The sequence below is a fragment of the Pseudomonas sp. GL_103 genome (assembly GCF_057835175.1).
In genome coordinates this window covers 3,306,862-3,362,434 of sequence record NZ_CM174420.1, presented here as the reverse complement: position 1 = coordinate 3,362,434, position 55,573 = coordinate 3,306,862, and the positions used below count along the sequence as shown (strand labels likewise).

The window sequence follows — 55,573 nt, the reverse complement described above, 5'->3', positions numbered from 1 at the left end:
GCCGGTTTCCTGTTCTTCGTCATCAACTACGGCATCGAGTTACTCGGCCGGCACATTGAAAAGCGGGTGGCTTTGCCATGACTCAGACTCCAACCAATGCACAAAACGGCCAACCGCTGCTGGACATTCGCGGCCTGCACAAGCGTTACGACCAGCTCGAAGTGCTCAAGGGCGTCGACCTGAGCATGCAGCGCGGCAACGTGGTGACGTTGATCGGCTCCAGTGGCTCGGGCAAGACCACGCTGCTGCGCTGCGTGAACATGCTTGAAGAGTTCCAGGGCGGGCAGATCCTGCTCGACGGCGAATCCATCGGTTATGACGAGGTCAACGGCAAACGCATTCGCCACGCGGAAAGAGTCATTGCCCGCCATCGTGCCATGACCGGCATGGCGTTCCAGCAGTTCAACCTGTTCCCGCACCTGACTGCATTGCAGAACGTCACCCTGGGCCTGCTCAAGGTCAAGAAGCTGCACAAGGACGAGGCCGTGGCCCTGGCCGAGAAATGGCTGGAGCGCGTTGGCCTGCTGGAACGTCGCGATCACTTTCCCGGTCAGTTGTCTGGCGGTCAGCAGCAGCGCGTGGCAATCGCCCGCGCCATCGCAATGAACCCGAGCCTGATGCTGTTCGATGAAGTGACCTCGGCCCTCGATCCGGAACTGGTGGGCGAAGTGTTGAGCGTGATCAAGGGCCTGGCCGAAGACGGCATGACCATGCTGCTGGTGACCCACGAAATGCGCTTTGCGTTCGAGGTCTCGGACAAGATCGTTTTCATGAATCAGGGGCGTATCGAAGAGCAGGGGCCACCCAAGGACCTGTTCGAACGCCCGCAGTCGCCACGACTGGCGGAATTTCTCAAAAGCACCCGTTTTTGATCCTTCAATTTTCAATCAGGAGAAACACTCATGAGCATTACTCGTTACGGCACCGGCAGCACCGCCGCTGGCGGTCAGCCTCGCCCTTTCGCCCGCGCCGTTGAAGCCGATGGCTGGCTGCACGTTTCCGGGCAGGTGCCGGCGGTGGACGGCGAGATCATTACTGGCGGCATTGTCGAACAGACCCACCAGACCATGAAGAACCTGATCGCGATTCTCGAAGAGGCAGGTTATGGCCTGGAAGACGTGGTGCGTGCTGGCGTGTGGTTGGAGGATCCGCGGGATTTCACGAGTTTCAACAAGGTCTTCTCCGAGTACTTCAAGCCTGAACATGCACCGGCGCGGGCCTGTGTGCAGGCGAACATGATGGTCGACTGCAAGGTTGAGATCGACTGCGTTGCGTACAAGAAAAAGGCCTGAACCGCGGTCGCTCTTGTAGGAGCTGCCGAAGGCTGCGATCTTTTGGCGTTTTTTATGGGGGCTGCCAAGGCAAGATCAAAAGATCGCAGCCTGCGGCAGCTCCTACGGGCGACTTTGAATGGGAACCACTGAAATGACCGAAGACACCATCAAGCGCCGGGCACGCGGTCTGGACCGGGCGTTCGATATCCTCGATTTCCTCAAGGAGATCGGCCAGCCCCTGCGTCCGAACGACATCGCCAACGGCATCGGCAGCCCCAAATCCACGGTCTACGAACTGGTGGCCTCGCTGCTGGAGCGACGGATCCTGGAGCCGGTGGGCAAGGACGGTCATGTCTACCTCGGTCGTCAGTTGTATTTTCTCGGACAGGCACACCTGCGGCATTTCGACCTGACTCGCGAGGCCGATCACGCCTTGCAGGAAATCGTCAGCCAGACCCGTGAAACCGCGCAGATGTGCCTGCTCAACGGGCGCAAGTACACCGTTGCGCTGATGAAGGAGGGGGAACGGCATTTCCGTATTTCCTCCGACATCGGCGAAAATGCGCCCATCCCCTGGACCGCATCCGGGCGGCTGTTGCTGGCGCACCTGAGCGACCAGGCAATCGTCGACCTGATCGACCACGACGACTTCATCCTGCCCGATGGCGAACGCTTGGAATTTGCGCAGTTTCTCAAGGAAATCCGTCAGGCCGGTATCGACGGCTTTTTCTCCTTCGATAGCGTCGCCGACACCTTTACCCATTGCTTCGCCGCACCGGTCAAAGACCCCAACGGCGTGGCCATTGCGACCCTGTGCATCGTCGCCCCGCGGGCCGATGCCAAGAAAAATTACAACGACTACCGCCGGGTGCTGATCGAAAGCGCCAACAGCCTGGCCCGTCGCATCAACGAATAACAGCGGCTGCCTGCGGCCGCGTGAACGAGGAGTTCGACCATGTATTCTGCCCCCAATACTGCCGCCGTGGAAAAAGGCACCGCGCCCATTGGCGCCAGCCTGGTGCGTGACGTCAGCCTGCCTGCGCTGGTACTGCACCGCGAGGCGCTGGAACACAACATTCGCTGGATGCAGGCGTTCGTCAGCGACAGCGGAGCCGAACTGGCGCCCCATGGCAAAACCAGCATGACCCCGGCGTTGTTCCGTCGCCAACTGGACGCCGGTGCCTGGGGCATCACCCTGGCCAGCGCCACGCAAACCCGTGCGGCCTACGCCCATGGTGTACGCCGGGTGCTGATGGCCAACCAGTTGGTCGGCGCGCCGAACATGGCGCTGATCGCCGACCTGCTGGCCGACCCGACGTTCGACTTCTATTGCATGGTCGATCACCCGGACAACGTCGCCGACCTCGGCGCCTATTTCGCCTCCCGCGGCGTGCGCCTGAACGTGATGATCGAATACGGCGTGGTCGGTGGTCGCTGCGGTTGCCGCAGCGAACAGGAAGTGCTCGATCTGGCCAACGCCATCGGCGCGCAACCGGCGCTGGCCCTGACCGGGATCGAAGGTTACGAAGGCGTGATCCATGGCGATCACGCGGTGACCGGTATTCGCGATTTCGCCGCATCACTGGTGCACCTGGCGGTGCAGTTGCAGGACAGCGGAGCCTTCGCCATAGCCAAACCGATCATCACCGCGTCGGGCTCGGCCTGGTATGACCTGATTGCCGAGTCCTTCGAAGCACAGAACGCCGCCGGACGTTTCCTCAGCGTGCTGCGTCCCGGCAGTTACGTGGCCCATGACCATGGCATCTACAAGGAAGCGCAGTGCTGCGTGCTCGACCGTCGCAGTGACCTGCACGAAGGCCTGCTTCCGGCACTGGAAGTGTGGGCGCACGTGCAGTCGTTGCCGGAACCGGGTTTTGCGGTGATTGCCCTGGGCAAGCGCGACGTGGCTTACGACGCCGGTTTGCCGGTGCCATTGCTGCGTTACAAGGCGGGCGTCGTGCCGGCCAAAGGCGATGATGTGAGCGCCTGCAAGGTGACTGCTGTGATGGACCAGCATGCGTTCATGACCGTGGCGCCGGGGGTTGATCTGCGGGTGGGGGACATCATTTCGTTTGGTACCTCGCACCCGTGCCTGACGTTCGACAAGTGGCGTATCGGCTGTCTGGTAGACGATCAACTGAACGTCATCGAGACCATGGAAACCTGTTTCTAAGACTGAAACCGCGGCGCGGCTTTCGCGAGCAAGCCCGCTCCCACAGGGTTTTGTGTACACCGAAGATCCAATGTGGGAGCGGGCTTGCTCGCGAAGAGGCCCTACCAGACAAAAAGAGAAACCCGCGTATGAACACTATCAACACCCTCGGCCCCGACACTCCACGCATCGCCCTGATCGGCGAGTGCATGATCGAGTTGCAGCATCGCGCCGACGGCAGCCTGCAACAAAGCTTCGGCGGCGATACCTTGAATACGGCGGTGTACCTGTCCCGGGAACTGGGAGAGGACGGCGCTGTGGATTACGTCACCGCCCTGGGCGATGACAGTTTCAGCGACGCGATGTGCCAGAGTTGGGCAGCGGAAAATATCGGGCTCGGCATGGTCCAGCGCCTGCCCGGACGCCTGCCGGGTTTGTATTGCATCCAGACTGACGCCGCCGGTGAGCGACGCTTTCTGTACTGGCGCAACGAAGCGGCCGTCCGCGATTGCTTCACTACCCCGGCTGCTGCGCCGATCCTCGCTGCGCTGCCGGATTACGATGTGCTGTATTTCAGCGGCATCACCCTGGCGGTACTCGGCGCGCAAGGTCGGGAAAAACTGCTGGAAACCCTGATCGAAGCCCGCCAGCGCGATGCACGGATCGTGTTCGACAACAACTACCGGCCACGGCTGTGGGCATCGGTCGAGGATGCCCGGGCGGCGTATCGCCATGTGCTACCGCAGGTTGATCTGGCGTTGCTGACGGTGGATGACGAGCAGGCGCTGTTTGGCTATGCCGATTGTGACGCGGTGTTTGCCGCGTATGAGCAGATCGGTACGCCGGAAGTGGTGCTCAAGCGCGGCGCCCAAGCGTGCCTGATTCGTTGTGATGGCGAGTCATTCGAGGTGCCGGCGCAGAAGGTCGAGCGGGTGGTGGACACCACGGCGGCGGGGGATTCGTTCAGCGCGGCGTATCTGGCTTCGCGGCTCAAGGGTGGCAGCCCTGCGGATGCCGCCGAGGCTGGGCATCGGTTGGCGAGCCGGGTGATTCAGGTGCCTGGGGCGCTGATTCCAAGGTAAGCGGTGAATGGCCGTTGGCTGTGCCATCGGATCGCGAGCAAGCTCGCTCCCACAGGGATTTGTGAGTTGCAATAGATTGCAGCCACACCGACTACCTCTGTGGGAGCGAGCTTGCTCGCGATGGGGGCCGAAAGCCAACCACTTAATCCCGGTAAAACACCTGCACCAAGTGATACCCGAACTTGCTCTTGATCGGCCCATGCACCACCCGCAGCGGTTTCTTGAAGATCACCGCATCGATCACGCCGACCATCTGCCCCGGCCGCACTTCACCAAGATCGCCGCCGCGCTTGCCCGATGGGCAGGTCGAATACTTCTTGGCCAGCACGTCGAACGCTTCACCCTTGGCGATGCGTTGTTTGAGCTGCTCGGCTTCTTCCGAGGTTTTCACCAGAATATGGCGGGCTTGAGCTTTCATGGGCGGTACCTTGCAACGGTGGTGGCTATGTGGGTGGCTATGTGGGGGCAGCGGGCGCGCGCGATTATGCCTCAACTCAGTCCGGTTGACTGATCATCGTGCGAATCTTGTTGGCCAGCAGGTCGATGGAAAACGGCTTGGCCACCATGTCCATGCCTTCTTCGAGGAAACCCTGGCGCTCGGCGGCGATCTCGGCGTAACCGGTCATGAATAGAACTTTCAGTTCGGGACGATGCTGGCGGGCGATTTCCGCCAGTTGGCGGCCGTTCATGCCCGGCAACCCGACGTCGGTCACCAGCAGGTCCACCCGCAGGTCCGATTCCAGCAGCGGCAGGGCGCCCTTGGCATCTTCGGCTTCATGGGCGCGGTAACCGAGCTCCTTGAGCAGGTCCAGCACCAACATGCGCACCGCCGCATCGTCCTCGACCAGCATCACGGTTTCGCCGGCAATCGCCGCCGGTGCCTCGCCGACGATGGGTGCCAGGACTTTTTCCGGTTCGGTCGAATGCAGGCGCGGCAAGTACAAGCGCACGCTGGTGCCCCGTCCGGGCAGGCTGAACAGACTGACGTGCCCCCCCGTTTGCTGGGCGAATCCGTAAATCATCGACAAGCCCAAACCGGTGCCCTGGCCGATGGGCTTGGTGGTGAAGAACGGGTCGAATGCCTTGGCCAGCACCGAGGGCGTCATGCCGGTGCCGTTATCGCTGACGGCAATCATCACGTAGTCGCCGGCCTTGACCGGCTCCAGGGTCGTGATGTCGCTGCCGTCGAGGTACACATTGGCGGTTTCGATCTGCAATTCGCCGCCATCGGGCATGGCATCCCGGGCGTTGATCACCAGGTTGAGCAAGGCGTTTTCCAGCTGGCTGAGATCAGTGCTGACCCGCCAGATGTTCTCGGCCAGTTGCAGGTTGAGTTCGATGTGGTCGCCCTTGGTACGCCTGAACAAGTCTACGAGCGAGTGAATCAGCTCGTTGGGGTTCAGCGGCTTGCGGTTGAGCGACTGACGCCGGGAGAACGCCAGCAAGCGATGGGTGAGGGCGGCGGCGCGGTTGGCCGAGGACACCGCCGCTTCCGTGAACCTGCCTATCTCGCTCGCGCGGCCGTCGGCAATGTAGCGTTGCATCAGGTCGAGGCTGCCGATGATGCCGGTGAGCATGTTGTTGAAGTCATGGGCGATGCCGCCGGTAAGCTGGCCGACCGCTTCCATTTTCTGCGCATGGCGCAAGGCGTCTTCGGCACGCTCGCGCTCGCACATCTCGTTTTGCAGACGCTCGTTGGCCTCGGCCAGTTGGCGGGTGCGGGCAGCAACCCGTTCCTCAAGGGTTTCATTGAGGTTGAGCAGGGCTTCTTCGGTCTTTTTGCGTTCGGTTTCGTCGATCACGAAGATATAGAAACCGTTCACCGCGCCATCCGGGCCGTGGCGTGGCAGGTAATTAATCAAGGCCTGGCGGATGCTGCTGTCGCGGTGTGGCGTGCTGATGCTGAAGCAGCAAGGCCGGCCGGACAGCGCCTCAGTGATGTGCGGGGCGCGCAGCGCATAGGCTTCTTCGCCGAGCACTTCAAGAATGGTTCGTCCGTAAAGCTCTTGCGGCGTCAGCCCGTACCAGTCGAGGTACGCCGCATTGTTCAGGCGAAAGCGTTCTTCGCGGTCGACGTAGCTGATCAGGATCGGCATGGCGTTGATGATCAGTTGCAGCTCGGTCTGGCTCTGGCGCAGGGCCTGTTCGGTGTGTTTGCGCTCGGTCAGGTCCAGGGCGGCGCCGAGGAAACGCATCGGCCGACCGTGGTGATCCTTGTAGCAGCGACCGCGGGCAAACACCCAGCGCATCTGGCCGTCGGTTTGCAGCAGGCGATACTCCTCGGCGTATTCGCTGCCGTGGGTGATGCAATGCTTGATGCTGCGGGCGATCAGGGCGCGGTCTTCGGGGTGTACGCCGTGCAGGTATTCACTGATCGGCAATTGACTGGCCATGGCCGGGTCGATGCCGTGCAGTTGGGCAAAATGCGCATCGGCGATGAAACGGTCCTCGCTGATGTCCCAGTCCCAGGTGCCGACCGCATCGGTGGCGGCGAGGGCCAGTTGCAGGCGTTCTTCGGTTTCACGCTGGGCCTTGAGGCTGGCCGCCGAGCGCTGTTCGAGTTCGAGGGCAATGCGCCGGCGTTCGTTGGTTTCGATGGCGGTGACCAGGATCCCGGACACCTCGGCACCTTCGTCGCGGATCGGGCTGTAGGTCAGGTCGAGCCAGAAGTCGGATTCCCGGCCTCCGCGTTGCAAGGTAAAGCGCTGCTCGCTGTAGGTTCGCACCTGACCTTGCAGGACGGCGCTGTAGATCGGGTCGGTGAAGTCTTGCAACTCTGGCCAGATCAGGTGCGTCGGTTGACCAAAGGCGTGTGGATGCTTGCTCCCGGCGAGCAGGGCGAAGCCGTCGTTGTAGATCTGCGTCAGCTGCGGGCCCCATAGCAGCAGCATCGGCATCGGTGAGTGAATGACGATGTCCACGGCGGTTCGCAGGCTTTGTGGCCAAGTGCTGGCAGCGCCCAGCGGGCTGCTGGCCCAGTCGATTCGGGCGATCAAGGCCTGGGCATCGCTGGCGGTTGGTGTTGCGTTCATCAAGGAGTCCTGCGCCAATTCGCTATAGCTGGCGTCTATTCTTGCACAGGTGACAGGCGCAGGTTGATTCGAAGGCTTGAGCGGTTACTGTGGGAGCGGGCTTGCTCGCGAAGAGGGCGTGTCAGTCAACATCTTTGTTGGCTGACCTGCCGCCTTCGCGAGCAAGCCCGCTCCCACAGTTTTTTGGAGTGTTTCAAGACTGGAGTTCGGGCCTGTTTCGGTACTGTTCCAGCGCTTCGGGATTGGCCAGCGCATCAGTGTTCTTCACCTTCTGCCCATGCACCACATTGCGCACCGCCAACTCAACGACTTTGCCACTGATGGTTCGGGGAATGTCCGTCACTGCAACAATTTTCGCCGGCACATGACGCGGCGTGGTGTTGGCGCGAATCGTCTCGCGGATCTGCTGTTGCAGCGCCTCGTCCAGCTCAAGCCCGTCGCGCAAGCGTACGAACAACACCACCCGCACGTCGTCCTGCCACTGCTGACCGATGGCCACGCTGTCGAGCACCTGCGGGATTTTTTCCACCTGACGATAGATTTCCGCCGTGCCGATGCGCACGCCACCGGGGTTGAGCACGGCATCGGAGCGACCGTGGATCATCATCCTCCCATGGGGCAGTTGTTCGGCGTAATCACCTTGGGCCCAGACGCCGGGGAACAGGCTGAAATAGGATTGGCGCAGTTTCTCGCCATCGGGATCGTTCCACAGGCCAATGGGCATCGCCGGGAAATGCCGGGTGCAGACCAGTTCGCCTTTTTCACCGATCACCGGGTGGCCTTCGTCGTTCCACACTTCGACGGCCATGCCCAGGCTCTTGCCCATGATTTCGCCGCGCCGCACGGGCGACATCGGGTTGCCGTTGACGAAGCACGAGACGATGTCGGTGCCGCCGGACATCGAGGCCAGGCACACGTCAGCCTTGAAGTCGCGATAGACGAAGTCGTAACTGTGCGGAGACAGTGCCGAGCCGGTGCAAAGCAACGTCTTGAGGCTGCCCAGGTCATGACTTTCTCGCGGCTTGATACCGCTGCTTTCCAGGGTTGCGAGGTATTTGGGGCTGGTGCCGAAGACGCTGATGCGTTCGTCGTCGATCAGGTCGATCAAACGTTGCGGCTCGGGCTGGAACGGCGAGCCGTCGTACAGCACCACGGAGCTGCCTGTCGCCAGCGCCGACACCAGCCAGTTCCACATCATCCAGCCGCAGGTGGTGTAGTAGAACAGCCGTTCACCGGGACCAAGATCGCCATGCAGGCCGTGTTCCTTGACGTGTTGCAGCAACACGCCGCCGGTGCTGTGGATGATGCATTTGGGCACGCCGGTGGTGCCGCTGGAGTAGAGGATGTACAGCGGATGGGCGAAGGGCACCGGGACGAAATCCGGTTCGCCGCCGGGTTCGTAGAAATCGTCCCACAGCGTCACGTTGGCCTGGGTACGGAATTCTTCTATGTGCGCCTGTGGCCGGGCGTAAGGCACGACGATCAATTGCTGCAGCGACGGCAGGCGCTCAAGGATTTCGTTGACCTTGGCGGTCTGGTCGATCTCCTTGCCGGCGTAGCGGTAGCCGGCGCAGCTCACCAGCACTTTCGGTTCGATCTGGCCGAAACGGTCAACCACCCCTTGGGTGCCGAAGTCCGGTGAAGAACAGGACCAGATAGCGCCAAGACTGGTGGTGGCGAGCATGGCCACCAGGGTTTGCCAGGTGTTGGGCATGCACGCGGCGACCCGGTCACCCACACCGACGCCGGCGGCGACCAAGCCATTCTGAAAACCGGCGACCTGTTCGGCCAGTTCGGCCCAGGTCAAGTGTTCACGCTGACCGTTTTCGCCAACGGCTATCACGGCGATCGCATCATCGCGACGCTGTAGCAGGTGTTCGGCAAAGTTCAGCGTTGCGCCGGGGAACCACTGGGCGCTGGGCATCCGGGGGCCTTCGAGCAGCACGGCGTCGGGTTGCTCGTGGAAGCGGATGTCGAAGAAATCGACAATGGCCTGCCAGAAGTCCGCGCGTTGATCGATGGACCACTGGTGCAGGGCAGGGTAGTCGTCGATCTTGAGGTGGTGCCGCTGATTGACGAAGCGCCGGAAGGCCTCCATGCGGGTCTTGCCAATGCGTTTGACGTCGGGTTGCCAGAGGATGTCGGACATGGTTTGCCTCTTCTTTTTTATGCCTTCACACAGGCTGATGTGGAGCAAGCTCCCTCGCCACAAAAGCAAACGACAGTCACTGCGCCAACCACCCACCATCAACATTCCACGCCGCACCGCGCACCTGGCTGCCGGCTTCGCTGCACAAGAACAACACCAGTTCACCCAGTTGCGGCGGTGTCACGAATTCCAGCGATGGTTGCTTTTCAGCGAGCAGATCGTGTTGCGCCTGCTGCGGGTCAACCCCGTTGGCGGCACGATCATCAATCTGCTTCTGCACCAGCGGCGTCAATACCCAGCCTGGGCAGATCGCGTTGCAGGTGACCTGGGTGGTCGCGGTTTCCAGTGCGACCACTTTGGTCAAGCCGATCACCCCGTGCTTGGCGGCGACATAGGCAGCCTTGCCCACCGAACCGACCAGGCCATGCACCGAGGCAATGTTGATCACCCGGCCCCAGCCCTTGGCGCGCATGCCCGGCAGGCTCAAGCGGGTGCTGTGGAACACCGACGACAGGTTGATGGCGATGATCGAATCCCAGCGCTCCACCGGGAACTCATCCACCGCGGCCACGTGTTGAATGCCAGCGTTGTTGACCAGAATGTCGACGCCGCCGAACTCGCGGTCGGCGTAGGCGATCATGTCGGCAATTTGTGCCGGATCGCTGACATCGGCCGGGTGATGGCCGACCTTGCCGCCGAACTGTTGCACCTGGGCGATCACTTGGGAGGCATCGCCGAAGCCGTTGAGGATCAGGTCGGCCCCGGCCTTGGCCAGGCTGAGGGCGATCCCCAGGCCGATGCCGCTGGTGGAGCCGGTGACCAGTGCGGTCTTGCCCGAAAGAGTCGTCATGAATACCTCACACAATGCCAGTGGCGTAGAAAGTGCCGATCACCACGAAAACCGCCAGGGTCTTGATCAGCGTAATACAGAAAATGTCTTTGTAAGCCTCGCGGTGGGTCAGCCCGGTGACCGCCAGCAGGGTAATCACCGCGCCATTGTGCGGCAGGGTGTCCATGCCGCCGCTGGCCATCGCGGCGACCCGGTGCAGTACTTCCAGCGGGATGTTCGCCGCATGGGCGGCGCTGATGAACTGCTCGGACATCGCCGCCAGCGCGATGCTCATGCCGCCCGAGGCGGAGCCGGTGATGCCGGCCAGCAGGGTCACGGTAATCGCTTCGTTGACCAGTGGATTGGGAATGCTCTTGAGCCAGTCGGCCAGCACCAGAAAGCCGGGCAAGGACGCGATCACGGCACCGAAACCATATTCCGAGGCGGTGTTCATCGCCGCCAGCAGCGCACCGCTGACCGCGCTTTTACTGCCTTCGGCCAGCTTGCGGCTGATCGCCTTGTAGCCAAACACCAGCACCATGAGGATGCCGACCAACAGCGCGGCCTGGACCGCCCAGATCGCCGTGAGCTTGGCGATTTCCGTGGTCACCGGCGCGGCCATGCCTGGCAGCGCGAGGCTGTGGGTCTTGCCGTACACCTGCGGAATCCAGTGGGTGAACAACAGGTTCATGATGCCCACCGCCAGCAGTGGCGACAGCGCCAGCCACGGGTTGGGCAGCTTGAGGTCGGCGGCGGTTTCCGGCTCGTTTCGCAAGTCCGAACCATAGCCTTCACCGGAGCGCTGGGCCTTGTTGCGCTGGCGCTGGAGAAACAGCATGCCGGCGCAGAACACGAAGATCGTGCCGATCACACCCAGCCACGGCGCGGCCCAAGCGGTGGTGTTGAAGAAGGTGCTGGGGATGATGTTCTGGATTTGTGGCGTGCCGGGCAGGGCGTCCATGGTGAACGAGAATGCACCCAGGGCAATGGTCGCCGGGATCAGCCGCTTGGGGATGTTGCTCTGGCGGAACATCTCGGCGGCAAACGGATAGACCGCGAACACCACCACAAACAACGATACGCCGCCGTAGGTCAGCAGGGCGCAGACCAGCACGATCACCAGCATCGCCTGGCGGGTGCCGAGCAGGCGAATCGCCGCCGCGACGATGGAACGCGAGAAACCGGACAGTTCGATCAGCTTGCCGAACACCGCGCCGAGCAGGAACACCGGGAAATACAGTTTGATGAAGCCGACCATTTTTTCCATGAACACCCCGGTGAAAGCGGGGGCGACGGCAGACGGGTCAGTCAGCAGGACAGCGCCGAGGGCGGCAATCGGGGCAAAGAGGATAACGCTGTAGCCACGGTAGGCAGCCAGCATCAGCAGCGCGAGCGCTGCCAAGGCAATGATCACACTCATGGTGTGTCTCCTGGGTTGTTATTTTTGTTGGGTGAAACCTGGTAGGAGAGGCGTATAGCGAGTTTTGTGCCAGATGATTAAGTTGTTGAAATATAAGGATATATTTTCAAAGTGATGAGCTTGTCAGGTGGTTTTGTCTCTGGTTTGAGACTTGCTTTGGCAGTGCTGGCCTCTTCGCGGGCAAGCCCGCTCCCACAGTTGACCGAGTTGATCAGTAGAACGCCGTCTCCTGTGGGAGCGGGCTTGCTCGCGATGGGCTTTCTATCAATGGAGATACATGTCTCTTTATGGAGACTCGGCAACTCCCAACGCCACCATCTTCTTGTACAACGTCGACCGGCCAAGCCCCAGCCGCGCCGCTGCATCAATCACCTTACCCCCGCATTGCGCGAGGGTGGACTCAATCAGTTGCCGGTCAAATCGCTCTCGCGCCGCACTGAACGTTTCATGGGCAAGCGGTTCGATGGTCAAGGGCGCCACGCGTTCCACCGGTGTGAAGGTACCAATCGCGGCGCGGATATCCGCTGTCGTCAGGCGCAAGTCATCACTGAGCAGCGCGGCCCGCTCCAGCACGTTGCGCAACTCCCGGATGTTCCCCGGCCAGGCGTGTTGACCCAACAGTTCCAGGGCTTCGTGGTGCAGTTCATGCTGGCTGCGCAGTTCTTCGAGAATGGCTTCACTGAGCGCCGGCACGTCATCCAGGCGGTCGCGCAGGGGCGGAACCTGGATCGGCAGCACGTTGAGCCGGTAGTACAAGTCGGCGCGGAATTCGCCGCGTTTGATTGCGGCCTCGAGGTCCGTTGAGGTCGCGGCGATCACACGCACATCGCTCTGGATCACTTCGTTGGAGCCCACCGGCTCGAATTCCTTTTCCTGCAACACCCGCAGCAGTTTGCTTTGCAGGGGCAGCGGCATGTCGCCGATTTCGTCGAGGAACAGCGTGCCGCCCTGGGCGATCTGCAATTTGCCGGCGCGACCCTTGCGGTCGGCACCGGTAAACGCGCCGGGGGCGGTGCCGAAGAACTCGGCTTCCAGCAACGATTCAGGGATCGCAGCGCTGTTGATGCTGACAAACGCCTTGTGCGCGCGGGGTGAAGCATTGTGGATCGCCTGGGCCAGCAACTCCTTGCCGGTGCCGGTTTCGCCGAGCAGCAGCACCGGCGATTCGGTGCTCGCACTGCGCCGGGCGCGGCGCTTGACTTCCAGGCTGGCGGCGCTGGTGCCGATGAAGTGGGCGAAGTTGTATTTTGTCTGCCGCGCCCGCAGCAGCGAGCGGGTGGAGGCCAGTTCTTCCTGCATGCTCATGTAGCGCTTGAGCATCGGCGACAGGCTGCGCAACTCGTCGAACAGGGCGAACCCGATGGCGCCGATCACCACGCCGGCATCGTCGTGAATCGGCAGGCGCATGACCACCAGTGGCTCTTTGGAGGTGTCTTGCATATCCAGCAAAATCGGCCGGCCGGTGCGCACCACCTCACGCAGCAGGCTGCCGGGGATCACGCTTTCGCAGGGCTTGCCGATCGCGACTTCGGCCGATTGCAGGCCGAAGCGCCGGGCATAGCGCTCATTCATCCAGACGATGTTGGCATCGCGGTCGACAATCACCGTGCCTTCACTCGATTGCTCGATGATTTCGAACAACGAACGGATCGCCAGCAAACGAACGCGCTGGTAGTCCTTGAGGCTTTCGGTGGTGTTCATGGGGGCTGATCCTGATTATGTATTGCCTGTGACGGCCTCTTCGCGAGCAAGCCCGCTCCCACAGTTGATCTGTGTCGTTCACAAATCCCCTGTGGGAGCGGGCTTGCCCGCGATGGCTGCGACACGGTTCAACTGCCAGGCGCGATTATGCCTGCCCCAACATCGCCGCCGCCAACAGCTCCTTGGTGTACGGATGCTGCGGTGAATCAAACACTTCATGGCTGGCGCCGCGCTCTACCACTTTGCCATCCTTGATCACGATCATGTCGTGGGCCAGGGCGCGCACCACTGCCAGGTCATGGCTGATGAACAGATAGGTCAGCCCGTATTTTTCCTGAAGCTGGCGGAGCAGGGCGACCACTTGTTTCTGCACCGTGCGGTCCAGTGCCGAGGTCGGTTCGTCCAGCAGGATCAGCGCCGGCTTCAGCACCAGCGCCCGGGCGATGGCGATGCGTTGACGCTGGCCGCCGGAGAACTCGTGGGGATAGCGATGGCGACTTTGCGGGTCAAGGCCGACTTCGCTCAGTGCCCGGATCACTTCGGCATTGCACTCTTCAGTGCTCAACTGGCTGTGCACTTCCAGGCCTTCGCTGATGATCTGCGCGACCGACATTCGCGGGCTGAGGCTACCAAAGGGGTCCTGGAACACCACCTGCATCTTCTTGCGCCACGGTCGTAGCTGTTTTTGCGTCAGGCCATCCAGCGCCTGGCCTTGAAAGCGGATACCGCCTTCGGAGTCGAGCAAACGCAGGATCGCCTGACCCAGGGTGGACTTGCCCGAACCGGACTCACCGACGATGCCCAGGGTCTTGCCGCGCTGGATATTCAGGCTGATGCCATCGACGGCCCGCAGCCAGGTCTTGCGCTGAAACAGGCCGCCACCGACGGGAAACCGCACCTGCAGGTTGTCCACTTCCAGAACGTTTTCGCGATCGTCCCGGGGCAAGGCTTCGCCCTCGGGTTCGGCGTGCAGCAATACGCAGCTGTAAGGGTGCTTCGGCTCAGTGAAAAGAACTTCGCAAGGCGCCTGTTCGACAATTTCCCCGGCCTTCATCACGCACACGCGCTGGGCGATGCTGCGCACCAGATTGAGGTCATGGCTGATCAGCAGCAGCGACATGCCCAGCCGTTGTTGCAGGGACTTGAGCAGCAACAGGATCTTGCGCTGCACCGTCACATCCAGCGCGGTGGTCGGTTCGTCTGCAATCAACAGTTCCGGTTCGCACGCCAGGGCCATGGCGATCATCACCCGCTGGCGCTGTCCGCCGGACAATTGATGGGGATAGGCCTTGAGGCGTTCCTCGGGTTTCTGGATGCCCACCAGGTGCAGCAATTCGAGGATCCGCGCTTGCGCCGCCTTGCCCGCCAGGCCTTTGTGCACCAGCAGCGTTTCGCCGATCTGCTTTTCGATGCTGTGCAGCGGGTTGAGGGAGGTCATCGGCTCCTGGAAGATCATCGCGATGCGATTGCCGCGCAGTTGTCGCAACTTGCCGGCATCGGCACCCACCAGTTCCTGGCCGCGATAGCGGATGCTGCCTGTCGTCTCGGTATCGGTTTGCGGCAGCAGTTGCAGGATCGAGTGGGCCGTCACCGACTTGCCCGAGCCCGATTCACCCACCAACGCCAGGCATTCGCCGGGGCGGATGTCCAGGCACAGATTGCGCACTACGGTCTGGCCGCTGAAGGCCACGCTGAGGTCACGGATTTCGATCAGGTTGGTCATATCAACATCCGCATCAAGATCGTGGATCAAAAGCGTCGCGCAGCGCTTCGCCAATGAATACCAGTAAAGAAAGAATCAACGCCAGGGTGAAGAATGCCGTCAGCCCCAACCACGGTGCTTGCAGGTTCTGCTTGCCCTGGCCGATCAGTTCGCCCAGGGAAGCACTGCCCGCAGGCATGCCGAAGCCGAGGAAGTCCAGTGCCGTCAGGGTGGAAATCGCCCCGGTCAGAATGAACGGCAAGTAGCTCAAGGTCGCGTTCATGGCGTTGGGCAGAATGTGCCGCACGATGACCTTGCGGTCGGTCAGGCCCAGCGCGCGCGCGGCCTTGACGTATTCCAGGTTGCGCCCGCGCAGGAACTCGGCGCGCACCACGTCCACCAGGGCCAGCCATGAAAACAGCGCCATGATCCCCAGCAGCCACCAGAAGTTCGGCTCGACGAAGCCCGACAGGATGATCAGCAGGTACAGCACCGGCAACCCGGACCACACCTCCAGCAGACGCTGGCCGAGCAAGTCCACCCAGCCGCCGTAATAGCCTTGCAGGGCCCCGGCCGCGATGCCGATCAGGGCACTGACAAAGGTCAGCATCAAGGCAAACAGGATCGACACCCGGGCACCGAAGATCACCCGGGCCAGAACGTCCCGCGCCTGGTCGTCGGTGCCCAGCCAATTGACGCTGGAGGGCGGACTGGGGGCAGGTGTGTTCAGGTCGTAGTTGGGTGTGTCGTCACTGAACGGAATAGGTGGAAACAGCAACCAACCGCCATCCTTCTCGATCAGTTTCTGCACGTAGTCGCTGCGGTAGTCGGCCTGGAACGGCAGTTGCCCGCCGAACGCCTGTTCGGTGTGGCGCTTGAAGACCGGGAAGTACCACTGGCCCTGATAGCTGACCACCAGCGGTTTGTCGTTGGCGATCAGTTCGCCGCCCAGGGTCATCAGGAACAGGCCGACAAACAGCCAGAGCGACCACCAGCCCCGACGGTTTTTCTTGAACCGCTCGAAGCGGCGACGCGCCAGCGGAGAAAGCTTGAGCATCAGGCGTTCCTCGCGGCGAAGTCGATTCGCGGGTCGACCAGGGTGTAGCAGAGGTCGCCGACCAGTTTTATCAGAAGGCCGAACAGGGTGAAGATGAACAGAGAGCCGAACACCACCGGATAGTCCCGGGATACCGCCGCTTCGTAGCTCATGCGGCCCAGGCCGTCGAGGGAGAAGATCACCTCGATCAGCAGGGAACCGGCAAAAAACACACTGATGAACGCCTGTGGAATGCCCGACACCACCAGCAGCATGGCGTTGCGGAACACGTGCCCGTAGAGCACCCGTCGTTCACTCAAGCCCTTGGCCCGGGCAGTGACCACGTACTGGCGGGTGATTTCATTGAGGAACGAGTTCTTGGTCAGGATGGTCAGTGTGGCGAAGCCGCCGATCACCAGCGAGGTCACCGGCAACACCAGATGCCAGAAGTAGTCGGCCACCTTGCCAAGGGTGGACAGCGATTCGAAGTTGTCCGAGACCAACCCGCGAACCGGAAACCAGTTCAGCGAAGTGCCGCCGGCAAAGATCACGATCAGGAACATCGCAAACAGGAACGCCGGCATGGCATAGCCGATGATGATCGCGGTACTGCTCCAGATGTCGAATTGGCTGCCATGGTGCACGGCCTTGCGGATGCCCAGGGGAATCGACACCAGATAGGTGATCAATGTCGCCCAGAGCCCGAGGGAAATGGTCACGGGCATTTTTTCGAGGATCAGGTCAGTGACGGTGGCGCCGCGGAAGAAACTCTTGCCGAAATCCAGGCGCGCGTAGCTGGTGAGCATCAGCCAGAGGCGTTCGTGTGCCGGTTTGTCGAAGCCGTACTGTTTTTCAATGTCCTTGATCAGCTGCGGATCGAGCCCGCGGCTGGACCGGGACTTGCCGCTCATGGAGTCGCCGGAACCGCCGCCTACCGCGGCGCCGCCAATGCCTTGCAGGTGCGCGATGGCCTGTTCGACCGGCCCGCCTGGCGCCGCCTGGACGATGACAAAGTTGACCAGGAGAATGATCACCAGGGTCGGAATGATCAGCAGCAGGCGCCGCAATATGTAAGCCCACATCAGTGAGGCCCTCCGGGTTTGCCACGGCTGATACGCTCGGCCGTCATCTGTTGGTTGGTCAATGGCGTGGTGCTCATCTCCCACCAGCTTTCGATGGCTTCGTCATTGCTCGCCTGTACGTTCGGGATGCCGAAGCGGTTCCACCACACCGTCGAGGTGCCCGGTGGGTAATAGTTGGGAATCCAGTAGTAATTCCATTGCAGCACCCGGTCCAGGGCATGGGCGTAATGCAGCATGTCAGCCTGGGTATTGGCGTGGATCAGCCCGGTGATCAGGGTGTCCACCGCCGGGTTCATCAACACCATGTAGTTGTTGGAACCAGGGTCGGTGGCTGCCGCCGAGCCGAAATAATTGACCAGTTCGCCCCCCGGAGAGGTAGTGACCGGGTAGCCGGTGACGATCATGTCGTAGTCGCGGCTCATCAGGCGATTGACGTACTGGGAGGAGTCGATGCGGCGGATGTTCAGGTCGATGCCGATCTGTTTCAACGTGCGTTTATAGGGCAGCAGCAGGCGGTCCATGCCGTTCTGACTGACCAGGAAGGTGAAGCTCAGCGGCTCGCCGTCGGCATTGACCAGTTGGTCGCCATCGGGTTTCCAGCCGGCCTGTTCGAGCAGGTCCAGGGCTTGCAGCTGCTTGTCGCGAATCACGCCGCTGCCGTCGGTCTTCGGTGCCTCGAATACTTTGGTGAAGACTTCGTCGGGAACCTGCCCGCGCAGCGGTTCGAGAATTGCCAGCTCACCGGCATCCGGCAGTTGCCGGGCCGCGAGATCGGTATTGGAGAAAAAGCTCTGCTGGCGGATGTACATGTCGCGCATCATCTGCCGGTTGCTCCACTCGAAGTCCCACAGCATCACCAGCGCCTGGCGCACGCGACGGTCCTGGAACATGGGTTTTTGCAGATTGAACACAAAGCCCTGGGCTGGCTGCGGCGCCTCGGTGGCGAGGTGGGCCTTTTGCAGGCGACCGTCGCTCAGGGCCGGGCTGTCGTAGCCGATGGAATAGCCGGTGGCGGAAAATTCGCGATTGTAGTCAAAGGCGCCGCCGCGCAGGACTTGGCGTGCCACGTCGGTATCGCCGAAGTACTCGATGCTGAAATGATCGAAGTTGTACAGGCCACGGCTGACCGGCAGGTCCTTGCCCCACCAGTCGGGATTGCGCTCGAAGGTGATGCTGCGCCCCGAATCGATCTTGCCGACTTTATAGGGGCCGCTGCCCAACGGCGCTTCATAGCCGCCGCCACCGGCGAAATCGCGGCTCTTCCACCAGTGTTCGGGAAACACCGGCAAGGTCGCGATATCCAGGGGCAGGGTGCGGTTTTCGTTGTTCTTGAAATCAAAGCGCACGGTCAGTGGCGATTCCACTTCGACGCTTTTGACGTCGGCGAACTGGGTACGGTAACGCAGGCTGCCTTGGGTCATCAGCAGGTCGAAGGTATAGCGTACGTCCTGGGCGGTAATCGGTTTGCCATCGGCAAAGCGCGCCTTGGGGTTGAGGTAAAAGCGCAGGGTCAAGCCGTCCTCGGAGCGCTCCATCTTCTCGGCCACCAGGCCGTACACGGTGTAAGGCTCGTCTAGGGAGCGCTGGGCCAGCGGTGAATAGAGCAAACCGTCGATCTGTGTAACGCCGATGCCTTTGTCGATGTAAGGCAAAACATGGTCGAACTGACCGATTTCGATCGCCGAGCGCCGCATCGTGCCGCCCTTGGGGGCCTGCGGGTTGGTGTAGGCGAAATGACTGAAGCCGGCAGGGTATTTCGCCGGTTCGCCATACACGGTCATTGCCGGTTGCGGTGCCGCATTCACACCCGAGGCACCCATCAGCAGGGCCACGGCCGTGAACAGCAAGGTAGGGAAAGCCAGTCGCATTGTCAGCCTTAGAGCCGGGTGGTCGTTAACGACAATTTGTACGCTAGCGGCGCGTCCCTCGCCAGCCGTATTGCGCGTCGCAAACACAACGGCCCACCAATAGGCGGGCCGTCGTGTGAATAGCTCAGGCGTCGATCAGTCCTGACGGCTGGTCACTTCCAGCAGGTGGAAACCGAACTGGGTCTTGACCGGGCCCTGGACCACGTTGAGCGGTGCGCTGAAGACCACGGTGTCGAATTCCTTGACCATCTGGCCCGGACCGAACGAACCCAGGTCACCGCCCTGGCGGCTGGATGGGCAAGTGGAGTTTGCCTTGGCAACTTCGGCGAAATCGGCGCCAGCCTCGATTTGGGTCTTGAGTTCGTTGCACTTGGCTTCGGAGGCAACAAGGATGTGACGGGCAGTGGCTTTAGCCATGGGAAAATACTCCTTTCAATACTCGATAAAGTGCTGAGCCTACCGGATTCAGTGAGCTATTTCTCCTCAAAGTTCCGTTCCACGGGGGATCCACGGCAGGTGACACCTCAAAGGCCGGCGTCCCTCAAGCGCCTGGCATGCTGGACATACAGATCAATCGGGTCGACACCTGTACGTAGTTGACCGGTCGGTTGGCCAATGGAGTCCAGATGATCCAGTGCATAGTCGGACCGGATAACCGTGCCCAGATGGGAACTGAAGCGACCGACCAAACCGTCGTTCTGCTCGCTTTCCGTAACGAAATAACCGGAAAGGGCCCGACAGAAGGCGTTGAGCGGATCGAGCGCATTGAGCCCTGCTTCGAGAACATTCGACGGCAGCACGCCGCTCCACGAGTAGTAGCGAACACCGTTGACCTGTTCGCCCCCCTTGCCACCCCAGGTGGTGGGCAGTCCTTGCGGGTATTTGTCGTTGAATGCGCCTACGCCTTCGGTGGTCAGCGCATTGAGGGCGGCTATGGCGTTTCGCGGTTGATACTGATTGTCGCTCAAGGTCGCCAGGAAGTCGGCGAACAGGGTCACCACCGTCTCGGCCACGTGTTCCGGCAGGCAGCCCGGTGTCAATGCCTTGCGCAGGAAATCGGCCAGTTCCGAACCATGGTTCGGCCCGCTGACGGAGGTGACCGACGCCACGCTGTGTGGCGCAATCGCTGCGGCATAACGTGCGGTCAGTGCGCCCTGGCTATGACCTATGAGGTTGACTTTGCGTGCACCGGTTCCTTCCAGTACCCGCTCGATCTGTGCGAGCAATTGGTCTCCGCGTACCTCGTTGTCATGGATGGCCGACAAGTGGGGGACGAACACCCTGGCTCCGGCGCTCCTCAGCGCCTGCCTGATGTCGTGAAAGAGCTCGAACTTGCCGATTCTTTCGAAGCCGAATAGGCCGTGGACCAGCAGTATTGGGTAACAAGTGCTTGCATTCCTTTGCATGTTCATACCTTTGCACAGTAGTTCGATGGGACTGCTTGGCGCTTCACTCTAAAACACTCGAGGTTGGCGCGATGTATGAAAAGTCCGCCGAAACTTGCGGAAAACGGAATAGAACAAGTGCGAATGCTCAGGAGTGGCTGAAGCCTTAGTCGGAATAGTTTGAGGACTTTTCGCGGCAATCAGCTTGCTGCTGATCAAAGACCTACTTTGCATGTATCGATTTTCCGAGCGGGCCAGAGTGAGAGGCCGACATCACGACTGCTTGCCATGAGGTTAAATAGCCGTCCAGAACCGGCCACCTGTCCGGTGTTTATTCCAGGGAATGGAGCGAATGCATGACTGTTTATGAACCCGACACCTTGAATCTCGCGCAGCAACCATTACCACCTCCCATGCTTGAGCAGGCGCAAAACGGCGTTCTGAACCCCTCTGACAAAAAAGCCGTCATCAGGGTCCAGCCTTATCCAGGCATGACCTGCGGCGACAAATTGCTGTTGAGTTGGGCTGGGTTGGATGCCGATGGCCTTGCCTGCAATCACCAGGTGGCGCGTTTTGTCAGTGAGGACCGGGTTGGCGAGGACATGATCTTTGCCGTAGGTAGCGCATATATCGCGGCACTTGAGGGTGGTTCACTCGAAGTCGGTTACTCACTCACGAGTACTCGATTATCCGGGCCCGTGCATTCCCAAAGGTTGCAACTGAGTGTCGGAGATGTGCAATCGGACCTGTTGCCAGCGACGGTGAACGATGCTGTGGGCAGAACGCTTGATCCGGATCGGGTGAAGGAAGGGGCGATCGTTACGATCAAACCCTATGCGCGCATGGCGGCGGGCGACTGGGTGTTACTGACCTGGGCGGGCGTTTCGGCCGAAGCAAGTTTCAGTGATGCACTCAAGGTCGAGTCCTTCGCTGTGGGGGACGAACTGTCGTTTTGGGTCAGTCCGGAGTGCATTGCGCTCAATCTGGGCTCCTCCGTGTCCGTCGACTATTGCGTCAAGCAAGCAGGGCAGGGGCCTCGTTATTCTGAAGTAACGGCACTGATGATTGGCATCCTGGAGCGGCGACCACTGCGAGCACCCGCTGTGCTGGAAGCCGACGAAGGTTGGGTGGATCTGCATGATGCGCAGGATGGCGTGACCGTCGTCATCGAAAACGCCAGGGCTGAAAAAGGAGAACGGATTTACCTGGAGTGCGACGGGGAGAAACTCAATCACCATGACGACCGCGAAATAACCAGGGACACCGCGGGCGAGCCGTTGGTGTTCATCGTTCCCTACCCGTTCTGGAGGGAACATCGAGACTCCGCGATCCGTGTTTCCTATTCTGTCGAGCGCCTTGACGGCACCCTACAGCAATCGGGGGTGACACTGGTTCAAGTGCAGTCCCTGATGGGGCATTGATTGCCATTTGCCCTCCAGTCTTCCCATGAAGGCCGGAGGGATTATGCTGATTATCGGACGTTTTTTATGCTCGCAGCCGAGCTGCCGCCTCAAGCAACAGTTGTTCTGTTCCGGCCCAACCGAGGCAACCATCGGTCACCGACACACCGTATTTCAATGACGAACTCAATGGCTGGCAGCCCTCGAACAAATGGCTCTCGATCATCATGCCGATCAGCGAACGATCACCTTGCAGGCGCTGTTCAAGTACATCCTTGAACACGGCTGGTTGGCGCAGCGGGTCTTTGCCGCTGTTGGCGTGACTGCAATCGACCATGATTCGAGCCGGAATCCTGAGCCTGGTCAGGTCGCTGTTCACCTGGGCGACGCTGGCGCTGTCGTAGTTTGGCCCGCGATGGCCGCCGCGCAATACCAGGTGGGTGTCCGCATTACCCGGGGTTTGAATGATCGCCGGATGTCCCTGGCTATCGACACCGAAATGGCGATGGGGATGGGCGGCGGAGCGCATGGCGTCGCTGGCGACACCGACACCGCCGTCTGTCCCGTTCTTGAAACCGACCGGCATCCCCAAGCCGCTGGCCATTTCCCGGTGGATCTGCGACTCCGTGGTCCGGGCGCCAATCGCTACCCAGCTCAACAGGTCGTCGAAGTAGCCGGCCGCCATCGGTTGCAGCAGTTCAGTGGCAACGGGCAGGCCCAGGCGGAGCATTTCGCGCATCAGCTCGCGGGACAGCGTCAAGCCGGCGGCCATGTCATCGCTGCCATCAAGGTGCGGGTCGTAGGCCAGGCCTTTCCAGCCAACCGTGGTACGGGGTTTTTCGACGTAGGCGCGCATCACCAGCAGCATTTCGTCGCTGACTTCGCCAGCGAGGCGGGAAAGATTACCGGCGTATTCGAGGGCTGACTTCGGATCGTGTATCGAGCAGGGGCCGACGATGACCAGCAGGCGGGAATCTTCACCGTTGAGGATCGCGCGAACCGCCTGGCGGTGGGCGGCGATTTGCCGGGTCAGGGCGTTGCTGAGGGGCAATTGCTGTTTGAGTTGCAATGAACTGGGCAGGCGCAGGGTCAGCGCTTCATTGGCAGGGCTCAAGGTGGACAGCGGCAGTGCAGAGACGGACGAGTTCATATTCAAGGCTTCCTGGGCTGGTGGCGGGTTCGTGCCCGCGCGCTCGGCCCTACTGGGGTGTTCGACAATTGGCCGGATTGGCTGCGTGTGTATGCTTGCCACCTGTGGGTGACCGATCGGAGGCGGCAGGCTGTCCCGAGCGGAGGGTGGTAAATCGCCAGGCGGTAAAACTGTCGTAACGGTAATAATTGGCGTAGTTCATGTTCTGAATCCTCTGAATGTCTGGTGTGTCGCTAAAAGTGTTGGGGCTGAAAAAACAAAACCCCCGGTCGGGAGGCCGACCGGGGGTTGAGAATTCTCTGGTGGCGACCCGTTTAAAGTGGGCGCCGTGTGGGTATCAGGCGCGCCAGTGGCTAAACCAATACCCAAAATAAAAGCTGACCGGAGCACAACCGTCGTTCACCCGGGCAGCCGCAACCGAGCGCAGGGCGCTGGCGGTACGAAGCTGTAAGAGGGTGTTGAACATGGTCTGTCTCCGATGGATAGGCCGAGCTTACTAGAGGCCGGTACGCAGATTCAATCAGAAAATGCTATCGGCCAACGACGGCGCTTTCTATCGCTTGAGTACCCCGAAGGTTGTGACACACTCTGCGCCCCAACAACAAATACATCGTCACAAGGACGCACCATGACGGTACTGACCCTCGCCGTGGAGCTGGAATGATGGAACGCCAATGGCGTCCGGTAACACCGGATGACCTCGAATTCGCCCGCGAACTCACCTGTAAAGGCATGCTGCGCTACTACATCGAGCATGATCTGTTGTGGCAGGACGAAGCGTTTGACGTGGCCTGGGCCGGGCGGGACAACCGTGTGATTGCATCGGGCGACAAAGTGCTGGGTTATGTCAGCCTGAGTCGTGATGCCAGAGCCTTGTATATCCGCGAATTGCATATCGTCGAAGCGTTTCGTGGGCAGGGCGCTGGATCCTGGGCGATCGATCAGGTATTGGCTCTGGCGCGCCAGGAGCGGCGCCCGGCATTGCGCCTGACGGTTTTCGAAAACAACCCGGCGCAAGCGTTGTACGAGCGCAAGGGATTGAGGGTGGTGGGCAAGGACGAGTGTTTCCTGAGGATGCAGCTGGATATCTCCGGGCTGGATCGCTGCAACACGCTTGCGACAAGCCTTTCAAGATGAATTGAAACTTTTAATCTGACGCTTTCCGCTAGGTCTGCCAGATGCTTTTTGCTAAGGTGTCTGGCAACCCAATAAGACCATATCGCGAGGTGTCTGCTTGATTAGGGTGCTAGTAGTCGATGACCATGATCTCGTTCGTACAGGCATTACACGAATGCTGGCTGACATCGATGGCCTGCAAGTAGTCGGTCAGGCCGAATCGGGTGAGGAATCCCTGATCAAGGCGCGTGAGCTGAAACCCGATGTGGTGTTGATGGACGTCAAGATGCCGGGTATCGGCGGTCTTGAAGCCACTCGCAAATTATTGCGCAGTCATCCGGATATCAAGGTCGTCGCGGTGACCGTGTGTGAAGAGGACCCGTTTCCTACGCGGCTGTTGCAGGCCGGTGCGGCAGGCTACCTGACCAAGGGGGCAGGTTTGCCGGAAATGGTCCAGGCCATCCGCCTTGTGTTTGCCGGGCAACGCTACATCAGCCCGCAAATTGCCCAGCAACTGGCGATCAAGTCCTTCCAGCCCACCAACGATTCGCCTTTCGATGCCTTGTCGGAGCGGGAAATCCAGATCGCGCTGATGATCGTCGGCTGCCAGAAAGTACAGATCATTTCCGACAAATTGTGCCTGTCCCCGAAAACCGTGAACACTTACCGTTACCGCATCTTCGAAAAGCTTTCGATCAGCAGTGATGTCGAGTTGACGCTGTTGGCGGTTCGTCATGGCATGGTCGATGCCAGCCTCTGAAAATGAACGACACCTTTGATCCGAGCGCCTTTCTGTCGACCGTTAGCGGGCGCCCAGGCGTGTACCGCATGTTCGACAGCGAAGCGCGGTTGCTCTACGTCGGCAAGGCGAAGAACCTCAAGAATCGCCTGTCGAGTTACTTTCGCAAGACCGGGCTTGCCCCCAAGACCGCCGCACTGGTAGCGCGAATCGCCCAGATCGAAACGACGATCACCGCCAACGAAACGGAAGCCTTGCTGCTTGAGCAGACGCTGATCAAGGAATGGCGCCCGCCCTACAACATCCTGCTGCGCGACGATAAATCCTACCCCTACGTCTTTCTCTCCGACGGAGAGTTTCCGCGACTGAGCATTCATCGCGGTGCGAAAAAGGCCAAGGGCAAGTACTTCGGACCTTACCCGAGCGCCGGTGCGATCCGCGAAAGCCTGAGCCTGCTGCAAAAGACGTTTTTCGTTCGCCAATGCGAAGACAGTTATTACAAGAACCGCACGCGTCCTTGCCTGCAATACCAGATCAAACGCTGCAAGGCGCCCTGCGTCGGGCTGGTGGAGCCTCAGGTGTATGCCGAAGATGTGCGCCATTCGGTGATGTTTCTTGAAGGGCGCAGCAATGCACTGACTGACGAATTGTCCGCCGGGATGGAAGAGGCGGCGATCAATCTCGAATTCGAACGAGCAGCCGAGTTGCGGGACCAGATTGCGTTACTGCGGCGGGTTCAGGATCAACAGAGCATGGAAGGCGGGACCGGGGACGTCGATGTGATTGCCGCCTTCGTCAACCCGGGCGGCGCCTGTGTTCACTTGATCAGCGTGCGGGGCGGGCGGGTACTGGGAAGCAAGAACTTCTTCCCTCAAGTCGGTATTGAAGAAGACGTTAGCGAAGTCATGGCCGCGTTTCTCGGCCAGTACTTCATCAGCAGTCCTGAACGCGACTTGCCCAGCGAGCTGATCGTCAATGTGGTCCACGATGACTTTCCCACACTGATCGCCGCCATCGACGAGCTGCGCGGTCGTGAACTGACCATCAGCCATCGCGTGCGGGGTACGCGGGCGCGCTGGCAGCAATTGGCGGTGACCAATGCCGAGCAGGCACTGAGTGCGCGCCTGGCGAATCGTCAGCACATTACGGCGCGCTTCGATGCGCTGGCCGAGGTGCTGAAGCTGGATGAGCCTCCACAGCGACTTGAGTGCTACGACATCAGTCACTCCAGCGGCGAGGCGACGGTGGCGTCCTGCGTGGTCTTCGGCCCCGAAGGCCCGATCAAGGCCGATTACCGCCGGTACAACATCGAGGGCGTTACGCCCGGCGATGACTACGCGGCGATGCATCAGGCGCTGACCCGGCGCTTCAGCAAACTGAAGGACGGGGAGGGCAAGCTGCCGGATATCCTGTTGGTGGATGGCGGCAAGGGTCAGTTGTCCATGGCCCGCGATGTGCTCGATGAATTGGCCGTGCCTGACCTGATTCTGTTGGGCGTGGCGAAAGGCGCGACACGCAAGGCCGGTTTCGAAACCCTGTACCTGAACGACGCTGCACATGAGTTCACCTTGCGCGGCGATTCTCCCGCGCTGCACCTGATCCAGCAGATTCGCGACGAAGCCCACCGGTTTGCCATTACCGGGCACCGCGCCCGACGTGGAAAAACCCGTCGGACGTCTACACTGGAAGGCGTCGCCGGCGTCGGACCCACACGTCGGCGTGATTTGTTGAAACATTTTGGTGGATTGCAGGAGCTGTCTCGTGCAAGCATCGAAGAAATTGCCAAAGCCCCCGGGATCAGTAAAAAGCTCGCAGAGTTGATTTATGCAAATCTGCACAGCGAGTAGAATGCCCCCTCACCTCGTAGCCAGTTGTGCCGATGAATATCCCTAATCTGATTACCGTTCTACGCGTTCTGCTCATACCGATCTTCATTTTGCTGTTCTACCTGCCTTACCAATGGAGTTACCTGGCCTCCGCCTCGGTCTTCGCATTCGCTGCCGCGACCGACTGGCTGGACGGGTACCTGGCCCGCCGTCTGGAACAAAGCACACCGTTCGGGGCTTTTCTCGATCCGGTTGCCGACAAGCTGATGGTTGCGGTTGCATTGGTCCTGTTGGTGCAGGAACACGGAAACCTGTGGCTCACGCTGCCGGCTGCCGTGATCATCGGTCGCGAGATTGTCGTCTCGGCACTGCGCGAATGGATGGCCGAACTGGGCGCTCGTGCCCACGTTGCCGTGTCGAACCTGGGCAAATGGAAAACCGCCGCGCAAATGCTGGCGCTGGTGATCCTGCTGGCCAATCCCAAGGATTTCAGTTTCTGGGTCTTGCTGGGCTACACCTTGCTGATGGTGTCGGCTGGCCTGACTTTGTGGTCGATGGTCCAGTACCTGCGGGCTGCCTGGCCACATCTGAAGACCGACGTTGAAAAGAAATAAAACTTTTTTGAATCAAAGGGTTGACGGGGCTTCTGGATTCTATAGAATGCGCCACACCAAGACGCGGGAATAGCTCAGTTGGTAGAGCACGACCTTGCCAAGGTCGGGGTCGCGAGTTCGAGTCTCGTTTCCCGCTCCAAGTTTGTACGCATTTGATGTCGCGCTACTGACAGCAAATGTTTTGAGGCCGAGTAGCAAAATGGTTATGCAGCGGATTGCAAATCCGCCTACGCCGGTTCGATTCCGACCTCGGCCTCCACTAATAAACAAGCTCCGTAGATCTATGATTTACGGAGCTTTTTTATTTGCAGTAGCCTGCAAGATTTAGTCTTGAAAAGGGTATTTGCGAACTTGCTTCACCGGGGCGGGATGTATATATTTCCACCTCTGCTGCACAAGCGTCAGAACTGCCGGATCGTTATCTGGCAAAACCTGGACGCTTCACCGCGCTACCGCCCGAATGGCGAAACTGGTAGACGCATGGGACTTAAAATCCCCCGCTCGTAAGGGCGTGCCGGTTCGATTCCGGCTTCGGGCACCATGAATATCAAGGGCTTGCGTGAGATACCTCATGTAGGCCCTTAGTTTTTTCCGCAATCAAAAAATCCTTTCCGTAATTCGCTACCGGCTGCCTCCCTCACGTCATCAAATCTATTCCTGAGCACGCCGGTGGTCATCGGCTGCCCGATTCCAAGACCCCCAAGCGCGTCGATCCAATCCTGTTCCCAGCCTTTCGAACCAGTCTCACATCACTCAAGACGAGCCACTCTTTGCGGCCCGACTGCTTTTGGCCCCTTGTAATCCGTAGGAAGGCCGCATCTCGTTCCTGCGCGGCGATAGCGGTGTTAAAAAATGTTATGAATAAAAAATACTTCACATAATCAGATCACTGGTAGATGATCTGCACCAGCCGGTATGACAACCTGATAACACGACAAAAACAGGATGGCCTTGATGTTCAATGAGATCCCGACTCACGTCCTGAATCACAGCGTCCCTCGGCTGGTTGGTCCGCACGGTGCTGATTCTGTCTAGCCCTATTCACAACGCGGCCAACGCCTGCGCCTCGCGGGCGGCAGTCGCTGCTTTCCACTGGAGTACCCCCATGAATAACAAGAATGTCGGTGTAGTCGGTCTGGGCGCGATGGGGCTGGGCATTGCCCGCTCGTTGTTGCGCAGCGGTTTTAATGTGCATGCCTGTGATGTGCGCACTGCCGTAACAGAACAGTTCGCCGGGGAGGGCGGTGTGGCTTGCCTGTCACCGTCGCACATGGCCGCTGAGTGTGACGTGATCATTACCGTGGTGGTCAACGCCGAGCAGACCGAGACCGTATTGTTTGGTGAGGGCGGTGCCGTGGCCTCTCTGCGGCCGGGCAGCTTGGTGATCGGCTGCGCCACAGTCGCTCCGACTTACGCCGTGGATCTTGGCCAGCGTCTGGCCGCGCTGGGCCTGCTGTATCTGGATGCACCGATTTCCGGTGGCGCGGCCAAGGCTGCCGCTGGCGAAATGACCATGATGACTTCGGGCCCGGTCGACGCCTACGCCAAGGCTGAGGCGATCCTGGCTGGCATGGCCGGCAAGGTGTATCGCCTGGGTGACGTCCATGGACTGGGTTCGAAGGTCAAGATCATCAACCAGCTTCTCGCCGGGGTGCATATTGCCGCTTCTGCCGAAGCCATGGCGCTGGGCCTGCGTGAAGGGGTCGATGCCGATGCGCTGTATGAGGTGATCACCCATAGCGCGGGTAATTCCTGGATGTTCGAAAACCGCGTGCCGCACATTCTCAAGGCGGACTACACGCCGTTGTCTGCCGTGGATATTTTCGTCAAGGACCTGGGCCTGGTGCTGGATACCGCCCGGGCCAGCAAATTCCCGCTGCCGCTGTCGGCCACCGCTCACCAGATGTTCATGCAGGCATCCAGTGCCGGTTTCGGCCGCGAGGACGACTCGGCGGTAATCAAGATTTTCCCGGGCATCGAATTGCCGACTGCCAAGCCTGAGCCTGTTTGAGGAACACCCCATGACTACCTCCACCGCACGCCCGCTGCTGGGCTGCATCGCCGACGATTTCACCGGCGCCACGGACCTGGCCAACATGCTGGTACGCGGCGGTATGCGCACCGTGCAAAGCATTGGCATCCCGAGCGCGGAAGTGGCTGCCGGGCTTGATGCCGATGCGATCGTCATTGCCCTGAAGTCGCGTACCACGCCGGTCGCCGAAGCAGTCGAGCAGTCCCTCGCCGCGCTGGCCTGGTTGCGCGAGCAAGGTTGCGAACAGATTTTTTTCAAGTATTGCTCGACGTTCGACTCCACCGCGGCCGGCAATATCGGCCAGGTCAGCGAAGCGCTGCTGGCCGCACTGGGTAGCGACTTTACCCTTGCGTGCCCGGCGTTCCCGGAAAATGGCCGGACGATCTTTCGCGGCCATCTGTTTGTGCAGGATCAACTGCTCAGCGAGTCGGGCATGCAGAACCATCCGCTGACGCCAATGACCGATGCCAATCTGGTGCGCGTGCTGCAATCGCAGACCCGTCTGAATATCGGCCTGTTGCGCTACGACACGATTGCCCGTGGCGCTGAGCAGGTGCGGGCGCGAATCGCCGAGCTGAGGGCTCAAGGTGTCGGCATGGCCATCGCTGATGCCTTGTCGGACAGCGATCTGTACACCCTCGGTACGGCCTGCGCCGATCTGCCGCTGTTGACGGGTGGTTCGGGGCTGGCCCTGGGCCTGCCGGAAAATTTCCGTCGTGCCGGCAAGCTGCGCGACCTTGATGCCTCGAAACTTCCGGCGGTGTCCGGTGGGGAAGTGGTGTTGGCCGGTAGTGCTTCGATCGCCACCAATGGACAAGTGGCTGCCTGGCTCGAAGCCGGTCGGCCAGCTTTGCGGATTGATCCGTTGGCCTTGGCGGCGGGGGAACCGGTGGTGGCGCAAGCCTTGGCCTTCGCCCGTGATAACGAGCAAACCGTATTGATCTACGCCACCAGCTCGCCGGAAGAGGTCAAGTTGGTGCAACAGCAACTAGGTGTCGAGCAGGCCGGTAGCCTGGTGGAAAACGCCTTCGGCGAAATTGCACAGGGCCTGCGCCAGACCGGTGTGCGCCGCTTCGTGATCGCCGGCGGAGAAACCTCGGGTGCTGTGGTCCAGGCGTTGGGTGTGCAGTTGCTACAGATCGGCGCGCAGATTGATCCGGGTGTACCGGCGACCGTCAGCAGTACCGAGGAACCTTTGGCGCTGGCACTCAAATCGGGCAACTTCGGTGGCCGGGATTTCTTCAGTAAAGCCTTGAACCAACTCGCCCAGGCCGGGGGTGCACAATGAGCTGCGCAATGAGCAACGAGAACGCCCTGCGCGAAGAAATCTGTGAGGTTGGCCGCAGCCTTTATGAGCGCGGTTATACCGTCGGCAGCGCCGGCAATATCAGCGCGCGCCTGGACGACGGCTGGTTGATCACGCCGACGGATGTCTGCCTCGGACGTCTCGATCCGGCAACCATCGCCAAGGTCAATCTGGCGGGTGAATGGGTGTCCGGTGACAAGCCTTCAAAGACCCTGGCGTTGCATCGCCAGGTCTACGACCGCAACCCGAATGTCGGTGGTGTGGTGCATACCCATTCCACCCATCTGGTGGCGTTGACGTTGGCCGGTGTCTGGCAGGCGAACGACATTCTGCCGCCGCTGACGCCGTATCAAGTCATGAAAGTCGGGCATATCCCGTTGATTGCCTACCAGCGACCCGGTTCGCCGAAGGTGGCCGAACAGGTCGCGCTGCTGGCCAATAGCGTTCGCGGCGTGATGCTCGAACGGCTGGGTCCGGTGGTCTGGGAGAGTTCGGTCTCCAGGGCCAGCTACGCCCTGGAAGAACTCGAGGAAACCGCTCGGCTCTGGCTGATGAGCAATCCCAAGCCTGAACCGCTCGATCAGGTGGCACTGGACGAACTGCGAGCAACCTTTGGTGCGCACTGGTAAGGCGCTGCCTTAGCACGACAGATCAATAATGCAGGCTCTGCCCGGGAGACGCACAGCGACTCTCGACGGCCCCGGCTTGCCTTAAAAAAACAATAACAACAGGAAATCCAAGCATGACTCACCTTCACTGCGGCATGTTCAGATCCAGTGGCAGTACCCTTTCATTTGCCCGGCGTGGAGGGTTTGTGAAATGAGCCCGTTAATCCTGATGATTACCGCCGGGGCAGGCATCGCGCTGTTGTTGTTCCTGGTGCTCAAGTACAAGTTCCAGCCCTTCGTGGCCTTGATGCTGGTGAGCATTCTGGTGGCGCTGGTGGCCGGGGTGAAACCGGCCGATCTGGTTGCCACCATTGAAGGCGGCATGGGCAAGACCCTGGGTCATATCGCAATCATCATTGCCCTGGGCGCGATGATCGGGCGGATCATCGAGCTTTCCGGCGGTGCCGAGGCGCTGGCCAAGACGCTGATCACCCGTTTCGGCAACCGGCGTACGCCCCTGGCGTTGACGATTGCCGGCTTCATGGTCGGGGTGCCGGTATTCTTCGAGGTCGGCGTGATCATCCTCATGCCGCTGGCCTATGGCATTGCCCGGCGTGCGCGCAAGCCGCTGTTGGTGTTTGCGTTGCCGATGTGTGCTGCGTTGTTGACCGTACACGCCTTTCTGCCGCCACACCCGGGCGCAGTGGCCGCTGCCAGCCAATTGGGCGCGGACCTGGGCCGCGTGCTGATGTTCGGGTTGCCGATCACCGCGTTCCTTTGCTATGTCGGCTACCGCGTGGCCGGGCGCATGACCCGTCGGGCGTACCCGATGACCGACGATATTCGTGCCGAGGTCTATGGCCCGCATGTCACCAACGAGGATCTGGCTGCCTGGTCCAATGGCAACGACATAAGCGCTGAGCGAGCGGCTGAAGCCGTATCCCACATGGGCCTGGAAGAGTCGACCAGCAGCATCGTTTCCAAATTGCCGCCGGCACCGGCACCAGGGTTTGGCCTGATCGTCAGCCTGATCCTGCTGCCGATCATTCTGATTCTTCTGGGGACTCTGTCTACCTCGTTGCTGCCTGCCGAATCGACTCTGCGCGGCATCATGACCGTGCTCGGTGCGCCGCTGGTAGCACTGCTGATCGACACCTTGCTGTGTGCCTGGTTGCTGGGTTCGCGTCGGGGCTGGAGCCGCACTCAGGTATCAGACGTGATCGGTTCGGCCTTGCCTGGTGTCGCAATGGTGATCCTGATTGCCGGTGCCGGTGGCGTGTTCGGCAAGGTGCTGGTGGATACCGGAATCGGCGCCGTGGTCTCCGATATGCTGCGCACCACCGGTCTGCCGGTGCTGGCCCTGGGCTTTCTGCTGACCATGCTGTTGCGCGCGGTGCAGGGCTCGACCACGGTGGCGCTGGTGACCACTGCCGGCATCATCAGCCCGCTGATTGCGACCCTCGATCTCACCCCGAACCACATGGCCCTGCTGTGTCTGGCCATGGGCGGTGGCGGGTTGGCCATGTCCCATATCAATGACGCCGGTTACTGGATCTTCACCAAGCTGTCAGGCCTGAACGTGGCCGACGGTCTGCGCACCTGGACGGTGATGACCACCTTGCTCGGCACCTTGGGTTTCTGTATTACCCTGCTGATCTGGCCCTTTGTCTAACCCTTTATCTCAGGAGCTACCATGCCTCGTTTTGCAGCCAACCTCAGCATGCTCTACCCGGAACATGAGTTTCTGGATCGCTTCGCCGCCGCTGCCGCTGACGGCTTCGAAGCGGTGGAGTATCTGTTTCCCTACGACTACAGCGCTGAAGAACTCAAGCAACGCTTGAGCGACAACGGCCTGGTGCAGGCACTGTTCAACGCGCCGCCCGGTGATTGGGCTGCGGGGGAGCGGGGCACGGTGTCGTTGCCGGGCCGGGAGAGTGAATTTCGTAGCGGTTTTGATCGTGCCCTGGATTACGCCAGCGTATTGGGCAACTCACGCATCCATGTGATGGCCGGGTTGTTGCCGTCGGAAAGCGATCGCCCGCGGCATCACGGCGTGTACCTGGAGAACCTCGCCTACGCCACCGCCCAGGCGGCCAAGGCGGGCGTCACCGTATTGCTCGAACCGATCAATACGCGAGACATGCCAGGCTTTTTCCTCAACCGCCAGGATCAGGCCCAGGCTATCTGCAAGGAAGTGGGCGCCAGCAATCTGAAGGTTCAGTTTGACTGCTACCACTGCCAAATCGTCGAGGGCGACCTGGCGACTAAACTGCGTCGCGACTTCGATGGTATCGGCCATATCCAGATCGCGGGCGTGCCGGATCGGCATGAACCGGACTTGGGGGAAGTCAATTATCCCTATCTGTTCGAGCTGATCGACCAATTGGGTTATGACGGCTGGGTAGGGTGTGAATATCGGCCGCGAGGCAATACGTCTGCCGGCTTGAAGTGGTTGCGCGACTGGAAAGCGCGGGCGCTATAGAGGAGGGTGGCGATGGGCTCCACGATGCAGGAGCCCGTCGTTTCATGCCGGTGTATTGTCAGCCGGCAACAATAGCTCGACACCCTGCTTGCGGATGCCATCGGCCGCCGCAGGGGTCAATGCGTCGTCACTGAGAATGATGTCGAACTGCTCGAGTCCGGCAATCCTGTACATGCTGAACGTGCCGTATTTCGAACTGCTGGCCACCAGCACCACTTGCGAAGCCGATTGCATCGCGGCTTGCTTGACCTCCACCTTCAGCGCCGAAGGCGTGGTGAGGCCGCGACGCAAATCCCATGAACTGGTCGATATGAACGCGATGTCGGTGACGACCTGACGCAAGGTGGCAACCGCCAGGCCGCCCACGCAGGATTGATTGGAGTGATCCAGCTGCCCGCCGGTATGAATCACCGTGACATGGGGGGCTTCGATCAGTGCCTGGACAATGCCGAAGTCATTGGTCACCACGGTCATGCCGGACAGCGCCTTGATATAGGGGACGATTTCCAGCGTGCTGGTTCCCGCGTCCAGGTAAATCGTCATGTCGGCATGCAGTAGCCGGGCAGCGAGCCTGGCCATGGCCTGCTTCTGCGGCAACTCGACCACCGCCTTGATCTGATGGCTGGGCTCACTGTGCAGCTGGCTGGCGATCCGCACCCCACCCGTTACCGAGTAAGCACGACCTTCCTGCTCCAGCAACGCGATGTCGCGGCGTATGGTCATGTGCGAGCAGTCGAACATTTCCATCAATTGATGAACGCTCAGCACCTGATGCTTGCGCAACTGTCGCAGCATCAATTCACGGCGCTGTTCAGGGATCATCGGTGCGCCGCTTTCGGCGGCGATGTCCTTTTGACTAGGCATTCGGGCTCCAGAATGAAGAAATCCGCAGACAGGAAAGGCGGGTAAACATAGTAGCGAATCTGCCGCCGGATCAGTAGCGCGACGAGGCACCGGGGCGGTTTCATGCTCCGGGCGCAGCTGCCGGAAAATTTCGACACGCTGCTTCAAAAGGGGCTTTACTGGAATAAGTCGTGCGGATTATCGAGGGCTGCATGTTCTCGGCAGCCAGTACTGGCTGGATGCCGAGTGCAAAACTACACCCGTCGAGGTTGAGGAGCAGTCCTTGCCCATGTCCCGGTTCCTCTGCGCCATGCTGTTCGCGCTGCTGCTCGTTGGCTGCGCGACCACGCGTTTGCCCCACGACTTCAGCGAGGCGATACCCGCCGGCGATTCGGCTTTCGGGCGCTCGATCCAGGCTCAGGCCGCCGCGTATGAGGGGCGCTCGGGTTTTCGCTTGCTGCCCAACAGCAGTGAAGCATTCCGGGCGCGCGCCGAGTTGATCCGCAATGCGCAAAAATCCGTCGATCTGCAGTACTACATCGTGCATAACGGTCTCAGCACCCGGGCACTGGTGCGCGAAATGTTGCTGGCTGCCGATCGCGGCGTCCGGATACGCATCTTGCTCGATGACACGGCCAGCGACGGCCAGGAAGAAGTCATCGCTACCCTGGCCGTACACCCGAACATCCATATCCGTGTGTTCAACCCTTTGCATCTGGGGCGCAGCACCGTGGTCACCCGAACCATGGGCCGTCTGCTTGATCTTTCCCAACAACACCGACGCATGCACAACAAACTGTGGCTGGCCGACAACAGCGCAGCCATCGTCGGCGGACGCAACCTGGGGGATGAATATTTCGACGCCAAGCCGGATCTGAACTTCACCGACATGGACCTGCTGTGCATCGGCCCGGTCGCCGAGCAGTTGGGGCACAGTTTCGATCAGTACTGGAACAGCGCCTTGAGCCAGCCGATCAGTGACTTCCTGCTCAACAAGCCGACAGCACAAGACTTGCTCGAGAGCCGTCAACGCCTTGAGCAATCGCTCCAGGCCTCACGTATCGAGAGCAAGGTGTTGTACAACCATCTCATGACCTACCAGACTCAACCGCAGTTCGAGACCTGGCGCAATCAGCTGATCTGGGCCCATAACAAGGCAATGTGGGACGCTCCGAGCAAGGTCCTGGCCGACGGCGAACCGGCCCGCGCGTTACTGATGGCCACGCAGTTGCGGCCTGAACTCGATGGCGTCAATAACGAGCTGATCATGATCTCAGCCTATTTCGTCCCGCAAAAGCCGGGGATGGACTATCTCCTGGGTCGTGCCGATGCCGGCGTTGATGTGCGTCTGCTGACCAACTCACTGGAAGCCACCGATGTGCCGGCGGTGCATGGCGGCTATGCACCGTATCGCAAGACTCTGCTCGAACATGGGGTGAAACTCTATGAGCTGCGGCGCCAGCCGGACGATCCCGGCCGCAGTTCTTCGTTTGGTTTCAGTGGTGGCTCGGACTCCAGCCTACACACCAAGGCCATGATCCTGGACAAGCAGAAAGTGTTCATCGGCTCATTCAATTTCGACCCGCGTTCAGTGTTCTGGAACACTGAAGTCGGAGTGCTGGTCGATAGTCCCGAACTGGCCGGCCAAGTGCGGCAGTTGGCGCTTGAGGGCATGGCGCCGGCCATGAGTTACCAGGCCCGACTGGAAAACGGCGAAGTCGTCTGGCTCACCGAGGACGACGATCGCCTGCATATCTTGCGCAAGGAGCCCGGCGGCACATGGCGCAGTTTCAAAGCATGGCTCAGCGACAAGATCGGCCTGGAGAAAATGCTCTAGATCGAAACCCGGAATAGCCCCTCTGGTCTCACGCCAACGTGTGAGCATTCAATCAGAGAGCGGGGTTTGCGTCAGGTCGCTGTGCAATAGGGACTTACAAAGAAGCCTCTCGATAAGGGTGACGCGGTCAAGCTGGATGTCTTCTGACGTTTTTGCTTGCACCTGGATGAATCAGGCTCCTTGCAGTAAACGGAGGGTACCTATGCCCTTATTTTTGAGGGTAATGAATGAAACAAGGACAAGTTTTGCTGTTGGCTTTGTTGTTTATGTTTTTGACCGGTTGCACGACTACGCCACCAAAAGATCAAGGCAATCTCTGCAGTATCTACCGTGAGTATCCCGACTGGTATGAGGACTCGCTGCAAATGCAGAGCGAATATGGGACCCCTCTGCATGTGGCCATGGCGATCATGAAGCAGGAAAGCAGCTACGTGGCGGACGCATTGCCGCCTCGTGACTACCTGCTCTGGGTGATCCCCTGGGGGCGAGTCAGTTCGGCCTACGGTTATGCGCAGGCTCAAGACCCGGTGTGGGGTGAGTACCGGGACAATACGGGCAACGGCGGTTCGCGTGACAGCTTCGACGACGCGATCATGTTTATCGGTTGGTACACCACTGGCACCCAGCGACAGCTCGGAATCTCCAAATGGGACACCTACAATCAGTATCTGGCTTATCACGAGGGGCGAGGGGGCTTCAGCCGCGATACCTATCGCAGTAAACCGTGGTTGATGCAGGTTGCCCAGAAAGTGCAAAAGCAGTCAGAGATTTACAGCGCCCAGCTCAAGCAGTGTCGCCAGGAACTGGATGATGATCGTAGCGGGTGGTTCTAGCGCGGTGTTATCGAAGATCAAGGGCTTGCAAGCGGAAGAGGATGCAAGCCCTTGTTTGTTTCTGTTCCATTATTTCTATCTTGAAAGTGGTTGCCTGATGCTTTTCAGGGCGCTGGGTCTGCCTTGCGGCGATCGCTGCCGGCCGGATTGCCAATATCGATCAGCCTTCTTTCCAGCAGTACGTTTTCCAATGCCTGGCGGTCTGACGGGTTCATCTGATGTTCTCGCTCCTTGAGTTCCAACAGGATCGGGGTCGACCACTGGCGGTAGGTTTGTTCAGCACTACGATTGAGTGACATGGGTTCCTCCTTAATCAGGCTCCTGCCAATAAAGGCGCCGCACTTCGATACGCCAAAAACCCTAGTCGACGAAGCGGGTTCCCGCCACTGCTTTACGTCGGACTGCCATTGCCCCAGATGCCCGTAGCGGCAGTGCGTTGTACGTAGTCGCCAAAGTCGCGCGCCGGGCGTCCCAGTGCCCGCTGTACGCCATCGGCCACGGGTGTGTTGCGACCGTCCAGTACGGTCGTGAAGAGATACAACACCAGATCGATCAACGCCGGGGGAAGTTGTTCCTGTTCCATTGCCTGTCGATAGGCGTCCGGCGGTACGGCCACGAATTCGATGTTGCGACCGGTGGAGCGGGCAATCTCGGTCACGGCTTGAGCAAAGGTCAACGCCCGAGGGCCGGTCAGTTCATAGAGCTGGCCGGTGTGCCTGGGTTGAGTCAGTGCAGCGACGGCACACTCGGCGATGTCTTCTGCATCGACAAAGGGCTCGGCGACCTGGCCGACGGGGAGTGCAAGTTCACCTTGCAGAATGGGTTCAAGAAAGTGTGCCTCGCTGAAGTTCTGGCAGAACCAACTGGCCCGCAGAATCGTCCAGTCAATCCCGCTGTCCTGTACGACGCGTTCGGCCTGTTCCGCTTCAACTTCGCCACGCCCGGATAACAAGACCAGTTTGCGGACGCCGCTTTTCACCGCCAGGTCGGTGAACGCCTGGATGGTTTCAAGGGCGCCCGGAACGGCGAGATCCGGTTGAAAGGAAATGTAGACGCAATGAACGCCATCGATCACGGCGTCCCAGGTTGATCGATCCTCCCAGTCGAAGGGTGAATTGGCGTCGCGGGAACCCCGGCGAACGGGCAGGCCGGCCGCTTCGAGCCGTTGTGTGATGCGCCGTCCGGTTTTGCCGGTGGCGCCGAGGACCAGCGTGATTGGTTGGGCAGCTTTCATCGCGTTCATCTCCATCGGTTAATGTGAGTGATGCTCATGTTTAAAAGATGATAGATACTCATGTTTTGCCGTCAACCCATCAGATCGAATTCCCCGACGTGTGGCATCTGCTGTTGGGCGTAGGGAGTGGCGATGCTAAGGTGAGTACATGTCACGTTTTTGATCGGGAATTCACTCGTGCGCAAAAAAACCTCTGAAACCCTCGAACAGCCTGCTGCAGAAGCGGTTCGACGCAATCCCACGCAACAGCGCAGCCGCGATCGTCAGGAGCGGATTCTGGCCATGGCCACTCAATTGATCGCGGGCAAGGGCAGCGACCAACTCAAGATGAGTGAAATCGCCGAGCGCTCCGGGATTTCGATCGGTTCCCTTTATCAGTATTTCCCCGACAAGAGTTCCGTGATCCGTACGCTGGCCGAGCGCTACAACGCGGAGAGCCGTCGTTGCATTGCAGAGGCAATGGAGGCCGTCGAGGATGCCCGGAGTTTGCAGGCCGCCTATTCGCAGTTGCTCGATCTGTATTACGAGATCGTGATGGCGACACCGGTGATGCGTGACATCTGGTCCGGCATGCAGGCCGACAAGCAGCTGTTGCAGCTGGAACTGGAGGAGAGTCGGGTTGCCGGAGCGCTGCTGTCCCAGGCCATGCTTCGCGTGTATCCCGATTGCGACAAACAACAGGTCGAGGAGTCCGCGTTTTTGATCTGGCACCTGGGCGAGGCGACCATGCGCCTGGCGGTTACTTGTGCGCCAGAGGAAGGGCGCGCACTGGTCGAGGCGTTCAAACGCATGTCCCTGCGCGAGGTCATGGAGCCGGCGCGCAAGGGCGTCGACAAGTAACGTCTCCTTCGTGACATGTGACTGGTTGACTTCACGTAAGCGGTGACGTTCGATTGGTTTTGCGCAACAAAAAATCCCGACGCCAGGCCGGGTTGAGAGAAGGGATGGAAATCCAGCAGGCAGCCAAAGGTTCGGAGACGTCAGTGTCACCGATCATGCTGCCCGAATCGGGCCTGTCCTCGCACCGCGAATCCGTGACGGATCATCTGAACCGAGGCAGAGGCCGGTCGACAGGCTGGAGAGACGACAGCGTGTGCCGGATCAGCGGCGTGTCCTTTTCGATGTCGTTCAGGCGATCACGAATTCTGAGGGCGGTGGGGTGCCCGCCTTGATGATCGACCCAGTCGGCGATTTCCTTGCAGGCTGCGGCCAGGCGCGCCTGACGGGAGTCCAGCAAGGTGAGCAGGGTGGTGATGGACTCTTTTTCGGACATGGGAGGCACCTCCGTTCAAGAAACCTGGTGTGGCAGCAAAAAGCCCGCCGGGAGCGAGCTTTCTGCCGAAAGGGTTACTGGTCCTTCAGCCTTTTCAGTATAGACCCGTTAAAAAATGCTGACACTTCTCAACTTTGTCGGGCTGTCACTTGTGATTTCGCGTTCAACTGACGGCAAACACGCACGGCGTCTTCTTCAATATCGTAGCCATCTCCGATGAAGCCTTGGGTGCGGGTATCGGCGATGCGGTACCAGACCTCGGCATCCGGTGGCAGGTGGTCATATTCACCCTCGCGGCGGCCATGAATGATGATCTTGTTGCAACGCTTCACGACGAAAATGTCTTCCATGGCGTCTCCGCAGCGGATTCGGGTTCAGTTCAACTATAGAAGCCATTGCTGATCGTGCAAAAAATAGGCAGGTCAATTCGTCGGTTCAGGCGCTGACCTCTGTCCGGTGCAGTAGGGCCTTCGGATCTACGCCAGCACCGCGACCGCTTTTATTTGCGCCCAGAGTTGCTGGCCAGGATGGACGTTCAGTTGATCACGGGAATAACGCGTGATCCGCGCCAGCAGCGGCGTGCCCGCAGCGTCCAGGCGAATCAGTACGTGGGCGGCGTTGTCGGCGTTCATTTCACTGACCACGGTGACCGGCAGGCGATTGAGAATGCTGCTATGCCCGACATTGTCCAGGCTCAGGCTCACATCCCGGGCCTGGACCTTGCAGCGCAGTGCCTGGCCCACGTCCATTGGCGTATGCGGCACACGAATGTCGAGGGCGGTGTCGGGCAGTTGCAGGCTGAGCAATTGATAGCCGGCGTCATAGGCGCTGACGCGACCTTCGATCACCACCCCGGCGTCATCCCCCATTGCCAGCGGCAAGTCGAGGCGTGCCAGGGTCTGGCCGATCGGGCCGCTGGCCAGTGCCTTGCCGTTGCTGAGCAACACGATATGGTCGGCCAGCCGCGCGACCTCATCCTGGGAGTGGCTGACGTACAGCACCGGGATGTCGAGTTCATCGTGCAGGCGCTGCAAGTAGGGAAGAATTTCACTTTTGCGTTGGGCATCCAGCGCCGCCAGGGGCTCATCCATCAACAGCAGTTTCGGGCTGGTGAGCAAGGCGCGGGCGATGCCGACACGCTGCCGCTCACCGCCCGAAAGGTGTTGTGGGTGCCGGTCCAGCAAATGGCCGATGCCCAGCAACTCGGTGGCGTGGGCCATGTCGACCCGACGCTGCGGCTTGGGAATGCGCTTGAGGCCGAATTCCAGATTGGCCAGCACCGACAGATGCGGAAACAGGCTGGCTTCCTGGAACACGTAGCCCAGTGCGCGTTTGTGCGGCGCGACGAAGATCCGGTTGTCGCTGTCTTGCCAGACTTCATCGTTGACCTGGATATAGCCTTGATCGGCCCGTTCCAGGCCGGCGATGCAGCGCAGGCAAGTGGTCTTGCCCGAGCCGGAGTGGCCGTAAAGCGCCGTGACGCCACGGCCCGGCAGTTGCAGATCGACGTCCAGGGCGAAGCCCGAATAACGCAGGTTCAGACGCATTTGAATCATCGATCAGCTCCAACCCGCTTTGGTTTTACGGCTGGAATACAGCGCCAGCAAGACGACAAACGAGAACACCAGCATCGCCCCGGCCAGCCAGTGGGCCTGGGCATATTCCATGGCTTCGACGTGATCGTAGATCTGCACCGAGACCACGCGGGTCTTCTCAGGGATGTTGCCGCCGATCATCAACACTACGCCGAACTCGCCAACGGTGTGGGCGAAGCCGAGAATGGCCGCGGTAATGAAGCCGGGGCGGGCCAAGGGCAGGGTCACGCTGAAAAAGGTGTCCCAGGGATTGGCCCGCAAGGTCGCGGCCACTTCGAGCGGGCGCGTGCCAATCGCGGAAAAAGCGTTTTGCAGCGGCTGGACCACGAACGGCATCGAATACAACACCGAACCGATGACCAGCCCCGCAAAGCTGAACGTGAGGGTGCCAAGGCCGAGTGACTGGGTGAGCTGGCCCAGGAACCCGTGAGGGCCGAGCGCCAGCAACAGATAGAAACCAATCACCGTCGGTGGCAGCACTAGGGGCAGGGCGACTATCGCCCCGACCGGGCCGCGCAACCAGGAGCGGGTGCGCGACAGCCATAGCGCAATCGGAGTGCCGACAATCAGCAGGATGACGGTCGTCAGGGACGCCAGTTTCAGGGTCAGCCAGATGGCGGAAAAATCGGCACTCGATAGCGACATTTAGACTTCGTAACCGTAGGACTTGATGACAGCTGCCGCTTTCGGCCCCTTGAGGTAGTCAACCAGTGCCTTGGCGGCCGGGTTGTCCTTGCCCTTGTTGAGAATCACCGCGTCTTGCTTGATCGGGTCGTGCAGGCTGGCGGGAACGATCCAGGCCGAACCACTGGTGATCTTGCCGTCCTTGTAGATCTGCGACAGGGCGACAAAACCCAGCTCGGCGTTGCCGGTGGAGACGAACTGATAGGCCTGGGTGATGTTCTGGCCTTCAACGATCTTGTCCTTGACCTTGTCGGTCAGGCCTTCTTTTGCCAACACCTGGGTCGCCGCCAGGCCATAAGGCGCGGCTTTCGGGTTGGCGATGGACAGGTGCTGGTAGGCGTTCTTTTTCAGTACATCGCCCTTGGCATCGACGTAGCCTTCCTTGGCCGACCACAGCGCCAGGGTACCGACCGCGTAGGTGAAGCGCGAACCCTTGACGGCGTCGCCTTCGGCTTCGAGTTTTTTCGGGGTGCTGTCGTCTGCCGAGAGGAACACTTCGAACGGCGCACCGTTTTTGATCTGGGTGTAGAACTGGCCGGTGGCACCAAAGGAGGTGACCAGTTTATGCCCGGTGTCTTTCTCGAAATCAGCGGCGATGGCCTGGATGGGCGCGGTGAAGTTGGCGGCGACAGCGACCTGGACTTCGTCCGCCTGGGCTGAACCGAAGGCGAATACGGCGAGAAGGCTCGCCAGGCAGGTCGGGGCAAAACGTGAGGCACGAATGGTCATGAAACGGCTCCGTTAAAGGCAATTGAGGCAGGGGTAAATCGTTATGTACATAAATATATAGCGAATTGCCTTTGAACGGAATGTGTCGCCGTGAAATTGTATACAATTTTAACGAAACTGATGCTCAGGAGCGACCTAGCAGCCTCGCTAATCCTTCTTCAGCCAGTTTTCGAGTCAGTGCCTCGCTGGTCAAATCGACGCCGAGGGTAAATGCCTGACCGGCCCAGAGGTTGCTGAAGTCCGCTTCACCTTTGGCCCGCAACGGCATCAGCGCGCCACCGGCAAGGGGGAAGGCCGGGGCCTTGGCGCTCATGGGGCCCAGTTCACGCATCACCCGATTGAGGATGCCCCGGGCCGGGCGACCGGTGAACACGTTGGTGACGGCCGTCTCGCTTTCCCTGGCGGTGCGCAAGGCTTTGTGATGGGACGGGCTGACCTTGGCCTCTGGGGTGAACAGGTACGCCGTACCCACCTGCACCGCCGAAGCACCGAGCATGAAGGCCGCGGCGACGCCTCGGGCGTCAGCGATGCCGCCGGCGGCAATCACCGGCACTTTCACCGCATCGACGACTTGGGGCACCAGGGCGAAAGTCCCCACCTGACTGCTCAGGTCATCGCTGAGAAACATCCCGCGATGGCCCCCGGCCTCGTAGCCCATGGCAATGACTGCATCGCAGCCATGCTGCTCAAGCCACACGGCTTCTGCGACGGTGGTGGCCGAGGACAGCACCTTCGCACCAGTGGCCTTGACCCGGTCGAGCAAGGATTTTTCGGGCAGGCCAAAATGAAAGCTCACCACTTCAGGGCGAAACGCTTCGACCACTTCGCAGGCGGCGTTATCGAACGGCGCCCGGTTGGACACCGGTGTTGGCGCATCGAAGTCGATGCCGAGCTCCTGGTAGTAGGATTGCAGCAGGTTTTTCCAGTCCTGTGCGCGTTGCTCATCCGGAGCTGGAGGCTGATGACAGAAGAAGTTGACGTTGATCGGGCGCCGGGTGTGTTGGCGGATGGTTTTGAGCTCTTCGCGCAGTTGATCCGTGCTGAGCATCGCCGCTGGCATCGAGCCGAGCCCGCCGGCATTGCAGGTGGCAATCACCATGGACGAGTTTGTGGCACCGGCCATCGGCCCTTGAATGATCGGCAGTTCGATCCCGAGCAGGTCAAGAATGCGGGTATCTGGCCATTGGTTCATGTGCTGTGTTCTCCGACGTTGGATCCGGGCAGGGACGGTAGAACAGGATTTGTAACGCAACGACTGGCGCAAGGCCAGTCGTCTTTTCAGCGGGTAAGGCTTTAGCGTCGGTGGAAGCCGCCACCCCCGAAGGAGTGATTCATGAACCGGGACGAGTCGTGATAACTGTTGAAGCGATCATTACCGAAGGAGCGCGCATCGTATTCCCGGTTGAGATTCTGGACCTGTGCCGTGTTGGCCGAATCGAGACGGGTTGCACCGCCCTGGACCATCGATTGCCAGCCGCTATCGGTCCTCTTGTAAACGTTGCCATCATGGCCGGCGTACACGTTGTCGCCGACATGCGCCACGCCGCCGTTGCGATCATGGATACCACCGTACTGGGTGGTGTTGCCGGTAGTGGGGTTGTAGACGGCCCCGCGATTGGCGGAGACCTGAGTGCCGGTGCGGCCATTGCCGGCCGTCACGTGCTGGCCGGCAATGGCCCCGCCGTCAGGGCCGACGGCCACACCGCTGCGGCCAGCGGCATAGTTGCCGTTGTAGACGTTATGTACCGCGCCACGCTGGCCTGCCGCGGCAATGCCAGTGCGCGAGTTGTAGGAGGCGCCAACCTGGCCTGCCCAGCGATTGCCGGTCCAGGCGTTGTAACCGCCGCCGTAGCGGCTGACCGAAGCGCGGTCGCCCCATTGGCGGTAAATGTTGCCGGTCGTGCCGGCCCAGCCACCGGGGCCCCAGGCGACCGCGCCGCCATGATAGCCGTAAGCGGCACCGCCCCAAGGCATTGGCGCGGGGTACAGATGCGGCCCCCAGGCGTAACCCCAGCCGTAATTGCCCCACCACGGATAGGCGCCCCAGCCCCAACCCACGGCGACCGTGCTGCCGCCCCAACTCCAGCCGAAACCGAAGCCGAAGGTCCAGCCTGTCCAGGGGGTGTAGCGAATCGCCACGCCAAAGCCATAGGTCACTGGCGGGCCGTACCAGACACTGCCCACCCACGGCGTATAGGGATAACCGGTGCCATACACCACCACACCGCTGTCAGGGTCCAGCGTCGAACCCTGGTACCCCGGCGTGTAACCGACGACAACCGTATCGCCACTGGCTTCGTAGACTTTCACATAAGTGACGTAGTGCATCGGTGAACTGGGGGGAATCGAATAGATCACCGCGGGCACTGAAGAGGCGACCGTCCAGGGGCCTTGCACCGAAGTGGCAACGAACCAGATACCGTTCTCCACCGCATACAAGCTTTGTGCATCGACCATGATGATCGGCATCGGGCTGTTGACCACGTATTGCAGGGGCGTGCCTTTGATGGCCTTGAGTTGCGGCTCGCCATCAAAGGTCGGCTTGCTCATTTTCACCTGGCTTTTCTTGATCGCCGAGGTCTGCGGAATGGTCGCTGCAATCGCCGCTTCCTTGGCCTGGGGCGTGCCGGCCACCGAGGCTTTTACGTTTTCCTTGGGGCTGTCATCGGAAATGTTGGCGAAGTCCGCTGGCAACTTGTCTGCGCCGACAAAGGTCCAGGGGCCTTTCATGTCACCGGCGCGGAACCAGCGCCCCGAGATCAGCACGTAGCTGTCCTGGTCACCGATTTCCTTGAAAATATGCCCGGTGGTGTTGGTCACATACAGCAGCTTGGTGTTCTGGATCGGCTGCCATTGTGGCGCGCCGTCAGTGACGATCAGCTCGGTCGGTACCGTGGCGATATAAATCTGCGGAATCGGCGGCTTGGCCAGCGTCGGTATCTTGTCCTTTGGATCGCTCTGACCTGTCAGCAGGTCAACCTGGCGACCCTGGATCGCGGCCTTCTTGGCTTTCTCCAGATCGGCCGAAGGCGAGGGCAGTGGCGCATACTGCCCGCCCAGGTTGTCCGCCACCATCCAGCCATCGAACACGTGCAGGTAATTTTTGCCCTGTGCATCCTTGAGCAGCAACGGCCGGGTGTTGATCACCCGCTGCAGTGAGGTGCCGTCAACGGGGCGATAGGCAGGCTCGCCATCGATGTACACCAGCAGCGCGGGCACCTCGGACGAAATAATGGTCGGCGGGGTATTTTCCAGCGGCTCGCTGCCGGACTTTTGCTCGGCGGCGATGACGCCGAGCGCGGCTTCGAGTTGGTCCAGGGAAATGGTTTTCGTGCGGTTCTCGGCGTCTTGCTTTACCGCTGCGACCCAGCTGTCAGCCTTGGTGGCGCTGTCAGGGAAATCGGCATTGGTGATGGTGTACTGATCGAGCGCCACCCAGCGGGTGGCCTTGTCGACCAGGGTATGGGCGCTGAACTGCACGATGCCGTAGGTGGATTTGCCATCGGTGTCCGTGGCCTCCACGGCAGCCCGCGCATTCAGGGTGTAACCGTCCCAACTGTCCAGTTGTGGCTGGTAGATGGTCAATTTGGTGTCGCCGGCAGCCAGCACCTGTGGCCAGCTGGGGGAGGTGGTCGCCTGATTTTCGGGAGGTTGGGCGGGTGGCTCTGGTGTGGCCTGGACGCCGCTGAGCGGAATCATGCAGAGCATCAGTAAAACGGTGAGTAAACGCAGTTGAGGCATTGTCAGCTCCATCGACAAGACAGTTTGTTGCGGCACTTCAGGGTTGCGAAAAGCATAGCTGCCGTTAATCAAAACGCCCGGCGGTTTGCCTGATTGGCTTAAAGTCGGGTACGGCAATCCATTGCCATGTGTTATTTGAAATGCTCCACCACCCGACTGATTCCATTGAGAGGCCGTAATGTTCAAAGGCATTTTGATCGACAAAGACGACAGCGGTTACCGGGCCACACTGCAAGAGATCCAGGACGATCAGCTACCCGAGGGCGATGTCACGGTGCGTGTTGCCTACAGCACGCTGAACTTCAAGGATGGCCTGGCGATTACCGGCAGCAGTCCGGTGGTGCGCAAATTCCCGATGGTGCCGGGCATCGACCTGGCCGGTGTCGTCGAAGTCAGCGGGCATCCGGACTATAAGGTCGGTGACGCAGTCCTGCTCAATGGCTGGGGCGTGGGTGAAGGGCATTGGGGTGGTCTGGCACAGAAGGCACGTTTGAACGGTGACTGGCTGATCCCGCTGCCGAAGGCATTCACTGCCGCCCAGGCGATGGCCATCGGTACGGCGGGCTACACGGCCATGCTGTGCATCCTGGCGCTGGAGCACAACGGCGTGACGCCCGGGCAGGGCGAAGTTCTGGTGACCGGCGCCAACGGTGGCGTCGGCAGTTTCGCCATCGCCTTGCTGAGCAGGCTCGGCTACCGAGTGGTCGCGTCCACCGGACGGACCTCGGAGCACGACTACCTGAAGCAACTGGGCGCCAGCGAAATCATCGATCGCGCCACCTTGTCCGAGCCGGGCAAGCCGTTGGCCAAGGAGCGCTGGGCGGCCGTCATCGACTCGGTCGGCAGCCACACCCTGGCCAACGCGTGCGCCGGCACCAAGGCCAATGGCACCGTCGCGGCCTGCGGTCTGGCCCAGGGCATGGACTTTCCGGCATCCGTTGCGCCGTTCATCTTGCGCGGCGTGACCCTGGCCGGCATCAACAGCGTGACCCAGCCCAAAGCCAAGCGGGTGGAAGCCTGGAATCGCCTGGCCAAGGATCTGGACTTCACCCTGTTGCCGTTGATCAGTCACGAAATCGGCTTGAGCGAAGCCATCGAAGCTGCGCCACGCTTGCTGGCCGGGCAGTTGCGTGGGCGCGTGGTGGTGGATGTGAATCGCTGATCACTGCGACTCGCGCTCCAGCAACTGCCGTTTGCGCTCGACACCCCAGCGATAGCCCGACAGATTGCCATCGCTGCGCACCACGCGATGGCAAGGGATCGCAACGGCCAGGCTGTTCGCAGCGCAGGCCTGAGCCACGGCGCGAACGGCTTTTGGTTGACCGATACGCTGGGCGACATCGGCGTAGCTGGCAGTGCTGCCCACGGGAATCTCCCGCAGCGCTTGCCAGACACGCTCCTGAAACGCCGTGCCGCGTACGTCCAGCGGCAAGTCAAGGCCAATGGCCGGTGCCTCGATAAAGCCGACGACCCTGGCAATCAATTGCTCGAATTCATGATCGGCACCTATCAGGTTGGCGCGGCGGAATTTGTCTTGCAGATCGCACACCAGTTGATGCGGATCATCCCCCAGCAGGATCGCGCAGACCCCGCGTTCGCTCTGCGCCACCAGAATCGCTCCCAGCGAACACTGGCCGACGGCAAAACGAATGTCGTTGTTTTGACCGGCGGCTCGGTAGTCCCCGGGTTTCATTCCGAGCAACTGGTCTGCCGCTTCATAGAACCGGCTGTTGGAGTTGAAGCCGGCGTCATACAGGGCATCGGTCACCGAGCCGCCGTCCGCCAGTCGCTCGCGTACCTTGCGTGAACGATGGGCATCGGCGTAGCCCTTGGGCGTCAGGCCGGTGACGGCTTTGAACACGCGATGGAAGTGGAAGCTGCTCAGGCCCGCAGCCTCGGCCAATTCGCCCAGGGCGGGCAGTGTTTGCGCGCTTTCGATCTGGCGGCACGCGGCGGCCACGGTGGCGGCATGTTGCGCGGCGAGTTCGCTCTGATCCTTCGTCGCGCGCTTGCTCGGACGATAACCCGCGGCACGGGCCTGTTCGGCGCTATCGAAGAATTCGACATTCTGTGGCTTGGGCAAGCGCGCGAGGCTGCTGGGATTGCAGTAGATGCCTGTGGTCTTCACGGCATAGACAAACTGCCCGTCAGCCTTGGGATCGCGGGCGACCACGGCGGCCCAGCGCGGATCGTTTTCGATGGTGATCTTGGTCGATTGGGTTGTCATGGCGTCACGTCCATTGAGGGGTTGCCTGCACATTAACCATGGGGCAATTCCCACACACTCCGGCGCTTGCGGTCAAATTCGAAGTCTTTATCCGGCGGTACGGAAGGTGAAGTTGATGCGTTGCTCGCCCAGTTTCGGATGATGGCCGTCCTTGATCGGCAGCACACCGTGATAACGCAGGCGATCCACGCCACCCCAGACCACGATGTCGCCATGGAGCAGGGGAATGCGCTGAGTTTTGTCGCTGCGTGCAAAGCCGCCGAACAGAAACATCGCCGGCAAACCCAGAGACACCGAAACGATGGGGGCTGCGTAGGAATGTTCGTCCTTGTCCTGATGCAATGACATTTTTGCCCCGGGGATGTATCGATTGATCAGGCAGGAGTCCGGTGCAAAATCGGCGAAACCCGCTGCCTGTGCCGCCGCTTGCGCCAATAGAAAAAACACTTCGGGCATCATGGGCCAGGGCTTGCCTGTTTGTGGATCGTCGCGGGTGTACCGATAACCGCTGCGGTCAGTGGTCCAGCCGAATGTGCCACAACTGCTCAGGGCAACCGACATGGTGAAACCGCCGGGTGTGACCATCTGCCGAAACGGTGCGGCCGCCAGCACTTCTTCCAGGGCAGGCAGCAAACGCTCAAGCCAGGGCAGGGCGAAGCCTCTCAGTACGTAGGACTGTTCACCAATCTGCTCGCGCCTGGGCTGTTGCTCGGGTTCAGTGTCGGCAAACAGATCGAAAGTCAGCGGGTTCATGGGCTCATGACGCATCGTGAAAGATGATTCCAAGGGTATGCCGTTTGCCGCTGTGCAGGCGACTCACGCCGTGTCGCAGGCTCACGCGGTAGTAACCGCGAGTCCCTTTGACCGGCCGTTGGTTGACCGCAAAGATCACCCCGTCACCTTGCTTCAGGCCGATGACCATCGGGCGTGACTGCATGCGCGGGCGCTGTTCAGTCAGGACAAACTCACCGCCGGTGAAGTCTTGATCCGGGTCTGACAGCAGAATCGCCACTTGCAGCGGGAAAACGTGCTCACCGTATAGATCCTGATGCAAACAGTTGTAGTCCTGCGGACCATATTGCAGCAACAAGGGTGTCGGACGGTTCTGACCAGCGGCATGGCAGCGATCGAGGAAGGCTGGAAGGGTTTCAGGAAAACGCACCGGCAAGCCCATCTGCTCATGCCAGCGATTGGCGATGGGCACCAGTCGTGGGTAGAGCGCGCTGCGCAAGCGGGCCACCAGTTCCGGCAGCGGGTAGCTGAAGTACTTGTACTCGCCTCGGCCGAACCCATGGCGAGCCATCACCACGTGGGAGCGAAACAGTTCGGTTCGAGGGTACAAGGCGCTGACCTGCCCGCAAGCCTTGTGGCTCAGCAATGACGGGATGACGGCGTAACCGTCCTGATCAAGTTGCTGCTCCAGCCGGGGCCAGTCCAGCCTGTCCAGATATTGCTCGCTCATTGCCGGGCCTCTTGTTGTTGAGGTGGCCAGTCTGCAAGGCAAGGATGAAGCTGGCACTCCGCTGCTTGCGGTCGAACTGCGAGCGGGAGCCGACGTCCATTGTCGCTCCGGATCGTGTTACAGCGCTTTGCTGACGCTGATTTCGCTGATGACGTCGTCCTGCCCATGAATGGCATCCAGCGCCGCCCTGGCTTCTTCCGGGGTGCCGTTTTCAAGCTGGGCAAACTCGAAGCGGCGCTCACCGTTGAGTTTGTATTTGATGACGTACTTGGTCGTTTGGGCCACGGTTGTATCTGCCTGTCTTGTGTTTCGGGTTCGCTGATCAGCTCAGTTTCGTGCTGGAACGGCGAATGATTTTGATCGAGTGCGTCAGGGTGGGTTTGCGCGTCACGCTGATAGCCCGGCGGTTGACGGTGTCGATCGTGATGTTCCAGAAGCCGGTGCTAGGGGCCGTGATGCGGGCCGGAAACGTGTCGAATGCACCGCCGTGATAGGTGTGACGGCCGCCATTCTTGAAGCTGCGGAAGTTGGCGTCGTTCATCAAGCGGATGTTGCACATTTGGGAGCATTGAATGACGACGATGTCGTCTTCATTGAGGTGCTCGCGCTGATGGATAAATTTCATGGGGCGCCTCCAGAAGGGCTTTTTCTACAAAATCAAAACGATAGCATGGGCGATTGGCGCAGTTTATCAGCCCGAACGCGTTATTATCCGGCCGCTTTGACAATTAAAAATGCTTATTTCACATTTGATGAGCGATAAAGCAGTTCGTCTCGGAGAAAAATCGCAGTTGCGCTGTCCGAGGGTCTTTATCGGAGGTTTTGTATGAAGTGGGGTTTGTGGTTGTTGCCGATGGCATTGACGATCAGTGGTTGCGCGAACGTCTCGGAAATCAACGAGTCCTTGCCGACGATGAACGTGATTTCCGGCAAGAAGCCCCATGAATACGCGCAATGCCTGAGCGAAAAACTGGCCGACAGCCGTGGTGCCTTGCAGATCCAGCCGCACAAGAATGGCTTGCGCGTGATCGTGCCGCTCAAGTTTTCCGCGGGGCCGTCAGCCGTGTTTGACATTGAAGAGCGCTCCGGCGGCAGCAGCATCAAGCTGCACGAGAGCATGTCCAATGTCCCGGTGCGGCCTAAGGATGTACAGAATGCTGCCAACGAGTGCATTTCCGGCTGATAGACTATCGACCATCAGCACCGATGCCGCCCAAGCCCTGCTTTGGCGGCATCGTTATTTCTGGAGTCGAATATGAAGCGAGAGCAGGTCCGGGAGCGCCACGCAGAGGGTTTGATCTCTGCCACCCATGTGATTCAGAACCCGGCGGAGCTGGGGGAATGGATCGTGTTTTTCAAGAAAAGCGCCGGGCGCAGCTATTTCCTGGTGGATGACAATGATGAAGTCGAGTCCTTCAGCCGCCTTGATGATCTGATCGATACCGTGCGCGGGCTTGGAATAAAGTTCGCCGAAATCCACATGTAGGGCGTGGCGCCTTACCTGCAGACCACCACGACGTTGCGGCTCTTGTAGTTGCCGACGTCGGCGCCGAGGGTCTTTTCGCTCTCCTTGAGCGCGGGGGTGCCATCGGTCCCGACAATCTTGTAGCCGGTGCCCGCGCAGGAGGCATCGGCCTTTTCGTAGCACGCAGCCCAGGAGTTGGCTTCCCCGGAGCAGTCAATCGACAGACCTTGCTCTCCGTTGGCCAGGTAGGTCTGTTCCGACGTTGCGCAGCCGCTCAGGGCCAATACCGTTAGCAAAGGCAAAATTTTATTCATGGCTTGATCATCGTCAGGGGGGTGGTCTAAGGCTGAGACAGCGCCAGTATCAAAAGGTTATAGCTAAAGGCCACTTCTTTTTCGTTATTCATAAAAAAGCCCTGCGCCATGGCAGGGCTTTTCCCATCGGGCGTCGATCAGCTCTTGTCCTTGCCGCGTCGCTTGGGTTCCGGGTGCTCAAGCTCCAGCACCGAGGCCACTTCGATTGCCAGGGCTTCGGAAGGGAAAGGTCCGGCGATATTTTCACCGGCGACACTGGCCACCCACCATTGACCGTCTTTCACCTTACTGATCAGGAATCCGTTGACGCTTTTTGCTTCCGACATCTATTTGCCTCGTTGTCTGGTTCAATCGCGCCATGATACCGCCAAACGCACTCAACGGGTGCCGATGGGCGTATGGTGATGGGTTCCGGGCGGTAGAAAACCGTGCATTTGCGCAAGTCTCTGCTATGCATAAGAGGCTGTGCAGCGACCTGCGCACTCTCGCAGGGAACTATCGGCAGGAATATTTCTCTATGTTGACATCGGTTAGCCAGCGCGGGGCATTGTAAGGTGCACGCCGCCTGATTAGACTGCGCCGAAACTCGTACACACAGCCCTTTCAAGGACTTATATGATCAAGAAATGCTTGTTCCCAGCAGCCGGTTACGGTACTCGCTTCCTGCCAGCGACTAAAGCCATGCCCAAAGAAATGCTGCCGGTGGTGAACAAGCCACTGATCCAGTACGGCGTCGAAGAAGCACTGGATGCCGGCTTGACCGAAATCTCCATCGTCACCGGTCGCGGCAAGCGCGCCCTGGAAGACCACTTCGACATCAGCTACGAGCTGGAAAACCAGATCAAGGGCACCGACAAGGAGAAATACCTGGTCGGCATCCGCAAGCTGCTCGACGAGTGCTCGTTCTCCTACACCCGTCAGACCGAAATGAAAGGCCTGGGCCACGCGATCCTCACCGGCCGTCCACTGATCGGTGACGAACCGTTCGCAGTGGTACTGGCGGACGACCTGTGCGTCAACCTCGAAGGCGACGGCGTACTGACCCAGATGGTCAAGCTGTACAAGCAGTTCCGCTGCTCGATCGTGGCCATCCAGGAAGTCGATCCTTCAGAGACCAACAAGTACGGCGTAATCGCCGGCGAGATGATCCGCGACGACATCTACCGCGTACACAGCATGGTTGAAAAGCCAAAGCCGGAAGACGCACCGTCGAACCTGGCCATCATCGGCCGCTACATCCTGACCCCGGACATCTTCGACCTGATCGAACAGACCGAGCCAGGCAAGGGTGGTGAAATCCAGATCACCGACGCCCTGATGAAACAGGCCCAGAACGGCTGCGTGATGGCCTACAAGTTCAAGGGCAAGCGCTTCGACTGCGGCGGCGCCGAAGGCTACATCGACGCGACCAACTTCTGCTTCGAGAACTTCTACAAGACGGGCAAGGCGTACTGATCGCTTTCGACCTGACTGTATTGAAAAGCCACCTTCGGGTGGCTTTTTCATTTTCAGGCCCCATATCGATTGCAGCGCTTGCCCAACAAATGTCCGCAGGTATGCTGGTCACCTGCCGAGGAGATTGAAAATGGCCTACGATTTTGACCTTTATGTGATTGGTGCCGGTTCTGGCGGTGTGCGAGCTGCGCGGTTTGCCGCCGGGTTCGGTGCGAAAGTGGCCGTGGCCGAGAGCCGCTATCTGGGCGGGACCTGTGTGAACGTCGGCTGCGTTCCGAAAAAATTGCTGGTCTACGGTGCGCACTTCGCCGAAGACTTCGAGCAGGCTTCCGGTTTTGGCTGGGGTCTGGATGAAGCACAGTTCGACTGGGCGACTTTGATCGCCAACAAGGACCGCGAGATCAATCGCCTCAATGGCATTTATCGCAACCTGCTGGTCAACAGTGGCGTGACCTTGCATGAAGGTCACGCGAAGATCATCGACCCGCATCAGGTCGAGATCAATGGCGAGCGCTTTACCGCCAGAAATATCCTGATCGCTACCGGCGGCTGGCCGCAGATTCCGGAGATCCCGGGGCACGAGCATGCCATCAGTTCCAATCAGGCGTTCTTCCTCAAAGAACTGCCCAAGCGGGTGTTGGTGGTGGGCGGTGGCTACATTGCGGTTGAGTTCGCCGGGATCTTCCACGGCCTCGGTGCGCAGACCACGCTGCTGTATCGCGGTGAATTGTTCCTGCGCGGCTTCGACGGTTCCGTGCGCAAGCATTTGCAGGAAGAATTGACCAAGCGCGGCATGGGCCTGCAATTCAACGCGGACATCGAGCGCATCGAGAAGCAGGCCGATGGCAGCCTGAAAGTCACGCTCAAGGATGGTCGCCAGCTGGAAGCCGATTGCGTGTTCTACGCCACGGGTCGTCGTCCGATGCTGGACAATCTGGGGCTGGAAAACACCGGGGTCAAACTCGACAAGAAAGGCTTCGTCGAGGTCGATGAGCTGTATCAAACCGCCGAGCCATCGATCCTCGCGCTGGGTGATGTGATTGGTCGTGTTCAGCTGACTCCGGTGGCCCTGGCTGAAGGCATGGCGGTGGCACGGCGCCTGTTTAAGCCAGAGCAGTATCGCCCGGTGGATTACAAGATGATCCCGACGGCGGTGTTCAGCCTGCCGAACATCGGCACCGTCGGTTTGACTGAGGAAGAGGCTCGCGAAGCCGGCCACGAGGTGCAGATCTTCGAAAGCCGCTTCCGGCCGATGAAGCTGACTCTGACCGAATGTCAGGAGCGTACGCTGATGAAGCTGGTGGTAGACGCCAGGACTGACAAGGTGTTGGGTTGCCATATGGTCGGCCCGGACGCCGGTGAAATCGTCCAGGGCCTGGCGATTGCCTTGAAGGCCGGCGCCACCAAGCGCGACTTCGACGAAACCATCGGGGTACACCCGACGGCCGCCGAAGAGTTCGTCACCATGCGTACGCCGGTCGCCGGTTAATCGTCCTTCGCTGCGTCTGCCGCTGCCGCAAGGGTCGCGGCCAGACGTACGCGCTCTTCAAGATCCGTCCGGGTCTTGGCCAAATCCATTTCCAGTGACCTGTTGAGCTGCGACTGCTCATCGACGTTCTGTTTGAGTGCCTGGCTTTCCAACAGGGCGACGCGCAGGCGTTCCTGGAGGAGGGTGCGCTCGCCGTCGACGCGAGTGGTCTGTTCCAGCAACTGATCCTGGCGGGTATTGCTTTGCTTGAGCTGTTCTTGCAGCAGGCTCAGCTCGCGCAGCGTGCCGCGGTTTTCAGTCAGCAAGCGTTCATTGTCACGGTGCAATTGGGTGATTTCATCCTGGCGTACCAGTGCGCTTTGTTGTGCCTGGCGCAGTTCCATCTGTAGCTGTTGCACTTGGCCTTC

At 60.2% G+C, this 55,573-nt stretch carries 56 protein-coding genes and 3 tRNA genes (2 of these 59 running past the window's edge); 27 read left to right on the top strand and 32 right to left on the bottom strand.

All coding sequences use genetic code 11. From position 1 onward, the window contains the following. From AC3IP0_RS15200 to AC3IP0_RS15175, 6 genes are all read left to right on the top strand, one after another. Nucleotides 1-81 carry the final stretch of an amino acid ABC transporter permease gene (locus AC3IP0_RS15200; protein WP_150723636.1) on the top strand. The gene continues 582 nt to the left of window position 1, outside the view, so 81 of the gene's 663 nt are visible here — the last part of the coding sequence; its start codon lies off the left edge, out of view; it ends in the stop codon at nt 79-81. Further along, nucleotides 78-872, top strand: coding sequence for an amino acid ABC transporter ATP-binding protein (locus AC3IP0_RS15195; RefSeq protein WP_489325142.1), 795 nt, complete (start codon nt 78-80; stop codon nt 870-872). Before AC3IP0_RS15200 ends, AC3IP0_RS15195 begins: the two co-directional genes overlap by 4 nt. Nucleotides 873-902: 30 nt before the next feature. Further along, nucleotides 903-1,292 carry a RidA family protein gene (locus tag AC3IP0_RS15190; RefSeq protein WP_489315969.1) on the top strand — a complete coding sequence of 130 codons (390 nt, stop codon included), beginning with the start codon at nt 903-905 and terminating at the stop codon, nt 1,290-1,292. A gap of 133 nt (nt 1,293-1,425) precedes the next feature. Beyond that, nucleotides 1,426-2,190, top strand: coding sequence for an IclR family transcriptional regulator (locus AC3IP0_RS15185; RefSeq protein WP_489319781.1), 765 nt, complete (start codon nt 1,426-1,428; stop codon nt 2,188-2,190). Nucleotides 2,191-2,229: 39 nt separating this feature from the next. Further along, on the top strand, nt 2,230-3,447 hold the full coding sequence (locus tag AC3IP0_RS15180; RefSeq protein WP_489315968.1) for an amino acid deaminase: 1,218 nt from the start codon (nt 2,230-2,232) through the stop codon (nt 3,445-3,447). A gap of 128 nt (nt 3,448-3,575) precedes the next feature. After that, nucleotides 3,576-4,508 (top strand): sugar kinase, encoded by a 933-nt coding sequence (locus tag AC3IP0_RS15175; RefSeq protein WP_489315967.1) that lies wholly within the window; start codon nt 3,576-3,578, stop codon nt 4,506-4,508. Between the two features lie 142 nt (nt 4,509-4,650). Here AC3IP0_RS15175 and AC3IP0_RS15170 read toward each other — a convergent pair whose 3' ends face one another. The 12 genes from AC3IP0_RS15170 to AC3IP0_RS15115 all read right to left on the bottom strand — a co-directional run bounded on the left by AC3IP0_RS15170 (nt 4,651) and on the right by AC3IP0_RS15115 (nt 20,733). Further along, nucleotides 4,651-4,926, bottom strand: coding sequence for a peptidylprolyl isomerase (locus AC3IP0_RS15170; RefSeq protein WP_007898282.1), 276 nt, complete (start codon nt 4,924-4,926; stop codon nt 4,651-4,653). Nucleotides 4,927-5,002: 76 nt separating this feature from the next. Next, on the bottom strand, nt 5,003-7,540 hold the full coding sequence (locus AC3IP0_RS15165; RefSeq protein WP_489325140.1) for a PAS domain-containing hybrid sensor histidine kinase/response regulator: 2,538 nt from the start codon (nt 7,538-7,540) through the stop codon (nt 5,003-5,005). A gap of 193 nt (nt 7,541-7,733) precedes the next feature. After that, nucleotides 7,734-9,689, bottom strand: coding sequence for an acetoacetate--CoA ligase (locus tag AC3IP0_RS15160; protein ID WP_489325139.1), 1,956 nt, complete (start codon nt 9,687-9,689; stop codon nt 7,734-7,736). Between the two features lie 76 nt (nt 9,690-9,765). Beyond that, the gene (locus AC3IP0_RS15155; RefSeq protein ID WP_489325137.1) at nt 9,766-10,539 is read right to left on the bottom strand and encodes a 3-hydroxybutyrate dehydrogenase; all 774 of its coding nucleotides are present in this window, start codon (nt 10,537-10,539) and stop codon (nt 9,766-9,768) included. A 7-nt stretch (nt 10,540-10,546) separates the two neighbouring features. Then, on the bottom strand, nt 10,547-11,938 hold the full coding sequence (locus AC3IP0_RS15150; RefSeq protein WP_489325135.1) for a GntP family permease: 1,392 nt from the start codon (nt 11,936-11,938) through the stop codon (nt 10,547-10,549). 285 nt (nt 11,939-12,223) lie between these two features. After that, nucleotides 12,224-13,639, bottom strand: coding sequence for a sigma-54 interaction domain-containing protein (locus tag AC3IP0_RS15145; protein ID WP_489315962.1), 1,416 nt, complete (start codon nt 13,637-13,639; stop codon nt 12,224-12,226). A gap of 145 nt (nt 13,640-13,784) precedes the next feature. Further along, nucleotides 13,785-15,362 (bottom strand): ABC transporter ATP-binding protein, encoded by a 1,578-nt coding sequence (locus AC3IP0_RS15140; protein ID WP_489315961.1) that lies wholly within the window; start codon nt 15,360-15,362, stop codon nt 13,785-13,787. A gap of 13 nt (nt 15,363-15,375) precedes the next feature. Then, entirely contained in the window at nt 15,376-16,398 is a 1,023-nt protein-coding gene (locus AC3IP0_RS15135; protein ID WP_489315960.1) for an ABC transporter permease, read from the bottom strand. Then, nucleotides 16,398-17,459 carry a microcin C ABC transporter permease YejB gene (locus tag AC3IP0_RS15130; RefSeq protein ID WP_489315959.1) on the bottom strand — a complete coding sequence of 354 codons (1,062 nt, stop codon included), beginning with the start codon at nt 17,457-17,459 and terminating at the stop codon, nt 16,398-16,400. The genes AC3IP0_RS15135 and AC3IP0_RS15130 overlap by 1 nt, the downstream gene beginning before the upstream one ends. Continuing rightward, entirely contained in the window at nt 17,459-19,327 is a 1,869-nt protein-coding gene (locus AC3IP0_RS15125) for an extracellular solute-binding protein (protein WP_489325133.1), read from the bottom strand. The genes AC3IP0_RS15130 and AC3IP0_RS15125 overlap by 1 nt, the downstream gene beginning before the upstream one ends. 135 nt (nt 19,328-19,462) lie before the next feature. After that, nucleotides 19,463-19,744 (bottom strand): peptidylprolyl isomerase, encoded by a 282-nt coding sequence (locus tag AC3IP0_RS15120; RefSeq protein ID WP_489315957.1) that lies wholly within the window; start codon nt 19,742-19,744, stop codon nt 19,463-19,465. Nucleotides 19,745-19,851: 107 nt separating this feature from the next. Then, nucleotides 19,852-20,733 (bottom strand): esterase/lipase family protein, encoded by an 882-nt coding sequence (locus tag AC3IP0_RS15115; RefSeq protein ID WP_489325132.1) that lies wholly within the window; start codon nt 20,731-20,733, stop codon nt 19,852-19,854. A gap of 335 nt (nt 20,734-21,068) precedes the next feature. Between AC3IP0_RS15115 and AC3IP0_RS15110 the strand changes: the two genes are divergently transcribed. Beyond that, nucleotides 21,069-22,133 (top strand): hypothetical protein, encoded by a 1,065-nt coding sequence (locus AC3IP0_RS15110; protein ID WP_489315955.1) that lies wholly within the window; start codon nt 21,069-21,071, stop codon nt 22,131-22,133. A 64-nt stretch (nt 22,134-22,197) separates the two neighbouring features. Here AC3IP0_RS15110 and AC3IP0_RS15105 read toward each other — a convergent pair whose 3' ends face one another. Both AC3IP0_RS15105 and AC3IP0_RS15100 read right to left on the bottom strand, forming a co-directional pair. Next, the gene (locus tag AC3IP0_RS15105; RefSeq protein WP_489315954.1) at nt 22,198-23,262 is read right to left on the bottom strand and encodes a 3-deoxy-7-phosphoheptulonate synthase; all 1,065 of its coding nucleotides are present in this window, start codon (nt 23,260-23,262) and stop codon (nt 22,198-22,200) included. 337 nt (nt 23,263-23,599) lie between these two features. Further along, nucleotides 23,600-23,728 carry a hypothetical protein gene (locus AC3IP0_RS15100; protein WP_259674428.1) on the bottom strand — a complete coding sequence of 43 codons (129 nt, stop codon included), beginning with the start codon at nt 23,726-23,728 and terminating at the stop codon, nt 23,600-23,602. A 197-nt stretch (nt 23,729-23,925) separates the two neighbouring features. Here AC3IP0_RS15100 and AC3IP0_RS15095 point away from each other — a divergent pair, with 197 nt between their 5' ends. The 12 genes from AC3IP0_RS15095 to otnI all read left to right on the top strand — a co-directional run bounded on the left by AC3IP0_RS15095 (nt 23,926) and on the right by otnI (nt 33,985). Beyond that, on the top strand, nt 23,926-24,399 hold the full coding sequence (locus AC3IP0_RS15095; RefSeq protein WP_489319780.1) for a GNAT family N-acetyltransferase: 474 nt from the start codon (nt 23,926-23,928) through the stop codon (nt 24,397-24,399). A 97-nt stretch (nt 24,400-24,496) separates the two neighbouring features. Then, nucleotides 24,497-25,138 (top strand): response regulator transcription factor GacA, encoded by a 642-nt coding sequence (gacA, locus tag AC3IP0_RS15090; protein WP_032829778.1) that lies wholly within the window; start codon nt 24,497-24,499, stop codon nt 25,136-25,138. Between the two features lie 2 nt (nt 25,139-25,140). Next, nucleotides 25,141-26,964 carry an excinuclease ABC subunit UvrC gene (gene uvrC / locus AC3IP0_RS15085; RefSeq protein WP_489315953.1) on the top strand — a complete coding sequence of 608 codons (1,824 nt, stop codon included), beginning with the start codon at nt 25,141-25,143 and terminating at the stop codon, nt 26,962-26,964. Nucleotides 26,965-26,996: 32 nt separating this feature from the next. Continuing rightward, nucleotides 26,997-27,557 (top strand): CDP-diacylglycerol--glycerol-3-phosphate 3-phosphatidyltransferase, encoded by a 561-nt coding sequence (gene pgsA, locus AC3IP0_RS15080; RefSeq protein ID WP_007992985.1) that lies wholly within the window; start codon nt 26,997-26,999, stop codon nt 27,555-27,557. 63 nt (nt 27,558-27,620) lie between these two features. Beyond that, nucleotides 27,621-27,696, top strand: a tRNA-Gly gene (locus AC3IP0_RS15075). A 46-nt stretch (nt 27,697-27,742) separates the two neighbouring features. Continuing rightward, nucleotides 27,743-27,816 (top strand) — tRNA-Cys (locus AC3IP0_RS15070). A gap of 195 nt (nt 27,817-28,011) precedes the next feature. After that, nucleotides 28,012-28,098: transfer RNA gene (locus AC3IP0_RS15065), tRNA-Leu, on the top strand. 564 nt (nt 28,099-28,662) lie between these two features. Beyond that, on the top strand, nt 28,663-29,568 hold the full coding sequence (gene ltnD / locus AC3IP0_RS15060; protein WP_489315952.1) for an L-threonate dehydrogenase: 906 nt from the start codon (nt 28,663-28,665) through the stop codon (nt 29,566-29,568). Nucleotides 29,569-29,578: 10 nt separating this feature from the next. After that, nucleotides 29,579-30,877 (top strand): 3-oxo-tetronate kinase, encoded by a 1,299-nt coding sequence (gene otnK / locus AC3IP0_RS15055; protein WP_489315951.1) that lies wholly within the window; start codon nt 29,579-29,581, stop codon nt 30,875-30,877. 8 nt (nt 30,878-30,885) lie between these two features. After that, nucleotides 30,886-31,524, top strand: coding sequence for a 3-oxo-tetronate 4-phosphate decarboxylase (gene otnC, locus AC3IP0_RS15050; RefSeq protein ID WP_353742976.1), 639 nt, complete (start codon nt 30,886-30,888; stop codon nt 31,522-31,524). Between the two features lie 190 nt (nt 31,525-31,714). Continuing rightward, the gene (locus AC3IP0_RS15045; protein ID WP_150723846.1) at nt 31,715-33,175 is read left to right on the top strand and encodes a GntT/GntP/DsdX family permease; all 1,461 of its coding nucleotides are present in this window, start codon (nt 31,715-31,717) and stop codon (nt 33,173-33,175) included. A 21-nt stretch (nt 33,176-33,196) separates the two neighbouring features. Further along, nucleotides 33,197-33,985, top strand: coding sequence for a 2-oxo-tetronate isomerase (gene otnI, locus AC3IP0_RS15040; protein ID WP_489325130.1), 789 nt, complete (start codon nt 33,197-33,199; stop codon nt 33,983-33,985). 42 nt (nt 33,986-34,027) lie between these two features. Here otnI and AC3IP0_RS15035 read toward each other — a convergent pair whose 3' ends face one another. After that, nucleotides 34,028-34,849, bottom strand: a complete 822-nt coding sequence (locus tag AC3IP0_RS15035; RefSeq protein WP_046038425.1) for a DeoR/GlpR family DNA-binding transcription regulator — start codon at nt 34,847-34,849, stop codon at nt 34,028-34,030. Nucleotides 34,850-35,117: 268 nt separating this feature from the next. On the opposite strand from AC3IP0_RS15035, the gene AC3IP0_RS15030 reads away from it, so the two are divergent. Then, nucleotides 35,118-36,665 carry a phospholipase D-like domain-containing protein gene (locus tag AC3IP0_RS15030; protein WP_489315949.1) on the top strand — a complete coding sequence of 516 codons (1,548 nt, stop codon included), beginning with the start codon at nt 35,118-35,120 and terminating at the stop codon, nt 36,663-36,665. A gap of 227 nt (nt 36,666-36,892) precedes the next feature. Then, nucleotides 36,893-37,498, top strand: a complete 606-nt coding sequence (locus tag AC3IP0_RS15025; protein ID WP_489315947.1) for a transglycosylase SLT domain-containing protein — start codon at nt 36,893-36,895, stop codon at nt 37,496-37,498. A gap of 104 nt (nt 37,499-37,602) precedes the next feature. On the opposite strand, the gene AC3IP0_RS15020 is transcribed toward AC3IP0_RS15025, so the two are convergent. Together AC3IP0_RS15020 and AC3IP0_RS15015 are read right to left on the bottom strand one after the other, a co-directional pair. Continuing rightward, a complete protein-coding gene (locus tag AC3IP0_RS15020) occupies nt 37,603-37,797 on the bottom strand; it encodes a hypothetical protein (protein WP_489315946.1) in 195 nt (64 codons plus the stop codon). A 92-nt stretch (nt 37,798-37,889) separates the two neighbouring features. Continuing rightward, a complete protein-coding gene (locus AC3IP0_RS15015; protein WP_489325129.1) occupies nt 37,890-38,732 on the bottom strand; it encodes an NmrA family NAD(P)-binding protein in 843 nt (280 codons plus the stop codon). A 177-nt stretch (nt 38,733-38,909) separates the two neighbouring features. On the opposite strand from AC3IP0_RS15015, the gene AC3IP0_RS15010 reads away from it, so the two are divergent. Further along, a complete protein-coding gene (locus AC3IP0_RS15010) occupies nt 38,910-39,572 on the top strand; it encodes a TetR/AcrR family transcriptional regulator (protein WP_489315944.1) in 663 nt (220 codons plus the stop codon). A gap of 202 nt (nt 39,573-39,774) precedes the next feature. Here AC3IP0_RS15010 and AC3IP0_RS15005 read toward each other — a convergent pair whose 3' ends face one another. From AC3IP0_RS15005 to AC3IP0_RS14975, 7 genes are all read right to left on the bottom strand, one after another. Continuing rightward, a complete protein-coding gene (locus AC3IP0_RS15005; RefSeq protein WP_007975977.1) occupies nt 39,775-40,005 on the bottom strand; it encodes a hypothetical protein in 231 nt (76 codons plus the stop codon). A 128-nt stretch (nt 40,006-40,133) separates the two neighbouring features. Beyond that, entirely contained in the window at nt 40,134-40,355 is a 222-nt protein-coding gene (locus AC3IP0_RS15000) for a hypothetical protein (protein ID WP_489315943.1), read from the bottom strand. A 126-nt stretch (nt 40,356-40,481) separates the two neighbouring features. Next, a complete protein-coding gene (modC, locus tag AC3IP0_RS14995) occupies nt 40,482-41,561 on the bottom strand; it encodes a molybdenum ABC transporter ATP-binding protein (protein ID WP_489315942.1) in 1,080 nt (359 codons plus the stop codon). Between the two features lie 3 nt (nt 41,562-41,564). After that, entirely contained in the window at nt 41,565-42,245 is a 681-nt protein-coding gene (gene modB / locus AC3IP0_RS14990; protein WP_046038408.1) for a molybdate ABC transporter permease subunit, read from the bottom strand. Beyond that, a complete protein-coding gene (modA, locus tag AC3IP0_RS14985) occupies nt 42,246-43,013 on the bottom strand; it encodes a molybdate ABC transporter substrate-binding protein (RefSeq protein WP_489325128.1) in 768 nt (255 codons plus the stop codon). A gap of 124 nt (nt 43,014-43,137) precedes the next feature. Further along, a complete protein-coding gene (locus AC3IP0_RS14980; protein WP_489325127.1) occupies nt 43,138-44,205 on the bottom strand; it encodes an NAD(P)H-dependent flavin oxidoreductase in 1,068 nt (355 codons plus the stop codon). A 101-nt stretch (nt 44,206-44,306) separates the two neighbouring features. Continuing rightward, nucleotides 44,307-46,754, bottom strand: coding sequence for an autotransporter (locus AC3IP0_RS14975; protein WP_489315938.1), 2,448 nt, complete (start codon nt 46,752-46,754; stop codon nt 44,307-44,309). A 178-nt stretch (nt 46,755-46,932) separates the two neighbouring features. Here AC3IP0_RS14975 and acuI point away from each other — a divergent pair, with 178 nt between their 5' ends. After that, nucleotides 46,933-47,916, top strand: coding sequence for an acrylyl-CoA reductase (NADPH) (acuI, locus tag AC3IP0_RS14970; protein ID WP_489315937.1), 984 nt, complete (start codon nt 46,933-46,935; stop codon nt 47,914-47,916). Here the strand turns inward: acuI and ada are convergent, their stop codons facing one another. The 5 genes from ada to AC3IP0_RS14945 form a co-directional block, all read right to left on the bottom strand. Beyond that, a complete protein-coding gene (gene ada, locus AC3IP0_RS14965) occupies nt 47,917-48,981 on the bottom strand; it encodes a bifunctional DNA-binding transcriptional regulator/O6-methylguanine-DNA methyltransferase Ada (RefSeq protein WP_489325126.1) in 1,065 nt (354 codons plus the stop codon). An 87-nt stretch (nt 48,982-49,068) separates the two neighbouring features. Next, a complete protein-coding gene (alkB, locus tag AC3IP0_RS14960) occupies nt 49,069-49,749 on the bottom strand; it encodes a DNA oxidative demethylase AlkB (RefSeq protein WP_489325124.1) in 681 nt (226 codons plus the stop codon). Next, the gene (locus AC3IP0_RS14955; protein WP_489325123.1) at nt 49,739-50,443 is read right to left on the bottom strand and encodes a 2OG-Fe(II) oxygenase; all 705 of its coding nucleotides are present in this window, start codon (nt 50,441-50,443) and stop codon (nt 49,739-49,741) included. The genes alkB and AC3IP0_RS14955 overlap by 11 nt, the downstream gene beginning before the upstream one ends. Nucleotides 50,444-50,560: 117 nt before the next feature. Further along, a complete protein-coding gene (locus AC3IP0_RS14950) occupies nt 50,561-50,728 on the bottom strand; it encodes a hypothetical protein (protein ID WP_008053023.1) in 168 nt (55 codons plus the stop codon). Nucleotides 50,729-50,765: 37 nt separating this feature from the next. Continuing rightward, complete coding sequence (locus AC3IP0_RS14945; protein WP_007912251.1) at nt 50,766-51,068, bottom strand: DUF1883 domain-containing protein; 303 nt, start codon at nt 51,066-51,068, stop codon at nt 50,766-50,768. Nucleotides 51,069-51,269: 201 nt separating this feature from the next. Between AC3IP0_RS14945 and AC3IP0_RS14940 the strand changes: the two genes are divergently transcribed. Continuing rightward, nucleotides 51,270-51,626, top strand: a complete 357-nt coding sequence (locus AC3IP0_RS14940; RefSeq protein ID WP_489315933.1) for a hypothetical protein — start codon at nt 51,270-51,272, stop codon at nt 51,624-51,626. Nucleotides 51,627-51,698: 72 nt separating this feature from the next. Continuing rightward, nucleotides 51,699-51,929 carry a hypothetical protein gene (locus AC3IP0_RS14935; RefSeq protein WP_008053025.1) on the top strand — a complete coding sequence of 77 codons (231 nt, stop codon included), beginning with the start codon at nt 51,699-51,701 and terminating at the stop codon, nt 51,927-51,929. A gap of 11 nt (nt 51,930-51,940) precedes the next feature. On the opposite strand, the gene AC3IP0_RS14930 is transcribed toward AC3IP0_RS14935, so the two are convergent. Beyond that, complete coding sequence (locus AC3IP0_RS14930) at nt 51,941-52,222, bottom strand: hypothetical protein (RefSeq protein ID WP_489315932.1); 282 nt, start codon at nt 52,220-52,222, stop codon at nt 51,941-51,943. Between the two features lie 137 nt (nt 52,223-52,359). Then, the gene (locus AC3IP0_RS14925; RefSeq protein ID WP_489325121.1) at nt 52,360-52,548 is read right to left on the bottom strand and encodes a hypothetical protein; all 189 of its coding nucleotides are present in this window, start codon (nt 52,546-52,548) and stop codon (nt 52,360-52,362) included. A 289-nt stretch (nt 52,549-52,837) separates the two neighbouring features. Here AC3IP0_RS14925 and galU point away from each other — a divergent pair, with 289 nt between their 5' ends. Beyond that, complete coding sequence (galU, locus tag AC3IP0_RS14920; protein WP_056724500.1) at nt 52,838-53,677, top strand: UTP--glucose-1-phosphate uridylyltransferase GalU; 840 nt, start codon at nt 52,838-52,840, stop codon at nt 53,675-53,677. A 130-nt stretch (nt 53,678-53,807) separates the two neighbouring features. Further along, nucleotides 53,808-55,166 carry a glutathione-disulfide reductase gene (gene gorA / locus AC3IP0_RS14915; RefSeq protein WP_489315931.1) on the top strand — a complete coding sequence of 453 codons (1,359 nt, stop codon included), beginning with the start codon at nt 53,808-53,810 and terminating at the stop codon, nt 55,164-55,166. Here the strand turns inward: gorA and AC3IP0_RS14910 are convergent. After that, nucleotides 55,163-55,573: the final stretch of a DNA-binding protein gene (locus tag AC3IP0_RS14910; RefSeq protein ID WP_489315930.1), read on the bottom strand. Its footprint extends 600 nt past the window's final position; the window shows 411 of its 1,011 coding nt (coding positions 601-1,011); its start codon lies off the right edge, out of view; its stop codon occupies nt 55,163-55,165. The genes gorA and AC3IP0_RS14910 overlap by 4 nt on opposite strands.

Bases quoted from the DNA above. Each gene is read 5' to 3' on its own strand.
- AC3IP0_RS15135 (WP_489315960.1), bottom strand. From the start codon at position 16,398: ATGCTCAAGCTTTCTCCGCTGGCGCGTCGCCGCTTCGAGCGGTTCAAG.
- AC3IP0_RS15115 (WP_489325132.1), bottom strand. From the start codon at position 20,733: ATGCAAAGGAATGCAAGCACTTGTTACCCAATACTGCTGGTCCACGGC.
- AC3IP0_RS14975 (WP_489315938.1), bottom strand. From the start codon at position 46,754: ATGCCTCAACTGCGTTTACTCACCGTTTTACTGATGCTCTGCATGATT.
- otnK (WP_489315951.1), top strand. From the start codon at position 29,579: ATGACTACCTCCACCGCACGCCCGCTGCTGGGCTGCATCGCCGACGAT.
- AC3IP0_RS15130 (WP_489315959.1), bottom strand. From the start codon at position 17,459: ATGTGGGCTTACATATTGCGGCGCCTGCTGCTGATCATTCCGACCCTG.
- acuI (WP_489315937.1), top strand. From the start codon at position 46,933: ATGTTCAAAGGCATTTTGATCGACAAAGACGACAGCGGTTACCGGGCC.
- AC3IP0_RS15030 (WP_489315949.1), top strand. From the start codon at position 35,118: ATGTCCCGGTTCCTCTGCGCCATGCTGTTCGCGCTGCTGCTCGTTGGC.
- AC3IP0_RS15180 (WP_489315968.1), top strand. From the start codon at position 2,230: ATGTATTCTGCCCCCAATACTGCCGCCGTGGAAAAAGGCACCGCGCCC.
- AC3IP0_RS15175 (WP_489315967.1), top strand. From the start codon at position 3,576: ATGAACACTATCAACACCCTCGGCCCCGACACTCCACGCATCGCCCTG.
- ada (WP_489325126.1), bottom strand. From the start codon at position 48,981: ATGACAACCCAATCGACCAAGATCACCATCGAAAACGATCCGCGCTGG.
- AC3IP0_RS15170 (WP_007898282.1), bottom strand. From the start codon at position 4,926: ATGAAAGCTCAAGCCCGCCATATTCTGGTGAAAACCTCGGAAGAAGCC.
- AC3IP0_RS15105 (WP_489315954.1), bottom strand. From the start codon at position 23,262: ATGAACTCGTCCGTCTCTGCACTGCCGCTGTCCACCTTGAGCCCTGCC.
- AC3IP0_RS14925 (WP_489325121.1), bottom strand. From the start codon at position 52,548: ATGTCGGAAGCAAAAAGCGTCAACGGATTCCTGATCAGTAAGGTGAAA.
- AC3IP0_RS15185 (WP_489319781.1), top strand. From the start codon at position 1,426: ATGACCGAAGACACCATCAAGCGCCGGGCACGCGGTCTGGACCGGGCG.
- AC3IP0_RS15045 (WP_150723846.1), top strand. From the start codon at position 31,715: ATGAGCCCGTTAATCCTGATGATTACCGCCGGGGCAGGCATCGCGCTG.
- modC (WP_489315942.1), bottom strand. From the start codon at position 41,561: ATGATTCAAATGCGTCTGAACCTGCGTTATTCGGGCTTCGCCCTGGAC.
- AC3IP0_RS15145 (WP_489315962.1), bottom strand. From the start codon at position 13,639: ATGAACACCACCGAAAGCCTCAAGGACTACCAGCGCGTTCGTTTGCTG.
- AC3IP0_RS15140 (WP_489315961.1), bottom strand. From the start codon at position 15,362: ATGACCAACCTGATCGAAATCCGTGACCTCAGCGTGGCCTTCAGCGGC.
- AC3IP0_RS15150 (WP_489325135.1), bottom strand. From the start codon at position 11,938: ATGAGTGTGATCATTGCCTTGGCAGCGCTCGCGCTGCTGATGCTGGCT.
- AC3IP0_RS14940 (WP_489315933.1), top strand. From the start codon at position 51,270: ATGAAGTGGGGTTTGTGGTTGTTGCCGATGGCATTGACGATCAGTGGT.
- modA (WP_489325128.1), bottom strand. From the start codon at position 43,013: ATGACCATTCGTGCCTCACGTTTTGCCCCGACCTGCCTGGCGAGCCTT.
- AC3IP0_RS14980 (WP_489325127.1), bottom strand. From the start codon at position 44,205: ATGAACCAATGGCCAGATACCCGCATTCTTGACCTGCTCGGGATCGAA.
- AC3IP0_RS15125 (WP_489325133.1), bottom strand. From the start codon at position 19,327: ATGCGACTGGCTTTCCCTACCTTGCTGTTCACGGCCGTGGCCCTGCTG.
- gorA (WP_489315931.1), top strand. From the start codon at position 53,808: ATGGCCTACGATTTTGACCTTTATGTGATTGGTGCCGGTTCTGGCGGT.
- modB (WP_046038408.1), bottom strand. From the start codon at position 42,245: ATGTCGCTATCGAGTGCCGATTTTTCCGCCATCTGGCTGACCCTGAAA.
- ltnD (WP_489315952.1), top strand. From the start codon at position 28,663: ATGAATAACAAGAATGTCGGTGTAGTCGGTCTGGGCGCGATGGGGCTG.
- AC3IP0_RS15120 (WP_489315957.1), bottom strand. From the start codon at position 19,744: ATGGCTAAAGCCACTGCCCGTCACATCCTTGTTGCCTCCGAAGCCAAG.
- AC3IP0_RS14945 (WP_007912251.1), bottom strand. From the start codon at position 51,068: ATGAAATTTATCCATCAGCGCGAGCACCTCAATGAAGACGACATCGTC.
- otnC (WP_353742976.1), top strand. From the start codon at position 30,886: ATGAGCAACGAGAACGCCCTGCGCGAAGAAATCTGTGAGGTTGGCCGC.
- AC3IP0_RS14955 (WP_489325123.1), bottom strand. From the start codon at position 50,443: ATGAGCGAGCAATATCTGGACAGGCTGGACTGGCCCCGGCTGGAGCAG.
- AC3IP0_RS15005 (WP_007975977.1), bottom strand. From the start codon at position 40,005: ATGTCCGAAAAAGAGTCCATCACCACCCTGCTCACCTTGCTGGACTCC.
- AC3IP0_RS15195 (WP_489325142.1), top strand. From the start codon at position 78: ATGACTCAGACTCCAACCAATGCACAAAACGGCCAACCGCTGCTGGAC.
- AC3IP0_RS15095 (WP_489319780.1), top strand. From the start codon at position 23,926: ATGGAACGCCAATGGCGTCCGGTAACACCGGATGACCTCGAATTCGCC.
- AC3IP0_RS14935 (WP_008053025.1), top strand. From the start codon at position 51,699: ATGAAGCGAGAGCAGGTCCGGGAGCGCCACGCAGAGGGTTTGATCTCT.
- uvrC (WP_489315953.1), top strand. From the start codon at position 25,141: ATGAACGACACCTTTGATCCGAGCGCCTTTCTGTCGACCGTTAGCGGG.
- AC3IP0_RS15025 (WP_489315947.1), top strand. From the start codon at position 36,893: ATGAAACAAGGACAAGTTTTGCTGTTGGCTTTGTTGTTTATGTTTTTG.
- AC3IP0_RS15100 (WP_259674428.1), bottom strand. From the start codon at position 23,728: ATGTTCAACACCCTCTTACAGCTTCGTACCGCCAGCGCCCTGCGCTCG.
- AC3IP0_RS15000 (WP_489315943.1), bottom strand. From the start codon at position 40,355: ATGGAAGACATTTTCGTCGTGAAGCGTTGCAACAAGATCATCATTCAT.
- AC3IP0_RS15020 (WP_489315946.1), bottom strand. From the start codon at position 37,797: ATGTCACTCAATCGTAGTGCTGAACAAACCTACCGCCAGTGGTCGACC.
- galU (WP_056724500.1), top strand. From the start codon at position 52,838: ATGATCAAGAAATGCTTGTTCCCAGCAGCCGGTTACGGTACTCGCTTC.
- alkB (WP_489325124.1), bottom strand. From the start codon at position 49,749: ATGCGTCATGAGCCCATGAACCCGCTGACTTTCGATCTGTTTGCCGAC.
- otnI (WP_489325130.1), top strand. From the start codon at position 33,197: ATGCCTCGTTTTGCAGCCAACCTCAGCATGCTCTACCCGGAACATGAG.
- AC3IP0_RS15155 (WP_489325137.1), bottom strand. From the start codon at position 10,539: ATGACGACTCTTTCGGGCAAGACCGCACTGGTCACCGGCTCCACCAGC.
- AC3IP0_RS15160 (WP_489325139.1), bottom strand. From the start codon at position 9,689: ATGTCCGACATCCTCTGGCAACCCGACGTCAAACGCATTGGCAAGACC.
- AC3IP0_RS14930 (WP_489315932.1), bottom strand. From the start codon at position 52,222: ATGAATAAAATTTTGCCTTTGCTAACGGTATTGGCCCTGAGCGGCTGC.
- pgsA (WP_007992985.1), top strand. From the start codon at position 26,997: ATGAATATCCCTAATCTGATTACCGTTCTACGCGTTCTGCTCATACCG.
- AC3IP0_RS15110 (WP_489315955.1), top strand. From the start codon at position 21,069: ATGACTGTTTATGAACCCGACACCTTGAATCTCGCGCAGCAACCATTA.
- AC3IP0_RS15190 (WP_489315969.1), top strand. From the start codon at position 903: ATGAGCATTACTCGTTACGGCACCGGCAGCACCGCCGCTGGCGGTCAG.
- AC3IP0_RS15015 (WP_489325129.1), bottom strand. From the start codon at position 38,732: ATGAAAGCTGCCCAACCAATCACGCTGGTCCTCGGCGCCACCGGCAAA.
- AC3IP0_RS15165 (WP_489325140.1), bottom strand. From the start codon at position 7,540: ATGAACGCAACACCAACCGCCAGCGATGCCCAGGCCTTGATCGCCCGA.
- AC3IP0_RS15035 (WP_046038425.1), bottom strand. From the start codon at position 34,849: ATGCCTAGTCAAAAGGACATCGCCGCCGAAAGCGGCGCACCGATGATC.